Annotated in this window: 45 protein-coding genes (1 of these 45 running past the window's edge); 41 read left to right on the forward strand and 4 right to left on the reverse strand. The window is 38.9% G+C overall.

Translation table 11 applies throughout. The annotated features are described in order from the left end of the window. Positions 1-484 carry the 3' portion of a hypothetical protein gene (locus EO114_RS05785; RefSeq protein ID WP_009353056.1) on the forward strand. It extends 11 nt beyond the left edge of the window, so 484 of the gene's 495 nt are visible here — the last part of the coding sequence; its start codon lies beyond the left edge, outside the window; it ends in the stop codon at positions 482-484. Positions 485-782: 298 nt separating this feature from the next. On the opposite strand, the gene EO114_RS05790 is transcribed toward EO114_RS05785, so the two are convergent. Next, positions 783-2,015, reverse strand: coding sequence for an FprA family A-type flavoprotein (locus tag EO114_RS05790; protein ID WP_127062056.1), 1,233 nt, complete (start codon positions 2,013-2,015; stop codon positions 783-785). Positions 2,016-2,261: 246 nt separating this feature from the next. Here EO114_RS05790 and EO114_RS05795 point away from each other — a divergent pair, with 246 nt between their 5' ends. From EO114_RS05795 to EO114_RS05865, 15 genes are all read left to right on the forward strand, one after another. Beyond that, positions 2,262-3,152 carry a LysR family transcriptional regulator gene (locus EO114_RS05795; RefSeq protein ID WP_062401409.1) on the forward strand — a complete coding sequence of 297 codons (891 nt, stop codon included), beginning with the start codon at positions 2,262-2,264 and terminating at the stop codon, positions 3,150-3,152. Positions 3,153-3,163: 11 nt separating this feature from the next. Then, entirely contained in the window at positions 3,164-3,748 is a 585-nt protein-coding gene (locus EO114_RS05800; RefSeq protein WP_009353068.1) for a xanthine phosphoribosyltransferase, read from the forward strand. Between the two features lie 83 nt (positions 3,749-3,831). Then, entirely contained in the window at positions 3,832-4,359 is a 528-nt protein-coding gene (locus EO114_RS05805; protein ID WP_009353096.1) for a hypothetical protein, read from the forward strand. Between the two features lie 68 nt (positions 4,360-4,427). After that, entirely contained in the window at positions 4,428-4,892 is a 465-nt protein-coding gene (locus EO114_RS05810) for a hypothetical protein (RefSeq protein WP_009353098.1), read from the forward strand. Between the two features lie 263 nt (positions 4,893-5,155). Then, entirely contained in the window at positions 5,156-5,416 is a 261-nt protein-coding gene (locus EO114_RS05815) for a helix-turn-helix domain-containing protein (RefSeq protein ID WP_240629066.1), read from the forward strand. A 376-nt stretch (positions 5,417-5,792) separates the two neighbouring features. Next, complete coding sequence (locus EO114_RS05820; RefSeq protein ID WP_009353086.1) at positions 5,793-6,779, forward strand: D-glycerate dehydrogenase; 987 nt, start codon at positions 5,793-5,795, stop codon at positions 6,777-6,779. A 136-nt stretch (positions 6,780-6,915) separates the two neighbouring features. Further along, positions 6,916-8,619, forward strand: coding sequence for a glutamine--tRNA ligase/YqeY domain fusion protein (locus tag EO114_RS05825; RefSeq protein WP_009353106.1), 1,704 nt, complete (start codon positions 6,916-6,918; stop codon positions 8,617-8,619). Between the two features lie 9 nt (positions 8,620-8,628). Further along, positions 8,629-9,234 (forward strand): hypothetical protein, encoded by a 606-nt coding sequence (locus EO114_RS05830; RefSeq protein WP_127062058.1) that lies wholly within the window; start codon positions 8,629-8,631, stop codon positions 9,232-9,234. A 258-nt stretch (positions 9,235-9,492) separates the two neighbouring features. Continuing rightward, positions 9,493-10,059, forward strand: coding sequence for a DUF3793 family protein (locus EO114_RS05835; protein ID WP_127062060.1), 567 nt, complete (start codon positions 9,493-9,495; stop codon positions 10,057-10,059). Positions 10,060-10,070: 11 nt separating this feature from the next. After that, positions 10,071-10,487, forward strand: a complete 417-nt coding sequence (locus EO114_RS05840) for a flavodoxin domain-containing protein (protein WP_009353092.1) — start codon at positions 10,071-10,073, stop codon at positions 10,485-10,487. A 191-nt stretch (positions 10,488-10,678) separates the two neighbouring features. Further along, a complete protein-coding gene (locus tag EO114_RS05845) occupies positions 10,679-11,473 on the forward strand; it encodes a DUF3100 domain-containing protein (RefSeq protein WP_009353070.1) in 795 nt (264 codons plus the stop codon). Position 11,474: 1 nt separating this feature from the next. Then, positions 11,475-11,936, forward strand: coding sequence for a hypothetical protein (locus EO114_RS05850; protein ID WP_038144458.1), 462 nt, complete (start codon positions 11,475-11,477; stop codon positions 11,934-11,936). Between the two features lie 162 nt (positions 11,937-12,098). Next, a complete protein-coding gene (locus tag EO114_RS05855) occupies positions 12,099-13,418 on the forward strand; it encodes an amidohydrolase (RefSeq protein ID WP_062401415.1) in 1,320 nt (439 codons plus the stop codon). 89 nt (positions 13,419-13,507) lie between these two features. Continuing rightward, positions 13,508-15,025 carry an NAD(P)/FAD-dependent oxidoreductase gene (locus EO114_RS05860; protein WP_009353103.1) on the forward strand — a complete coding sequence of 506 codons (1,518 nt, stop codon included), beginning with the start codon at positions 13,508-13,510 and terminating at the stop codon, positions 15,023-15,025. 399 nt (positions 15,026-15,424) lie between these two features. After that, positions 15,425-16,588, forward strand: a complete 1,164-nt coding sequence (locus tag EO114_RS05865) for a cation diffusion facilitator family transporter (RefSeq protein ID WP_231723396.1) — start codon at positions 15,425-15,427, stop codon at positions 16,586-16,588. Positions 16,589-16,783: 195 nt separating this feature from the next. Here the strand turns inward: EO114_RS05865 and sstT are convergent, their stop codons facing one another. Next, a complete protein-coding gene (gene sstT / locus EO114_RS05870; protein WP_127062062.1) occupies positions 16,784-18,004 on the reverse strand; it encodes a serine/threonine transporter SstT in 1,221 nt (406 codons plus the stop codon). Positions 18,005-18,149: 145 nt separating this feature from the next. Here sstT and EO114_RS05875 point away from each other — a divergent pair, with 145 nt between their 5' ends. Next, on the forward strand, positions 18,150-18,902 hold the full coding sequence (locus tag EO114_RS05875) for a class I SAM-dependent methyltransferase (RefSeq protein WP_127062064.1): 753 nt from the start codon (positions 18,150-18,152) through the stop codon (positions 18,900-18,902). A 47-nt stretch (positions 18,903-18,949) separates the two neighbouring features. Here the strand turns inward: EO114_RS05875 and EO114_RS05880 are convergent, their stop codons facing one another. Next, complete coding sequence (locus EO114_RS05880) at positions 18,950-19,582, reverse strand: superoxide dismutase (RefSeq protein WP_127062066.1); 633 nt, start codon at positions 19,580-19,582, stop codon at positions 18,950-18,952. A 200-nt stretch (positions 19,583-19,782) separates the two neighbouring features. Here EO114_RS05880 and EO114_RS05885 point away from each other — a divergent pair, with 200 nt between their 5' ends. From EO114_RS05885 to EO114_RS07865, 23 genes are all read left to right on the forward strand, one after another. Then, complete coding sequence (locus EO114_RS05885; protein WP_009354067.1) at positions 19,783-20,373, forward strand: hypothetical protein; 591 nt, start codon at positions 19,783-19,785, stop codon at positions 20,371-20,373. Positions 20,374-20,497: 124 nt separating this feature from the next. Further along, on the forward strand, positions 20,498-21,817 hold the full coding sequence (locus EO114_RS05890; RefSeq protein WP_127062068.1) for a nucleobase:cation symporter-2 family protein: 1,320 nt from the start codon (positions 20,498-20,500) through the stop codon (positions 21,815-21,817). Between the two features lie 156 nt (positions 21,818-21,973). Further along, positions 21,974-22,426: an MOSC domain-containing protein gene (locus EO114_RS05895; RefSeq protein ID WP_038144922.1), complete on the forward strand. Its 453-nt coding sequence runs from the start codon at positions 21,974-21,976 to the stop codon at positions 22,424-22,426. Further along, positions 22,419-23,381 carry a GTP 3',8-cyclase MoaA gene (locus EO114_RS05900; protein ID WP_126940703.1) on the forward strand — a complete coding sequence of 321 codons (963 nt, stop codon included), beginning with the start codon at positions 22,419-22,421 and terminating at the stop codon, positions 23,379-23,381. The genes EO114_RS05895 and EO114_RS05900 overlap by 8 nt, the downstream gene beginning before the upstream one ends. Before the next feature lie 5 nt (positions 23,382-23,386). Next, positions 23,387-24,412, forward strand: coding sequence for an aldose epimerase family protein (locus EO114_RS05905; RefSeq protein ID WP_127010159.1), 1,026 nt, complete (start codon positions 23,387-23,389; stop codon positions 24,410-24,412). Positions 24,413-24,443: 31 nt separating this feature from the next. Then, positions 24,444-25,619: an iron-containing alcohol dehydrogenase gene (locus EO114_RS05910; protein WP_062401427.1), complete on the forward strand. Its 1,176-nt coding sequence runs from the start codon at positions 24,444-24,446 to the stop codon at positions 25,617-25,619. 172 nt (positions 25,620-25,791) lie between these two features. Continuing rightward, positions 25,792-26,265 carry a transcription elongation factor GreA gene (gene greA, locus EO114_RS05915; RefSeq protein ID WP_062401428.1) on the forward strand — a complete coding sequence of 158 codons (474 nt, stop codon included), beginning with the start codon at positions 25,792-25,794 and terminating at the stop codon, positions 26,263-26,265. Positions 26,266-26,292: 27 nt separating this feature from the next. Beyond that, on the forward strand, positions 26,293-27,813 hold the full coding sequence (gene lysS, locus EO114_RS05920; protein WP_009353797.1) for a lysine--tRNA ligase: 1,521 nt from the start codon (positions 26,293-26,295) through the stop codon (positions 27,811-27,813). 217 nt (positions 27,814-28,030) lie between these two features. Further along, entirely contained in the window at positions 28,031-29,308 is a 1,278-nt protein-coding gene (gene serS, locus EO114_RS05925; protein WP_009353820.1) for a serine--tRNA ligase, read from the forward strand. A gap of 13 nt (positions 29,309-29,321) precedes the next feature. Beyond that, on the forward strand, positions 29,322-29,966 hold the full coding sequence (gene fsa, locus EO114_RS05930) for a fructose-6-phosphate aldolase (RefSeq protein ID WP_009353803.1): 645 nt from the start codon (positions 29,322-29,324) through the stop codon (positions 29,964-29,966). Positions 29,967-29,989: 23 nt separating this feature from the next. Continuing rightward, positions 29,990-30,952: a class II fructose-bisphosphatase gene (gene glpX / locus EO114_RS05935; RefSeq protein WP_062401433.1), complete on the forward strand. Its 963-nt coding sequence runs from the start codon at positions 29,990-29,992 to the stop codon at positions 30,950-30,952. A gap of 174 nt (positions 30,953-31,126) precedes the next feature. Continuing rightward, complete coding sequence (gene murA / locus EO114_RS05940; protein WP_062401434.1) at positions 31,127-32,383, forward strand: UDP-N-acetylglucosamine 1-carboxyvinyltransferase; 1,257 nt, start codon at positions 31,127-31,129, stop codon at positions 32,381-32,383. Continuing rightward, positions 32,355-33,527, forward strand: coding sequence for a rod shape-determining protein (locus tag EO114_RS05945; RefSeq protein WP_127010157.1), 1,173 nt, complete (start codon positions 32,355-32,357; stop codon positions 33,525-33,527). Before murA ends, EO114_RS05945 begins: the two co-directional genes overlap by 29 nt. Before the next feature lie 159 nt (positions 33,528-33,686). Next, positions 33,687-33,977, forward strand: a complete 291-nt coding sequence (locus EO114_RS05950) for a biotin/lipoyl-containing protein (protein ID WP_009353801.1) — start codon at positions 33,687-33,689, stop codon at positions 33,975-33,977. 32 nt (positions 33,978-34,009) lie between these two features. Next, positions 34,010-35,899 (forward strand): SpoIVB peptidase S55 domain-containing protein, encoded by a 1,890-nt coding sequence (locus EO114_RS05955; RefSeq protein WP_127062070.1) that lies wholly within the window; start codon positions 34,010-34,012, stop codon positions 35,897-35,899. A 132-nt stretch (positions 35,900-36,031) separates the two neighbouring features. Continuing rightward, complete coding sequence (locus EO114_RS05960; protein WP_009353821.1) at positions 36,032-36,793, forward strand: ABC transporter permease; 762 nt, start codon at positions 36,032-36,034, stop codon at positions 36,791-36,793. Positions 36,794-36,801: 8 nt separating this feature from the next. Further along, positions 36,802-37,566: an ABC transporter ATP-binding protein gene (locus tag EO114_RS05965; RefSeq protein ID WP_009353808.1), complete on the forward strand. Its 765-nt coding sequence runs from the start codon at positions 36,802-36,804 to the stop codon at positions 37,564-37,566. Continuing rightward, positions 37,563-38,867, forward strand: a complete 1,305-nt coding sequence (locus EO114_RS05970) for an MlaD family protein (protein WP_127062072.1) — start codon at positions 37,563-37,565, stop codon at positions 38,865-38,867. The genes EO114_RS05965 and EO114_RS05970 overlap by 4 nt, the downstream gene beginning before the upstream one ends. Positions 38,868-38,876: 9 nt before the next feature. Further along, positions 38,877-40,292: a TolC family protein gene (locus EO114_RS05975; protein ID WP_127062074.1), complete on the forward strand. Its 1,416-nt coding sequence runs from the start codon at positions 38,877-38,879 to the stop codon at positions 40,290-40,292. 25 nt (positions 40,293-40,317) lie between these two features. Then, positions 40,318-44,592, forward strand: a complete 4,275-nt coding sequence (locus EO114_RS05980; protein ID WP_127062076.1) for a translocation/assembly module TamB domain-containing protein — start codon at positions 40,318-40,320, stop codon at positions 44,590-44,592. A gap of 13 nt (positions 44,593-44,605) precedes the next feature. Beyond that, complete coding sequence (locus EO114_RS05985; RefSeq protein ID WP_009353815.1) at positions 44,606-45,241, forward strand: sigma-70 family RNA polymerase sigma factor; 636 nt, start codon at positions 44,606-44,608, stop codon at positions 45,239-45,241. A gap of 465 nt (positions 45,242-45,706) precedes the next feature. Next, positions 45,707-47,617 carry a threonine--tRNA ligase gene (thrS, locus tag EO114_RS05990; RefSeq protein WP_127062078.1) on the forward strand — a complete coding sequence of 637 codons (1,911 nt, stop codon included), beginning with the start codon at positions 45,707-45,709 and terminating at the stop codon, positions 47,615-47,617. A gap of 196 nt (positions 47,618-47,813) precedes the next feature. After that, positions 47,814-47,972 carry a hypothetical protein gene (locus tag EO114_RS07865; RefSeq protein WP_009353813.1) on the forward strand — a complete coding sequence of 53 codons (159 nt, stop codon included), beginning with the start codon at positions 47,814-47,816 and terminating at the stop codon, positions 47,970-47,972. A gap of 195 nt (positions 47,973-48,167) precedes the next feature. Here EO114_RS07865 and EO114_RS05995 read toward each other — a convergent pair whose 3' ends face one another. Beyond that, positions 48,168-48,899 (reverse strand): SIMPL domain-containing protein, encoded by a 732-nt coding sequence (locus tag EO114_RS05995; protein ID WP_062401447.1) that lies wholly within the window; start codon positions 48,897-48,899, stop codon positions 48,168-48,170. Positions 48,900-49,039: 140 nt separating this feature from the next. Between EO114_RS05995 and EO114_RS06000 the strand changes: the two genes are divergently transcribed. After that, positions 49,040-49,780: an NADPH-dependent oxidoreductase gene (locus tag EO114_RS06000; protein ID WP_127062080.1), complete on the forward strand. Its 741-nt coding sequence runs from the start codon at positions 49,040-49,042 to the stop codon at positions 49,778-49,780. Positions 49,781-50,581 lie beyond the last annotated feature (801 nt).

The raw sequence follows: 50,581 nt of genomic DNA on the forward strand, positions 1-50,581 counted from the left end.
GATACTCATTCTGATTATTTTAGGATCCTTTATATTTAAAAAAGGAACACCTAACGAGGAATCTTCACAAAAACCAGTTCCGACTAAGGATATGACTTGGGAGGAAATGGAAGAGTATTATGGTATTACACTTTCACGGGACCCGAAGGAATCTGTGAATATGGATCCTGATGTAATGGTGGGAAACACCTCCGAAGGGACTGTGAATACAAGTAATCCAGTGAATGTAGATAGATATGAAAAGCCAGAAGACTCACCGAGATATGACGCAGAGGAAATGCGAGCTACAGTCCATGAACGAATAGAGGCTAAACGAAGGAAATCTGCAAACATATCTGTTAAAGAGGTGAGAAAAGACAGACCTATTTATTCTGGTACGTCTAAGAATGAAGGCTTACGATTAGCAGCTAGGTATGGAATGGTGTGGTCTATGATTTTAGAAACACCAAAAGGGGCGCGTATGTTAGGCCGTTATCGTCGATAGTATGTTAGTAGAATCGATAGGTAATACCCAGATATAATGATGTGATTGTACTTATACATCCTCTGTATAGATTTATTTGCTATTAGATATAGTAATACATATAGTACCTATAAAAATGAGCTATCAAGTTGGGAATGTCCTTTCATGATAGCTCATTTTGTATATGTTACAAGGAATTTACAGTTACACTCTATACTAAATATTGGGTTATACTAAAGCTAGATTCATCAATAGTATCATTAATTGTTTAGATGTATAGATTAAAAGCGACTCTACTGTGTAGAGTCGCTTGTATTGATTATAAAGTTTTGATATCTGTTTCTGCTAAGGAAGCAACGATGGAATCTGCTAATTCTTCAAACAATGGTAATTGTTCATCGTGTAATGCGCCTTTAATATCTAGTGGAGTACCAACGATTTCCATGTTTTTAAATTCATTTGTAAAGTAATCAACCATGCGTTTCATCGCGCCGGATGCCCAGGAATGGTTACCTACGATAGAAACTTTATGGTTATGGAAGTTTAATGCATGTAATTCATGTAATAAGTTTTCCATAGTCAAGTATAAGCCTAAGTTGTAAGTTGGTGCCATACATACTAAATGGCTATATTTCCATGCATCAGAAATGATGTAAGATGGATTAGTTTTAGATACATCATAAATACGGATATCTGTTACACCGCGTAAAGATAGCAACTTCGCTAATTGCTGAGCCATTTCAGCAGTGTTGCCATACATGGAACCGAAAGCAATGACAACGCCTTTTTTCTCTGCATTGTAAGTGCTCCAATGCATGTATTTACTGATGATGTAAGAAATGCTATCAGGAGTTCTCCAAATTGGTCCATGAAGAGGTGCAATGATATTTACATTCAAAGAAGATGCTTTTTTCAATGCATTTTGTACTTGTGCACCATATTTACCTACGATATTTGTGTAATAACGACGAGCTTCATCTTCGTATACACGATCAAAATCTAATTGATCAGCGAAGATATTGCCGTTGATAGTGCCAAATGTACCAAATGCATCAGCAGAGAATAAAGTGCCTGTTGTTGATTCGTAAGTACAGGTTACTTCTGGCCAGTGAACCATTGGCATGGTGTAGCTGCGAAGCTTATGATGACCAAGATCGATGGTGTCGCCTTCTTTTACTTCGTAGTAGTTGTCAGGAGCTGGACGACCATAGAACTGTTCAAAGAATCGGAATGTAGTTTTATTGCCGACCATTTTCACATTTGGGTAACGGTCTAGCAATTCTACTAATGTAGCACAATGATCAGGTTCCATGTGATTTACGATTAAATAATCTAACTCACGACCATTTAACAAATGTTCTACATTGTCAAAGAATTCTTGACGAATGCTATCATCTACAGAGTCAACAATACAAGTTTTTTCGTCGTCAATAAAATAGGAATTGTAGCTTACCCCATTTGGAATTGGAAACAAGTTTTCAAAACGTTCTGTACTCCAATCGTTGCTACCAATCCAATAAATATGATCAGTCAATTTTTGTGCGCAATGCATAGTTAAATTCCTTTCATACATACGGGGGGATTGTTATGCCCCAGATTTTCTTATCAAATATATATTACTAGTTTATAAGCTAGAACGCAACTATTTTATATAGTTTTATTACAAATAGATAGATAAAATTCTATTCGTATTTTTGCAGTTTGACAATAGAAATGAATATAGGTAAACTTATAAGTATATATAATAGTAAAGTAATAGTGGAAGTGAATTACTTTCATAGAAAATTTGAGGTTATTTATGTCTGTGTCTGCAGAATTACTGCGTGCCTTTGTGGGAGTAGGATTGCACTTATCTTTTTCCAAGGCAGCGAAAGCGAATGGTGTCTCACAATCGGCCATTAGCCAGAGTATTAAGCAATTAGAAAAAGATTTAGGAATTCCTCTATTTGAAAGGACAACAAAATCAGTAGCTTTTACAAAAGCAGGTCGTGAACTCTTTGAAACAGCTGTAGAAGCATTTTCCATTTTAGATAATGGGATTGTAAAACTACAAGAACGTGTATCTAGGGATTATAAGAGTTTACACTTAGCAGCTACAGATACATTGAGTAAGTATTTTTTGTTACCTACTTTCAAAAGTTGGCAAGAAAAACAGCTAGATATTAGTTTACGTGTTACGAATCGACCATCCCGTGAATGCGTAGGAATGCTTGAATCGGGAGAGGCTCAAATCGCTGTGGTTCATGCCTATGATGGACTCTATGATAATAATCATTTAGAAATCCTAGATTTAGAGCCTATGCAAGATATATTTGTAGGAGGCACTATATACAAAGATGAGTCGAAGGTTTGGTCCATTGATGAAATTATGGCAGAGCCATTATTATTGCTTACGATGGGGGCGAGCAGTCGAACTTTTTTTGATACGGTCACCTATAATCGATGCACGAGCCCAGCTTTTGAGCTAGGTAGCTTGGATGTACTTATGGATTTGGTTGAAATTAACTTAGGAATTTCTTTAGTGCCAGAATTAGTGGCTAGAGAAAAAATAAAAAAAGGTTCTTTAATCGAATTAAAGACAAACTTACATATTCCAGAGCGTCGTATTGTATTAGTACGATCAAGAATGGATGCATTAACAGAAGGTGTTTCACAATTTATTAATATATTGAAAGACAGAAAACAATAAGGAGGATCATCGTGGAATTATTAAAACAGCGTATTGATGCAGAAGGTATTGTATTAAACAATCGAGTGTTAAAAGTAGATGGATTTTTAAATCATCAAATTGATCCTAAATTGTTTGTTCAAATCGGTAAAGAAATTGCGAAACAATTTGAAGGACGAGGTATTGAACGCATTGTTACGATTGAAGCCTCTGGTATTGCAATCGCATTACAAGTTGCCATTGAATTAGATGTTCCTTTAGTATTTGCGCGCAAGAAAAAATCTATTTTGATGACAGATGATGTATATCACTCTGTGGTATATTCTTATACTAAAGAAGAGAACTATGATGTAACAATCTCCAAAAAATTCTTGCCTGCAGGAGAGAAAGTATTAATTATTGACGATTTTTTAGCTAGCGGTGAAGCGGCTATGGGATTGGCTAAGCTTGTAGAAAGCGCAGGAGATACGGTAGAAGGAATTGCTATTGTCATTGAAAAATCATTCCAACCAGGTCGTGAGCGTTTAGAAAAAGCAGGGTATGAAGTACATTCATTAGTGCGAATTGCACGCTTTGAAAATGATCGTTGTATTTATAAAGAAGATGAATCTTGTTAATCCATTGAAATCATATCTCATTGTGTGTTATCATTATGGTAATGAGTTTTAATTTTAAACGTATTTGGAATGGAGTTAAGACAGTGAACAAAAAAGCAGAATTATTTCAACAGTTTATTGAACAAAATGAATTAACAAATCTTTTTACTCTTCGTGAGATTGAAAATGACCAATATAATACAGCGATATTCGATGCGAGTATTGAGTATAATGATATTGTGTTCCCATTGTTTGTAGTATTGGATGATACGCCATTTGGTTTTGTGCGTTTAGAAATTGCAGGTGGTCGTTTCACTCCAGAACAGCGAAAAGCTACAGTGGAAGTGCTAAATCAATTGAATAGTGAATTTAAATGTTTCAAACACTATCTAATGGAAGAAGATGGCTACGAAGCAATTCTTTTAGATGTAAGCTTAATGAGTGGAGATAATTTTGAGCCAGAGTTAGTAGCATATACTATTTTTGAGGTCTTGTATCCACATACACAAAAAGACTTAACTCGTATTATTGCAGCAGTAGAAAGTGTTAAAGTAGAAAATACTGCAGTAGAAGAAACGGCTACTAAAAAAGAAAGTAAACCGCGGAAAACTACAAAATCTAAAAAGGATTAAGACTGATAGAATAAAATTATATGGGCATTGTGACAAGCAATGCCCTTTTTTTTAACGAGGTGATACCTATGAATGAAAAGGCGAGATTATTTGAAAAATTTCTCATTGATGAACAATTGACATGCTTTGAAAAGCGTGAAGTTGGCGATGAAGATCATACGGTTGTATTTAGATCCTATGTACAAACAGAATTAGGAGATATTCCAGTATTTTTATTGTTGGATGATACAATTTATGCTACAATTCGATTATTGATGGGGGCAGGTGTTGTTACTAAGGAAAATCGTCAAGATATTCTGACTTTTATCAATCGTGAGAACAGTACATATAAAAGCTTCAAATATTATATTGAAGAAGATGATGATAGTGTATATTTAGATTGTATTAATCAAAGCGCAAATTCTAATTTTGATCCACGATTGTTATATGTATTGATGACACAGATTGTTGAATACATTCCTGGAAAAATTCAAACTATAGGTGAGGTATTCCGAGTTGAACAATTACCGCCACCAGAACATGCACATGAATAATATAAATAATTTATGAGTGAAAACGATTAAAATAGAATGAAATCTATCAATTTTGATTAAAATATAATCAAAAATACGCATGCGCAGTTGGGATAAACAATTCAATTCGTGTAATACAATTCAAAAATGCTGAAAAACATAGAGAGATACACAATTCGTGAGATGTGGGATAGTGGTTTTCTATAGCATATCTATTGTATCTCATGCTATAATAGAGATAGGTTATTTATACTATAGATTCACGTAGTATAAGGGGTGATACAATGGCATTAGGTGAAAATTTAAGACATGCCCGTAAACGGATTGGGCGGAGTCAATTAGATGTGGCTCGGGATATTGGTATTAGTAATGCTGCCCTGTCAAATTACGAAACAGGATATCGAGAGCCTGATTTGGAAACCTTAAAGCGATTGGCTAATTATTATGATGTAACAATTGATGAATTAGCAGGCAATGCAAGCATGGCTAGAGAAATTCTTTACGATTTGAGTAGCATTGTAAAAAAATGGGCGCATCGCACATAATGGTGTAGAATATGTATTAAGTGATTCACAACGATTAAAATTGAGACGCCAAATTGCACATGCATTTGAAATGTTCAATGAAGGAAAATCCAATTGGTAGGATAAACATGTTATTCTAGGAACGTTTGTGGAATAGCATATCATCGTATAGAAAGCGTAGAAGCTCTCGGGTACGTTTGAGAGTGCAAGTTACCGTATCTACAAATAAAAAGCACAGTTCTATGAAAATAGGACTGTCTTTTTTATTGTCCAAAGGAGATATGATATAATTTACAAAAGAGGTATTTATAACGATGACTAGCAATAGTCAAGAGTGGATAATATAACATAATACTTATAGGGTAGATACATAGGATACATGAAAGTGAGGTAACAAATGAATAAACCAATAGTAGTAGTACCGGGTCTAGTGCGTAAAGATGTAGTCGCTTATTTAAGTGAACATGTGACAGTGCGTCAGTGGACAGAAAAAGAAAAAATGCCAAAAGAGCTGCTAAAAGAATGGCTTCGTGATGCAGATGGATTATGGAGTATTAATCATTTTGCTGTGGATGAAGAACTAGTTAAAGATGCGCCAAATTTAAAGGTAATTGCACAGGCTTCTGTGGGCTATGATAATATCGATATCGATGCGTTAACAGCACGTCATATACCTTATGGCAATACACCTGATGTATTAACAGAAACCACAGCTGAGTTAGCATTTACATTGATGGCAGCTGCCAGTCGTAGAATTTATGAAAATGCTCAGTTCGTTAAGGAGGGTAAATGGGTTGAACGCCCTTCAAATATTAAAGGTAAAGATTTAAGCCGTATGACATTAGGCATTATAGGTATGGGTAAAATTGGTGTGTCCGTATCTCGTAGAGCTCGTGCTTTTGGGATGACTGTACAGTATCATAACCGTAATCGTCGCAATGACGATAGTTTACTTATGACAACCTATGTATCACTGGGCAAGTTGCTCACTACTAGTGATATTATTTTAGTAATGGCTCCATTGACAGAGGAAACATATCATTTAATTGATGCAGAAGCTTTTGAAATGATGAAGGAGACGGCTTTATTTGTCAATGTGGGACGTGGAAAAATTGTGGATACAGATGCATTAGTGCACGCGTTAGAAACGGGTCAAATCGATTACGCGGCTTTAGATGTGGTAGATCCAGAACCAATTGGGGCAGACCATCCATTACTTAAAACTGGTAAATGCTTAGTGGTACCTCATATTGGGTCTTTCACTGATCGCACTCGTAAAGAGATGGCTATGCTGACAGCTAATAATCTGATTGCTGGTGTACATGGTAAACCATTGTTGACCTGTGTCAATGAAAGCGTTAATTACCAATCCATCGAGAAATAAATGGTAGAGAACTGATATGAAAATTGCTGGTTTCATTCATAAGAAAACGGTGAAACATAGCTGTTCCTGTGGTATAATAAAGAGAATGTGCAGAACGTGCACTTGTGTATAATCAATCTAAGAGAGGAAGAATCACATGGAATCGAAAGAGACGATGATGAGTACAGAAGAAACAACGCCTCAAACTGTTAATTTTATTGAAGCGATTATTAATACAGACAATGAAGAAAATACCTATGGAAAACGTGTTCATACGCGATTCCCGCCTGAGCCAAATGGGTATTTGCATATTGGACATGCAAAATCTATTTGTCTTAACTTTGGTCTTGGCAAATCGTATCATGGCTTAACAAACTTGCGTTTTGATGATACAAATCCTGTGAAAGAAGATGTGGAATATGTAGAATCCATTGAAGAAGATGTAAAATGGTTAGGCTTTGAATGGCATGGGGATGTACATTATGCATCTGACTATTTTGGTAAATTATATGAATATGCCCAAGTATTGATCAAAAAAGGTAAAGCCTATGTAGATGATCAAACACCAGAAGAAATCCGTGCTACTCGTGGTGATTTTACAACTCCTGGCACGAATAGTCCTTATCGTGACCGTAGCGTAGAAGAAAACTTACGTCTTTTTGAAGAAATGAAAGCGGGCAAATATAAAGATGGAGAAAAAGTACTACGTGCCAAAATTGATATGGCAGACCCTAATATCGTAATGCGAGATCCTGTATTGTATCGTATTTTACATGCTGACCATCATCGTACAGGTTCTGAATGGAATATTTACCCTATGTATGACTATGCCCATCCAGTATCTGATGCGATTGAACGTATTACCCATTCTGTATGTACCTTAGAATTTGAAGTGCATCGACCACTTTATAATTGGGTGTTGGAAGATTGGGAAGATACAGAAAAACCAAAACAGATTGAATTTGCTCGCTTAAATGTGACGAATATGGTCATGAGTAAACGTAAATTGCGTCAATTAGTTGAGTTGAATCTTGTAAGTGGTTGGGATGATCCTCGTATGCCAACGATTTCTGGTTTACGTCGTCGTGGTTATACCCCAGAGTCCATTCGGGATTTCTGTGAACGTATTGGTGTAGCCAAAGCAGATAGCATGGTAGAAGTAGGTCTATTAGAGTTCTGTATCCGTGAAGATTTGAAATTAAAAGCGCCACGGTATATGGCAGTACTAGACCCAGTAAAAGTTGTCATCACAAATTATCCAGAAGGGCAAACGGAGACATTAGTGATCGAGAACAATACAGAAAATGAAGCAATGGGCACACGTGAAGTGACATTTGGTCGAGAAGTGTACATTGAGCGTGGTGATTTTATGGAAGAGCCAGTGAAAAAATTCTTCCGTTTAGCACCTGGCAAAGAAGTACGCTTAAAAGGTGCCTACATCATTGAATGTCAATCTGTATTAAAGGATGACAATGGCAATATCACTGAAATCCATTGTACCTATGATCCAACTACAAAATCTGGAACAGGCTGTCAAAAGAAAGTAAAAGGTATCTTACATTGGGTAGAAGCCTCTACAGCGGTAGATATGGAAGTGCGCTTATACGATTATTTATTATCTGCAGAAGATGACGAATCGGCAGATAAGGATTTCTTACAACAGTTGAATCCAAACTCCTTAGAAGTAAAATCTGCTAAAGGTGAAGCAGCATTCCGTAATACACAAGTAGGTGATCATTATCATTTCTTGCGTACTGGTTATTTTGTAACGGATAAAGATAGCACGCCAGACCATATTGTGATGAATCGAACTGTAGGTATGCGTGATACCTGGGCGAAAATGCAAAAGAAACAAGGTTAGGCGGATATAATGAATAGAAAAATAACATATTTTGTATGGCTATGTACGCTTGTATGTATGCTAGTTGGCAGCAAGATTGGTGTGGAAGCATCCAATAGGGTATCAGATAGATGGCCGGCTACTATGCTTGTGCAAGCAGGGAGTAGTGCTAGTATTATTTCTAGTGGTATGCCACAGTCATTGGAAGAGGGACTACGACAAATTGGTATTGATACAAGTGAGTCCTACATGCTGATGGATAAACAAAATAACAATTATTACTATGCCCGTTATGGTGAAGGCACCTTGCTATATGGATTTGGTCCTAAGCAAGGTGGTTGGAATTCTACATCAGCCCCTGTAGGATTTAAATATACAGTCGCTATGATTCAGGACTATGATTCATATGTAAAAGAGCACCCTGAATCATTCCAAGTGATTGTCCCATTTCGAGAAATAAGAAAACATGTATATGCAGGTGAAATCATTGTAAATACATGGTTTAAGCAAGTGGAATATCCTATGTATCTGCAAATTACATTCTTGTCAGATAGTACAGGAGCCCCACGAGTAAAATATGTCATGACAAATGTGCAAGATACAGCACTGAGAAAACAATTACAGTATTTATTATAAAGAAAAGTTGCAAACTTTGAAGAATAGTATTGACTATGAGTAGTATGAAATACCTATCTTTCAAAGAGTGCAACTTTTTTGTTTTAAATGAAAAAACTTCTCATGCTTATTGACATATGGTAGGATTATTTGTATTATAATAATAGAAATAATTTTCATTATTTTGATTCATCTTTCGAGATGATATATATCCGGATTATCTATTTGCTGTGAGAGCAAGTGTTCTCCCCAAAATAAGTAAAAAGGCAGGTACAACAAATGGAATCCATCGAGCAGATTATCGGTTACCATTGTGCGCCCGCGATTCGAGGTATTAAAGTGGCAAATCTTGTTGCTTTACCTCAGCATTTAGGGGCTAAGATGGTAGAAAAAACACATGAGTATAATGATAAATTTAATCAAAAAGGTCTATTCTTTTATGAATTGTGCCATTGTAATAAACGAAAATTATTACTCGTATTTCGTGAACGTATGCTTGAGGACTATTTGCGACAACCTGAGGTGCTAGCATTTTTACAAAATTATGGATATGAATCCTATGAAACTTTGGCAGATTGGTTATTACATTTGCGTGATCGTATTGAAATGAGCGACGTATTTCCTCATGAAATCGGTGTGTTTTTAGGATATCCATTAGAAGATGTAAAAGCGTTTATCCAATTCCGCGGAGCAGGCTATAAAGTCTGTGGCGACTGGAAGGTGTATGGAAATCAAGCGTCAGCTATGCACGCATTTCATTGTTTTCGAATGTGTCGTGACTATTGTCATGCACAGTTGAATAAAGGAAAATCTTTAGAGTCTTTGGTTGCCGTAACGGCATGCTAGGAGGTAACATTATGATCGCTGTAATTTATTGGTCTGGAACAGGTAACACAGCTGCAATGGCAGAAGCTGTAGGTAAAGGCATCGCTGATGCTGGTCAAGAAGTGGTAGTAAAATCCGTTTCTGAAATCACTGCTGATGAAGCTGCTAATTATGAAAAATTAGCATTAGGTTGCGCTGACATGGGTGCTGAAGAATTGGAAGACGGTGAATTTGCACCATTCTATGAAGCATTAGAACCTAAATTGGCAGGTAAAAAAGTAGTATTGTTTGGCTCCTATGGTTGGGGTGGCTCTTGGTTAGATGACTGGGCTGGTCGTGTAGAAGGCGCTAATGGCGTTGTAGTTGATAAATTACCAGTGATGGGCGAACCTGATGATTCTGGTAAAGAACAATGTGAAGCATTAGGAAAAGCATTAGTAAATGCATAAGCCAACTATACGGCATATGATAACTCAATATACTAGCTCTTAATCATAAGAGGTGGATAGTACAGCTATTCACCTCTTATTTTATTTTTGCAACCCTATTGCTAATTCGGAATCACTCACACATTGACCGTGCACGTTAAACTTTACTATAATAAAGAAATAGTTATAGTTATTAGTATAGGAGGTATTGTATGCAAGTATTACAAAACTGGAAATTACATGCATTGGCTCTTGTGATTACCATCATTGCAGAAATGATCGGAATCCAACGATTTGGAGCTGTGGTATTCTTACCGCTTCTCTATGCGTTGATTATGGGTTTGTTTGTATCCATTCCATCATTCAAAATTTTAACAGTAGAAACCATGGAAAAATCAGCGGATTATCTTGGGATTGCAGTGATGCTCTTAATGGTTAAAGTAGGCTTAGGGATTGGTCCTAATTTAGAAATTCTTTCTACTGCTGGGTTGGCTCTTATGTTACAAGAGTTAGGCCATTTCTTTGGTACTATTTTATTCGGCTTGCCAGTGGCATTATTAGTAGGAATGCGCCGTGAAGCGGTGGGTGCTTGTTACTCTGTAGACCGGGAACCTAATGTAGCGATTATTATTGATAAATTTGGCTTTAGCTCTCCTGAAGGCCGTGGCGTTATGGGCATGTATATTTGTGGCGTATTGATTGGTGCTATGTGGGCGTCTGTACTAGCAGGATTTTTTGCTCAAATGGGTTGGTTCCATCCACTGGCCTTGGCTATGGGTGCGGGTGTAGGTAGTGCTAGTATGATGGCTGCTTCTACTGCCCCTATCATTGCAGTATATCCAGAATATGAAGCTCAAATTGCAGCTTTAGCAGGGGCAGCGAATTTGCTGACTACTGTACTAGGAGTTTACTTTGGTATTTTCGTGTCTTTACCTGTGATGGAAAAAACATATAATTTCTTTACAGGTCGTACACGTGAACAAGATTTGGCAGAGGAGGGACAATAAGATGACTATGAGTGAAAAAATTACACAATTTGTCATTGTTATATGCATTGCAGCTATTATGACTGCTCTGGGTAATATCATTGATGGCAAGCATCTATTGGGACCAAGTCTTGTAGGAGTCTTTGTGATTGCTGGGTTAGCAATTATTGGTGCGATTATTTCCTATTTGCCATTAGCTAATCGATTCCCTATGGTCTTCTGGGTATCTTTAGTAGGGGTCATTGCATCCTTGCCAATCATGCCAGGGCAAGCATGGATTATTGCACAAACAAAAGAAGTAACATTCTTGGCTACAACCACACCAGTATTAGCCTATGCAGGTCTCTCCTTGGGAAAAGACTTAGGAGCATTCCGTCGTCTATCTTGGAGAATTATTCCAGTAGCCTTAGCGGTAACGGCAGGTACCTTTATTTGTGCTGCTGCAGTAGCTCATTTTGTATTACATATGCAAGGTGTGATTTAAATTTGAATATAACCATATAGGTTATAGTTGAACCTAATGAAAGAGAGTTGATGATTTCCTATCAACTCTCTTTTTGATTTCGTGGTACAATAGAGTTCAAGAGTTATACATAGATACCTTTTAGTAAAAGGTGTTTTCATACAATGTAAAAGGAGACCGATTATGTTAACGAAAGAAGAAGTAAAACAACGTGTATGTGATGCCATTGTGGTAGGTCAAGGTCGATTGCGTGCATTAGCTAGCGCCATTATGGATGAACCAGAATTGGGTTATAAAGAGCATAAAACATCTCAAAAAGTACAAGATATGTTTACAGAGCTAGGGATTCCTTTTACGATTGGTCATGCTATTACAGGTGTGAAAGGTCGTTTGCATGGTGGTAAATCTAAAAAAACTGTCGCCATGATCGGTGAATTGGATGCCATCGTATGTCACCGTCATCCAAAGGCAGATCCTATGACAGGGGCAGCCCATTGTTGTGGACATAATGTGCAAATTGCCAATTTATTTGCAGTAGCCATGGGCTTACAAGCGGAAGGCGTTATGGAAGCTCTTGGTGGGGATGTAGTTTTATTTGCAGTCCCAGCAGAAGAGATGATTGAAGTGGATTATCGCAATACATTGCGTGAAAAAGGAACGATTAAATACTTAGGTGGTAAACAACAGCTGATTTATGAAGGAGCTTTTGATGATATCCATATGGCTATGCAAATGCATGTGGAAACAGCGGACACACCTACGGGAGAAATGAACTTAGGTAGTACCTCCAATGGATTTGTGGCAAAACTGATTGAATACCATGGTAAAATTGCCCATGCAGCGGCATCTCCTCATGAAGGGATTAACGCATTAAATGCAGCTTTGATGGGGGTGATGGGAGTACATGCTATTCGTGAGACTTTCAAAGAGAGCGATTATTTCCGGTTCCATCCTATCATTAATCAAGGGGGAACCTTGGTCAACTGTGTACCAGATTATGTGCAAGTTGAAAGCTATGTGCGTGCTTCTAATGTACAAGCTATTGTGGATGGGAATCAACGTGTCAATCGTGCCTTGAAAGCTGGCGGAGATGCAGTGGGGGCTACTTGTGTGATTCATGATCTACCGGGCTATTTACCGATGCGTGATAATCCAGATATGAACAGTTTATTGCGGTCTAACTCAGAACCGCTATTTGGTACAGACAATGTACGTCAACGGGTGCATATGACAGCAAGTACTGACATGGGCGATGTATCCCATTTAATGCCTGTTATCCACCCTTGGGTGGGATGTATTGAAGGGGTGCTCCATAGTGCGGAATATAATATTACCGTACCAGATGTAGCCTATATTAAAACGGCTCAAGCCTTAGCCATGACTATTGTTGATTTATTATATGATGAGGCACAGGTTGCGGAAGAAATTTTAGAAAACTTTGAAGCTCCTTTAACAAAAGAAACGTATATTGAATTGTTAGATTCTATTGCCAGTGGAAAATAGTAAAAATTCTCATATCTAAAATAGTCGATGTATGATATACTATATACAAAGAATAAAGATTATCCATTGGTTTAGAAAGGATGACGTAAATGAAACAATATGATGTAATCGTAATTGGTACTGGTGGTGCTAGCTTAGTAGCTGATGCAGCATTAAAAGCAGGCAAACGTGTAGCTGTTATTGAAAAAACAGGCTTTGGTGGCACTTGTTTAACACGTGGCTGTATTCCAACAAAAGTAATGGTTACTGCAGCGGATGTGGTACATGAAAGCCATGGTTGGAAAAAAATTGGTGTAGAAACTGCCACACCGACTCTTAACTGGGATGTAGTGAGTGAACGGGTTTGGAAAGCTATCAATAAAAGCAAAGGGGTTAAAGAGTTCTATGAAAGCTTTGATAACGCTGATGTATACCATGGAGCAGCTACATTTGTAAGTGATAAAGTATTATATGTAACATTGCAAGATGGTACAAAAACAGAAGAAATTACAGCACCTACTATTATCATTGGTACAGGCGGTCATTCTAAAGTAAATCATGTAGATGGCTTAGAAGAAGCAGGTTATATTACAAGTGAAAAATTCTTTGGCAGTGAATATCCAAAAGTACCATATAAACGACTAGCTGTATTTGGTGGTGGTCCTATTGGTACAGAATTTGCTGGTGTGTTTGCCGCAGCAGGTACGGAAGTGACGTTAATCCAGCGCAATGTGCGTTTATTGCCAAAAGAAGATGAAGCTATTTCTGCTCATATTTTAGAAGAAATGAAAGCCATTGGAGTGAACGTATTAACAGATACTGTATGTGATAATGTACGTGTGGATAATGGTGATAAAGTAATCACTGTGAAAAACCGTACTACAGGTGAAGTATCTGAAATCCGTGTAGATGAAATTTTGGTGGCTACTGGGATTGCTCCGTCTGTAGAAGATTTGCACCTAGAAAATACTCATATTGAGCAATTACCAGGTGGCTGGATTAAAACTAATGAATTTTTAGAAACATCTGTAGAAGGTGTGTATGCATTAGGTGATGTGAATGGTAATGCAGCCTTCCGTCATCGTGCCAACTATGAAGGGGATATTATCTCTCATAATTTATATCGTGCTACATCTCCAACAGACTATCGTTGGGCACGCTATGATTTGATTCCTATGGTGACGTTCACGTATCCAGAAGTAGGTCGTGTCGGTATGACTGAAGCAGAAGCCAAAGAGGCTGGTTATGATGTGGGAGTTGGTATTAACCACTATTCTAACTCCGCAAAAGGTATGGCCCTTGGTATCGATAAAGGCGATGTGCATGATGGATTTATTAAGGTAGTAGTAGACAAAGCTACGAATCGTCTATTAGGGGCTCATATCGTGGGACCACAAGCATCGATCTTGTTCCAACCATATGTACATTTAATGAATAGTGGTGAAGTGAAATTAGTTCCTGTTCATGAAGAAATCGGTTCTAATACAACGAAAGAACTACGTGCACAAGGTTTGACAAGGTACTTGGATCCACAATCTGTTATCTCCATTGGCGAGGCTATGGCTCCACACCCAACATTGTCAGAAGTGTCTATGTGGACGCAAGTGTTCTACGAACATAAATGGTAATCTATTAAAAAGATATATAGTAAAAACTGTAGTGATGGGGATACTATCACTACAGTTTTTTTATGCTAATATATGATGATAATTGATATATTGTGCAGTACCTATAAGCAAAATATGTTTAATATGTATAGACTCATACAAGTTATGATATGAAATGATAGTAACGATAGAGGTCTAAGATAGTATAAAGAAATCTACCCTACCTTATTGTATGAGTATATGACATAGGTTATAACTATTTTGAAATCAAAGATTCTCAATTAAAATTATAGTTGATAATAGTTAAATAATAGTATATAATGAGAAAGTAAATGAGAATAAAAAGCTACCTCTGTGATATAGCAGATTAGAATGGGGTAGAATTGTGAGTATATGTTAAATAGATAAAAGAGGTGTAGTATGACAGAAGTATTAATCCGTTTATTTGTAAAAAATAAAGATGAAGTCAAAGATACTAATGTACGCCAACAATATGGGATTATGGCGAGTATCACCGGTATTGTGGTAAATGTGTTAGTTTGTTTAGGGGAATTAATCATTGGTTTTCTTATCGGCTCCATTGCCATGATTAGTGATGCTATCCATAATGTGGCTGATGCAGGGGGATCCTTAGTATCCTTTTTGAGTTTTAAATTATCTGGCCGTAAAGCAGATGCAGAGCATCCATATGGACATGGTCGAATGGAATATCTATTATCCATTGGTTTTTCTATTTTGCTTTTTGTAGTAGCTGCTCAATTAGGTATTGAAGCGGTGGAGCACATTATGAATCCCGAGGTAGTAGAGTTTTCCATATCCGCACTGGCTGTTATGTTAGGGGCTATGGCTTTGAAGATTTGGTTATCCTTCTTTTTGCGTTCCATTGGTAATCGTATTGATTCTCCTATCTTGCGTGCCAATGGGAAAGAAGCTTTATCCGATGTATGGGCGACGGCAGCGATTGCTATTGGCTTATTGTTGGGCGGTATATTCCAATTGAGCGTTGATGGGTATTTAGGCTTAATTGTGGCACTTATCATTGCCAAAGCTGGTTTTGAAGTGCTGAAAGAAGCGACAGATCGTTTATTAGGATTTGAACCTACTGCAGAACGTGTACAAGAGATTATTAATTTTGTAGAATCTAAGGCTGGTATTTTAGGAACTCATGATTTAATGATTCATGATTATGGTCCAGGCCACGAGTATGCTTCTATCCACGTAGAAGTAGATGCGAAACAAGATGCGATGACCATCCATAATATGATTGATCGTGTAGAACGACAAGCTTTGAAAGAATTACAGTTAAAATTGACCATTCATATGGATCCAATCGTTGTCAATGAGCAAACCCTAGCTTTGCAACAACGTTTAGTGGCAGTGATTCAAGCCTATGATGACAGTTTTTCTTTATACGATATTCGAATTGATATGGAACATAGAAAGATTAGTTTTGACGTACAAGTACCGCATGATGTGAAATATACGAAAGAGGAACTTTCACAAAAATTAAGCCTATTAGTAGAAGCGGTACTGCCAACATTCCTAGTGAAACCGAATGTAGTACACGGATACACTGGGGTATAAGAGGAAGCATATTATTCAGTTTGCTTTATAATATAAGTGATGACAGAAATAAGAAAGGACTGGTACAGATTGTACCAGTCCTTATTAGCCTTGTTAGGGCTTACTTTCATAAGCCATATGTAATTATAAATTCTATTGGGCATCCCATACCAAAGAACAAATAGACCTTTCAAACAGTATGTGTGAAGTATACGTTTATACTTTGTCCGTTGGGTAGCCATGACGCGCATAATCTACAGCTGCTGTAAATAAGATATCTGTAGAAGAGTTTAATGCTGTTTCGGTGGAGTCTTGAATCACGCCGATGATGAATCCAACACCAACCACTTGCATAGCTACATCATTGGAAATACCGAATAGGGAACAAGCTAATGGAATCAATAAGAGTGAACCACCAGCTACACCGGAGGCACCGCAAGCGGAGATGGTAGCGATAATGCTAAGTAAGATTGCTGTCGCTAGATCTACTTGAATACCCAATGTAGATACAGCTGCCAATGCCATAACAGTGATGGTAATAGCTGCACCGCCCATGTTGATAGTAGCGCCTAATGGAATGGAAATGGAATAGGTATCAGGTGTAATGCCTAAACGTTTTGCTAAATCCATGTTAACTGGAATGTTCGCAGCGGAACTACGAGTGAAGAAGGCTGTCACACCAGATTCACGAAGACAGCGGAATACCAATGGATATGGATTGCGTTTCATGACGATAGCTACGATCAATGGATTGATGATGAGTGCTACTGCAAACATACATCCTAATAGGACTAATAGCAATTTACCGTAAGTCAGTAAAGCGCCTAATCCATTTTCACCGATAGATTGAGCTACCAAGCCCATGATACCAAGAGGAGCAAATTTAATAATCCATTGTACAGCCAATGTAATCGCATCAGAGATGGAAGCCATCACATCTTTCGTTTCATTTGCTGCATGACGAAGAGCAAAACCAAATAATAAAGCCCAACCAAGAATGCCAATATAGTTACCACTTAAAATGGCTTTCACAGGATTTTCAACAATATTAGTTAATAAAGTAGAAAGTACTGCAGTAATGCCACTAGGAGGTGCTGTATCAGCTGGAGACGCTGTTAATAGCAAAGTCGTAGGGAATAAGAAACTACCTGCTACGGCGATAGCTGCAGATGCAAATGTGCCGATTAAGTACAATACGATGATGGAACGCATGCCAGTTTTTTGACCGGAACGATGACGACTGACTGCTGCGATGACTAAGAAAAATACTAATATAGGTGCTACACCTTTTAATGCACCTACGAAGATGGTACCTAATAAAGATAACTTCACAGCATTTTCTGGAGACCATACGGCAATACCAGTGCCGATTAAGAGACCTACGCAGATTTGCTGGATGAGGCTAAATCTATTGATGAATTGAAATAATGCCCTCATAGAAAACTCCTTATACTTATAAATACTTAAAATCGAGTACAAATATCTACTCATAAAAGACATAAAGACATTATAAACGGAATATATACTTTTGGCAAGAGAAAAAAATCACAAATTATGGAATATCCTCATCCATTCGTGTATAATGAATAGCAGTATAAATAACTGGAGGTATATTGTGGAATTTAAAACACATGAAGATAAAAAAGCTTACGTGCAAGATGTATTCTCTCATATTGCGAAGCATTATGATGTGATGAATACATTATTGAGTTTTAACCAAGATGCACGGTGGCGTAGATTTGCTATAGCACAATTAGAATTAACGGAAGGTATGCAACTAGCAGATATTGCTTGTGGTACTTGTATGTTAACAAAAACAGCATTACAAGAAATTCCGTCTTTACATGTGGAAGGACTTGATTTTAGTCCTGAAATGTTAGCGGTGGGGCAAAATCGATTAGAGAAAGAAGGATATACAGATCGAGTGACCTTGACCCAAGGGGATGCAATGGATTTACCTTATGATAGCAATACCTTTGATGGTGCTGTATCTGGTTTTGCTTTGCGCAATGTGCCAAGCATTGAACAAACGATTCGTGAAATGAAACGTGTTGTTAAACCGGGAGGCAAAGTAGTGACTTTGGAATTGGCAAAGCCTACTATGTTTGGGTTTAAACAAGCCTATTATATATACTTTGAAAAGATTCTGCCTGTGTTGGGGAAATTGAGCCGAGATCAATCATCCTATGCATGGCTGCCAGAATCATTGCGCCGTTATGTGGGGCAAGAAGGTGTTCTTCAAATTTTTAAAGATGTGGGACTACAAGATGCTAAGTATTTTGAACTTACAGGTGGCATTGTAGCAGTCCATGTGGGCACCGTACCAGAAGAATAGAAAAAAGCTGTCATACACAACGAGGTGATGACAGCTTTTTATTTGTTTTATTCGTGGCCAAAGCGATTTGGACTTTTTAATGTTTCTTCGTAGATGTGGTTCACGATCTTCCAATTCACAATGGTGAAGAAGGTATCAATATAGGTTTGACGGTTAGATGAGGAATACATGTAATCCCACATATTGATACCTAAAATGGCAGTTTGCATATCCATAATTGGATTGTTTTGTTCTTTTGTGGAAGTAATAGAAAGGATATTGTCTGGGTTGATCACAAGCCAAGTCCAACCATTACCAACATGGGCGTGAGCCTCCTTCGTAAACTGCTGTTGGAATGTTTCCAAGGACCCAAAAGAGCGGTTGATAGCATCTTTGATTGGTCCGTTGATGGTACTTGTATTAGGGCTTGTCAACGTGTGCAAAAATAAGGTTAGATTCTTATAGGCTCCACCATAACACTGAATGTCTTGTCGAATTTCTTGTGGTACATGGCTTAGGCCTCCTAACAGACAGTCAATATGACCAAAGCGAAGGTCAGGACACTCTTCAACTAGTTCATTAAGTGAAGATATGGCATGGCTGTATACCTGGGTATACAAAAATGTGAGTGTTTCTCTGCTGATAATCGGTTCTAAGGCATGGTCAGGGTAAGGCAGTGCTTCTAATTCAAAATACTTCATGGTCACCTCCACAGTAAAACGATAATGATAGATATTATCATAGTTACTCTTATGGTACTTGATGGATTGATAAAAGTCAAGACATATACTTTGATGGATAGAATATAATAGACTAAATGAATATACAATTGCTCATTGAATAAAAGAGGTACAATCTGTATAATAGGGATATAGAATGAAATACTGAAAGGAGCTTTTATATGAAAAAACAAAGTAAACGTTGGATAGCAGGAGCTGCCATATTAGGTGTTATTGCATTGGGGCAAACTGCGTATGCAGCACAAGACCCATTGATGTTGCCAGCACAAGAAGGGGTAGCTGTGATAGCTGATATGCAATCTGGTGTTTCTGTACAAAGTCCAAATTGGGAAGTAAAACAAGTAGTCAATACATTTGCAAACTATGGACAAGCACATAGTAAACAATTATTTGAATTACAAACAAACCAAGTTGTTTCTGCTGGCCAGTTGGATGTAAAGAATGCTCTTTATTATATGAATGTACGTAAAAACTTTTATATCGATAGCCATCGCTGGAAACAAGATAGCTATGGCACAACAGTATTGAATAGCCTATATATGGATTATCAAAACTATTTAAATGGACATCGCTTTGTAGCTGGTGATCAAGTGGAAACTTATAAAGCTGAGTTTTTAGGTATATTAGCACGTCATGCTGAAAAAGTACAAAATGATGAATTGCGCACATATATGAATGAGATGGTTATTTTCGGCTTAGAACAAGCTATGAAAGACCATAATCCAACTGTAAAAGGATATAAAGCTAAATAAGATATAGCCTACTCTTGATGAGTAGGCTATCTTTTTGACAAATTATATAAGTTATGATTTAATATAAAAGTATTATAATTAGCATAACTTCTTAATAAAATGTATTGAAGAATGGAGAAATGGCATGAGTGAAAGTGCTAAACAGGTGCATCCTGTTGATGAAATCTTACCCCTACCTAAGTTGTTTTCCTATGGTTTACAACATGTATTGGCTATGTATGCAGGGGCTGTAGCCGTTCCTATCATTCTGGCGAATGCCTTAGGTTTATCTACTCCAGATTTGATTCGCCTCATAAATGCTGACCTATTTGCTTGTGGTATTGCTACGTTGATTCAAACCATAGGGATAGGACCAGTGGGTGCGCGAATTCCGATGATTCAAGGAGTTACCTTTGCCTCTGTAGCACCAATGATTATTATAGGAACAGAACATGGCTTACCAGCTGTGTATGGAGCTATTATAGTGGCGGGGATATTTACCTTTTTCATCGCTCCTTATTTTAGTAGACTCATTCGATTATTTCCTCCAGTGGTAACGGGGACCATCGTTACGATTATCGGCATTAGTTTGATGCCTGTAGCGATTATGTGGATTGCCGGCGTATCTCCAGCAGATCCTAATTACGCAAGTTCCACAAATTTATGGTTGGCAGGATTAACATTGCTCATTGTAGTCTTAGTAAATCGTTTTACTACAGGATTTTTAAGTAATTTGTCAGTTCTTATTGGCTTATTAGGTGGTACTATGATTGCTTATGCCTTAGGAGAAGTGAATTTTATTGAGGTGACTCAGGCAGATTGGTTAGGCTTAGTGACACCACTTGCATTCGGTATGCCTACCTTCGATGTAAGCTCCATTATCGCTATGCTTGTAGTTATGTCTGTATGTATGGTAGAGACTACAGGAGATGCCATTGCCATAGGTGAAATTGTAGATAAAAAAGTGGATAAGAAAACATTAAGTTCTTGTTTACAAGCGGATGGATTATCTACATGCATAGGTGGTTTTTTAAATAGTTTTCCTTATACAGCTTTTGCTCAAAATATTGGATTAATTGCAGTGACTAATGTGAAAAGCCGTTTCGTAGTAGCTACATCTGGTATGATTTTGATGGTCTTAGGACTGTTTCCTAAATTAGCAGCCGTAGTGGCATCCATTCCTAGCCCAGTGCTTGGAGGTGCAGGGATTGCCATGTTTGGCATGATTATTGCTAGCGGCATTCGCTCTTTGGGAAAGGTAGATTACGAAAATAATCATAATTTGATGATTGTAGCATTGAGTATTGGTGTGGCTATGATTCCTATTGGAGCTCCACAGTTTTATCATAACTTTCCACCAGCTGCGAAGATTATTTTTGAAAGTGGTATTACCTTTGGCAGTATTCTAGCGGTCGTATTAAATATGGTTTTTAATGGTTTAGGTCAGAGGGATATAAAAAGATAATTAGTTTAAAGAATATAAAATAAAGAGTACGTCTTTAGAAATGCAAACATATGGATTGCTTTCTGGAAGGGCGTGCTTTTTGTTATAGATTTACTATACAAACGTGATATAATAGAAACTATATAGGTAATTTTAAATATAATAATCTAAGGAGATATAATGGACGCAAAAATTATTGCTATTTCAATTAGCAGAGCAAAAGGACAAAAGAAAACAAACATCCCTGAAGCGGAGTTAGTAGTAAATCATGGTATTGAAGGAGATGCTCATGCAGGCCCATGGCATCGTCAATTGAGCTTGCTTGGTATTGAAAGTATCGAATTAATGCGTAAAAGCGGTGCTGATGTGAACCCTGGTGATTTTGCAGAAAATATTACTGTAGAAGGCTTGACTTTATTTCAATTGCCAGTGGGTACTAAATTAGCCTTAGGTAAGACTATCGTAGAGGTTACACAAATCGGCAAAGAGTGTCATCAAGGTTGTGAAATTATGCAACAAGTAGGAAGTTGCATTATGCCTACGCAAGGGATATTTGGCCGTGTGCTAGAAGGCGGAAAGATTCAAGTAGGTGATGCAGTGCGTATTGTTGAGGAGCCAGTCAATGCGTGATAGCCAAGGGCGTGTCATTGAGTATGCACGTATCTCCTTAACGGAAGCGTGTAATTTTTGTTGTGCCTATTGTCGGCCTCAGGAGATTACAGAAGCTATGGCGCCTGTGTTGCCGCCAAGCTTTTGGTTGCCTTTGTTAGAGGCATTGCACTTAGGAGGCATCAAAGCTTTGCGCTTAACTGGGGGAGAACCATTATTGTATCCACATTTATATGAGTTGTTAGAGCGTATACAAGAGAGCCAATGGTTTTCCGATATTTCTATGACTACCAATGGTAGTCTATTAGAAACTCAGGCGAAACGTTTATTTACAGCAGGGGTACAGCGATTAAATATTAGTTTAGACTCTGTGGAAGAAGAGGGTTTTGCCAAAGCTGTAGGTCGCAATGGACAATTAGCTGGTGTGCTTCGTGGTATAGAAGCTGCAAAAACTGCAGGCTTTCAAAACATAAAGATTAATACTGTAGTGCAAGCGCCATTTTCTGACAAAGAAGTGGAAACCTTGTTGCATTATGGAAAAGAGTGGGATGTGGTCTGGCGATTTATTGAATATATGCCATTCCAAGGGAAACAAAGTCATGTGCCAACCTTTGGAGAGTGGAAGGAGCAGATTGAACGCATTGTGGGATCTGAGTTAACTCCAGTCACAGACCGATTGGGATTTGGACCAGCTCAATACTTCCAATTGCCAGATGGACAACGAATTGGCTTTATTTTTCCTTTGTCCAATCAATATTGTTCTTCTTGCAATCGGATTCGTTTCACTGCAGATGGATCGCTACGCTTATGTTTGTTGCGTGATGAAGATTTAGACTTGCGTGGACTTATACAAAATGGCGGTACACCACAAACTATATTGCATTGCATTGAAGAGGCATTACAAGGTCGATACGCGAGTCATGATGGAAATTCCATTGAAAAAGTGGAACGTCCTATGTGGCGTATCGGAGGTTAGGAGTTATGATGAAAGTAGAATCTTTTGGACACTTACAAACAGGCCAAGAGGCTCATGTATATACAATAGAAAATGAAGTACTACGAGTACAAATCAGTAATTATGGTGCCACCATTGTCGCTGTTTATGATAAAGTGTTGCAGCGCCATTTAGCATTGGGTTATGATTCTGCACAAGACTATGAAACAAAGCATGGACAACTGGGTGCTACCGTAGGCCGTGTGGCGAATCGTATTGCCAATGCAGCCTATACGTGGAATGGTACAGTTCATCAACTAACAGCTAACAATGGACCCAACTTATTGCATAGTGGGAAAGGAAATATTGGGCATCGTCTATGGGATGCAGTGGAGGAAAATTGTTCTGATACAGTGGTACATCTCTCTCATTCTATTACTTCTGAAGAAGATGGATTTCCAGGTGATTTCTATGTAGAAGCGGTATTCAGATTGGTAGAGCAGACGTTAGTAGTCACGTATGTGTACACAACCTCTGAAGATTCCTTTGTGAACTTAACGAATCATGTATACTTTAATCTGCATGGAGAAGGTGACTTATCGAACCATGTATTAGAATTAGGAGCCCATCAGTATATGCCATTTGGAGACCATCAAATCCCGCAATTGGAACCAGCATCAGTGGATGGAACACCATTTGATTTTAGAAATGGTATGGATCTACAAAAGGCATTGGAGCATTATGCTGATGCCCTAAGTCAATATAAGGGATATGACCATGATTTTGTAACGACTCCAGTAGAAGGAAGTAAAACAGTAGATTCTGTTGTGCCTTTTGCGGTGTTACAAGGTAAGGATGTGACAGCGGTATTCCATACAGATGCGCCACACTTTCAGGTATATACAGGAAATTGGTTGGATGAAGATGGCCGAGAACGTCATTATGGCAGTCATGCAGGCATTGCCATTGAGCCACAATTTGTGCCGAATGATATCAATATGAATGGTGAAAGCAAGACTAAAGCAGATACAGTCTATGAAAGAACAATTGCCTATTCATTCTATCATCGATAGGCGTATTTAATAGTAAGGAGACAAGGGTCGAATGAAATCATTTATTTACCATAACCCAACCAAAATAGTGTTTGGCAAAGACTGTGTGAAGGAATCACTAGCAGCTGAATTAAGTCACTACGGAACACGAGTGCTACTTACTTATGGTGGAGGTAGTATTAAAAAGAATGGTATTTATCATACGGTAAAAGAAGCCTTACAACAAGCAGGTAAGGAAGTGTTTGAGTTAAGTGGGATTATGTCAAATCCACGAACTACGAAAGTGCGTGAAGGGATTGCTTTATGCAAAGAACATAATATTGATTTTATTCTAGCCGTCGGTGGTGGTTCTGTTATTGATTGCACTAAATTCATTGCAGGTGGTGCTACCTTACCAGATACGGTTGACTTTTGGCAAACTTTCTTTTTAGACCATCAGCCTGTGATGGAGGCATTGCCATTTGGTGTAGTATTAACTATGGCAGCTACTGGCAGTGAAATGAATAATGGTGGTGTTATTACTGATTGGGAAACACAGAAAAAATTAAGCGGTTATGGACCGGCTTTGTTTCCACAATTTTCTATGTTAGATCCTACCTATACCTACACGTTACCGCGAGAGCAAGTTGCCTATGGCATCGTAGACATGTTGTCTCATTTATTGGAACAATATGTATCTACACCTGATGATGATAATGTGACAGATTCTGCCATCGAGGGAATTTTTAAAAATATCGTGCGCAATGGCAGAAAATCCATGGAACACTTAGAAGATTATGAAGCTCGTTCTAACATTATGTGGGGTGCTACCTTAGCCTTGAATCGTTCCTTAGGATTAGGCAAAGATCAAGACTGGATGACGCATGCCTTAGAGCACGCCCTGTCAGCTTTTTATGATATTCCTCATGGCGCAGGTCTGGCGATTATGCATCCAGCGTATTTGCGTTGGATTTTGCCCAATGCTACAGCGCGGTTGATGCGTTTTGCTAAGGAAGTGTGGGGCATTGAACAAGGCACTATGAGTGATACAGACTATGCATTAGCTGGTATCGAAGCCTTAGAAGCATATTTCAAAGAAATAGGGGTGCCATCTACTTTGGAAGAAGTAGGGATTCCAAAAGAATCCTTATCGGATATTGCTAATAGTTGTGTTCGTTATCCTACAGCATATAGTAATCTTACACCTAAGGATGCGTTAGCTATCTATGAAAGTGTCTATAAAAAATAGGGTAAACTCCATGTGTGTCGTACAAGTATAGGCTTTCACATTGACATTTACAAGAGAAGTCAGTATAATTATAGCTATTGTTAATAAGAAATTTAAGTAACTTTTTCATAAGGGAGGCAGTGTCATGTGGCACTGTTTTCTGTATATGAGGAATAGAAATGGAGAGACATACATGGCAGAGGTAAAAGAAACCTTACTTACAGCCGAAGGGTTGAAGAAGCTGGAAGAAGAATTAAATTATTATAAATCTGTACGTCGAATCGAAGTGGCAGAGCGTATTAAAATTGCTATTTCCTACGGTGATATTTCAGAGAACTCTGAATATGATGATGCGAAAAACGAACAAGCTTTCATCGAAGGTCACATTATTGAATTGGAAAATAAAATTAATACAGCTAAAATCATTGATGAAAATGTAAAAGGCGATACAGTGACAGTAGGTAGTAAAGTAACTTTGTTAGACGAAGAGTTTAATGAAGAATTAGACTACACTATTGTAGGTTCTTCTGAAGCAGATCCTTTCAACAATCGTATTTCTAATGAATCCCCTGTAGGCGTGGCGATTTTAGGAAAAGCGAAAGGTGACAAAGTAGAAGTGAATACACCAGATGGTATGGTGAGTTTCAAAATATTAAGCATTCAATAAGGGTAAAGAAGTATAAGGAGGCCCCTCATGAGCGAAGAAAAACATGTGCCAGAACAATTGGATTTAAACGATCAAATGTTGGTACGCCGCGAAAAGTTGGCGCAATATGAAGAGGATAATATCTATCCATTTGGACAACGATTTGTTGTTCAACATAAGGCACTCCAAATTAAGGATGAATTCCGTGATTTTGATGGTCAACCAGTAGTGATTGCTGGTCGATTGATGACAATTCGTTCTCATGGTAAAACAGCCTTCGCTAATTTGCGCGATTTATCTGGCGATATTCAAGTATACTTCCGTAAAGATGTTATGGGAGAAGAGGATTACAAATATGTAAAAATGCTTGATATGGGAGATATTGTAGGTATCGAGGGCCATGTGTTTAAAACACAAAAAGGCGAAATTACAGTGAAAGTCAACAAATTGACTTTATTGTCTAAATCCCTTCGTCCATTACCAGAAAAATGGCATGGGTTGAAAGATACAGAACTTCGCTATCGCCAACGCTATGTGGATTTAATTGTAAATCCAAGCGTTCGTGATACATTTGTAAAACGTACGAAAATCGTAGCGAAAATTAGAGAGTATTTAAACAGCAAGCAATTCATGGAAGTAGAAACTCCTATGATGCATGCTATTCCGGGCGGTGCGGCAGCACGCCCATTCATTACGCATCATAATGCCTTAGACATTGATATCTATATGCGTATTTCCCCTGAATTATACTTAAAACGTTTGATCGTTGGCGGTTTAGAGCGCGTATATGAAATTAACCGTTCTTTCCGTAATGAAGGCGTATCTATTCGTCATAATCCAGAATTTACTATGATGGAATCCTACCAGGCCTATGGTAACTTTGAAGATGCTATTGCATTGACAGAAGGGGTTGTTTCCTACTGTGCACAAGAAGTACTTGGTACAACAAAAATTAACTACCAAGGCATGGATATTGATTTGACTCCACCATGGAATCGCATCACTATGCAAGAAGGTATTAAACAATACACTGGGGAAGACTTTGATGCTATTGAAACCTTGAGTGAAGCACGTGCAATTGCAGATCGCTTAAATGTAGAATATGGTGAAGCCGATGGTATTGGTAAAATCATGAATTTGTGTTTTGAAGAATATGTAGAAGAAAACTTGATGCAACCAACTGTAGTATATGGACATCCAGTTGAAATTTCCCCACTAGCAAAACAAAATCGTGAGAAACCATTGACTACAGAACGTTTTGAAATCTTTATTTATGGTCGTGAATTGGCAAATGGCTATTCCGAGTTAAATGACCCAATCGATCAAAAACAACGTTTTGAAAATCAATTAAAAGAACGTGAAGCGGGTGATGATGAAGCCCATCGTATGGATGAAGACTTTGTCACAGCTTTGGAATACGGTTTGCCGCCAACTGCAGGTTTGGGTATCGGTATCGACCGTCTAGTCATGTTCTTAACGGACTCTGCATCCATTCGTGATGTATTGTTATTCCCTCTCATGAAACCAGAAGCGGTGAAAGTAGAAGAGGAAGAAACAGCAGAAGAATAATATATGTATACGCACAGGATGTTGTGAGGTGCGTAGATGGACAGCGACTAAACAGAAATGAGTTTGGTCGCTGTTTTGTTATCCTTTCAGAGATGGAGAAAGGGTAAGGGGAAATTGCCCAAGTAAATGCCTATTAAGGTAGAAAAGTAATAGCAAATGTGCTAATATTAAAGGTAGATTAATTAAGTACTTAAATGAATTCTATGAGGTCATGATTATGTTGGATTTAAAATTTGTCCGTGAGAATATTGAAACGGTACAAGAAAACTTAGATCGTCGTCATACAACAGGCGACCTAGCTAGCTTTGTGAAGTTCTACGATGAAAGACGCGCTATCATCCAAGAAGTAGAACAATTGAAAGCAGTGCGTAATGCAGTAACGGCAGAAATCAGCCAATTAAAACGCAATAAAGAAAATGCAGATGATAAAATTGCAGAAATGCAACGTGTAGGTGATGAAATCGGTGCATTGGATACTAAATTGCGTGACGTGGAAACAGAATTACAACAAGTGGCTTTGATGTTACCTAATATGTGTGATGCTTCTGTACCAGTAGGGGCTGATGAAAACGAAAATATCGAACAACGCCGTTGGGGTACGCCTCGCTCTTTTGACTTTGACGTAAAAGCGCATTGGGACCTAGGAGAATCCTTAGGAATTTTAGATTTTGAAAGAGCTGCTAAAGAAAGTGGTGCTCGTTTCACTATTTACAAAGGGATTGGTGCACGATTAGAACGTGCATTGATTAACTTTATGTTAGATATGCATGGTAGTGCTGGCTTCACAGAGATGATGACGCCTTACATTGTCACTCGTGAAACTTTGACGAATACAGGTCAGTTGCCAAAATTTGCTGAAGATATGTATAAAGTGGAAGGGGAAAATTACTTCCTCATTCCGACCGCAGAAGTTACATTGACAAACTATCATGCCAATGAAATTTTGTCAGCTGATGAATTGCCTAAATATTATACAGCATTTACAGCTTGTTTCCGTGCCGAAGCAGGGTCTGCTGGCCGTGATACACGTGGCTTAATCCGCCAGCATCAATTTAATAAAGTAGAATTAGTGAAATTTGCAAAACCAGAAGAATCTTTTGCAGAATTAGAAACGTTAACAGCGCAAGCAGAAAGTATTTTGCAAGTGTTAGAATTACCACATCGTGTGATCACATTATGTACAGGTGATATGGGATTTGGTTCTGCTAAAACGTACGATATCGAAGTTTGGATGCCAAGCCAAGGGGTATATCGTGAAATTTCTTCTTGCTCAAACATGACGGATTTTCAAGCACGTCGTGGTAATATTAAATTCCGTCGTGAACAAAAAGGTAAACCAGAATTTGTACATACATTAAATGGATCTGGTTTAGCTGTAGGTCGTACAGTGGCTGCGATTTTGGAAAATAATCAAGAAGCAGATGGCTCTGTACGCATTCCAACAGCGCTTCAACCATATATGGGTGGTTTAACTCATATTCATCCAGAGGCTTAGAAAGGAGTCCGCTATGAAATTCTTCATTGATACAGCTAATTTTGATGATATTAAAGCAGCCTATGAAATGGGCTTTATTGCAGGGGTAACAACAAACCCGTCTTTAATCGTGAAAGAAAAACGTGACTTACACGAAGTGATTCAACAAATTGCTGATCTTGTAGAGGGACCAGTGAGTGCAGAGGTCATTGCTACAACAGCACCAGAAATGGTGAAAGAAGCCCATGAATTAATTAAGTTGGGTGATAATGTAGTGATTAAAGTGCCAATGACAGCAGAGGGCTTAAAAGCAGTAGCTGTGCTTTCTAAAGAGGGGATTAAAACGAATGTAACTTTAATTTTCTCTGCCAACCAAGCATTATTGGCAGCCCGTGCAGGTGCTACGTATGTAAGTCCTTTCGTTGGTCGAGTAGATGATATTTCTATGGACGGAATCCAATTAATCGAAGATATTGCTGAAATTTTTATGATTCATAATATTTCAACAGAAATCATTGCGGCTAGCGTTCGTACGCCTATGCATATGACACAATGTGCCAAAGCAGGTGCACATATTGCTACAGTACCGTTTAATGTGTTACAACAATCTTTAAAACATCCATTAACAGATGCAGGATTAGCACGTTTTCTAGCGGACTGGGAAGCAGCCAATAAATAGTAGACACAAGTGGGAGGGTCAAAATGGATCGCACATTAGCCTTAGAGTTTGTTCGTGTTACAGAAGCAGCGGCATTAAAAAGTGGTCGTTTATGTGGTCGTGGAGCCAAAGATGCAGCGGATCAATTAGCTGTTGATGGCATGCGACAAACCTTCGATACAGTGCCAATTTCTGGTACTGTTGTGATTGGAGAAGGTGAAATTGATGAAGCACCAATGTTATATATTGGTGAACGTGTTGGGGCAGGCGGAGAAGAAGTAGATATCGCCGTAGACCCTATTGAAGGCACGAATCTAATTGCAAAAGGTCAAAATGGTGCCATTGCTGTATTGGCCATTGCACCAAAAGGCGGTTTATTGCATGCTCCAGATATGTATATGGAAAAATTGTGTGTAGGACCACGCGCCAAAGGTGTGATCGACTTGAATGAATCCATGACTGAAAACTTGCGCCGTGTTGCCGCAAAAATGGAACGTGCTATCGATGATTTAACAGTCGTTATGTTGGATCGTGAACGTCACCAAGGGTTGATGGATGAATGTCGTGCTGTCGGAGCTCGTATTCGTTTGATTACAGACGGTGATGTAAACCCAGCTATGGAATGTGGTTTAGAAGGCTCTGGTATTCACATGGTTGTAGGTACTGGTGGAGCTCCAGAAGGGGTACTGGCAGCGGCTGCTTTAAAATGTACAGGTGGGGACATGCAAGCTCGTTTAAAACCAGCTACAGATGAAGAAATTCGTCGTTGTCATGAAATGGGTATTACTGACCTTAACAAAGTATTGACCATCGATGATTTAGTAAGTGGTGATGATGTTATCTTCTCTGCCACAGCCATTACAGAAGGCAATGTATTATCTTCTATTAAATATTTCCCTGGTGGTGCTCGTACTCACTCCGTAGTGATGCGGTATAAAACGGGAACCGTTCGTTTTGTAGATACTATCCATCGATTGGATAAAAAATTATCTATGAAAGTAAAATAAATAGAATACACATAACTGTTATAGAAAGGACCGTCTAAAGGCGGTCTTTTTCTTGCGTATAGAGGAAAGATTTAGTATACTAGAGTATGAATGTTTGTCAGTCAAAACATGTTTGAAAGGTGATAGGGTATCACCGTTAAACGATAACTATAAATAAGATTAGGAGGAATTCAGTTGGAAAAGCTTATTATTCAAGGAGGTACACCTTTAGAAGGTCGTATTCGAGTAAGTAGTGCAAAAAATGCGGTACTACCAATTATTGCAGCGACTTTATTGGCGTCTACTCCAAGCACCCTGCTTGAAATTCCAGATTTGGAAGATGTTCATACTATTTGTGATGTGATTGCATCCCTTGGTGTGAAAGTAACAAAAGATGGAGAAAATATTACCTTTGATGCGTCTACAATTTCTGCTACTGAGGCGCCTTATGATCTAGTGCGTCGTATGCGTGCTTCCTTTTTAGTGATGGGACCTTTATTGGCGCGCAAAGGAGAAGCTCGTATTGCCTTACCAGGTGGTTGTGCGATTGGTAGTCGTCCAATCGATTTGCATTTAAAAGCTTTTGAAGCACTAGGTGCGACTATCACTATGGGAGAAGGTTTTGTAGAAGCAAAGGCTCCAGAAGGATTAAAAGGTAATTTAATTTATTTAGACTTCCCAAGTGTGGGGGCCACTGAAAATGTAATTATGGCAGCAACCTTTGCAGAAGGCAAAACAATCATTGAAAATGCTGCAGAAGAACCAGAAATTGTTGATTTAGCTACATTCTTAAATAGTATGGGTGCTAATATTCGCGGTGCTGGTACGGATGTGATTCGTATTGAAGGCGTCAAAGAATTAAAAGGTGCTGTGCATACAGTGATTCCAGACCGCATTGAAGCGGGTACCTATTTAATTGCTGCAGCTATGGCTGGTGGCGACGTATATGTAGAAAATGCCCTTTCAGAGCATTTAAAGCCTGTGGTAGCTAAGTTAAAAGAAGCTGGTGTTACAGTAGAAGAAGATATTGATGGTATTCGTGTTATCAGTAATGGACAGTTGAAAGCAACATCTATTAAAACCTTGCCATACCCTGGATTCCCTACAGATATGCAGGCTCAATTTATGGCTATGACGACGATTGCCAAAGGTACAAGTACTGTGATGGAAACAGTCTTTGAAAATCGTTTTATGCATGTGGATGAGTTGAAAAAAATGGGTGCTTCCATTGAGGTAGATGATCGTAAAGCTATCGTAACCGGTGTTGAACAATTGGTAGGTGCTGAAGTAGAAGCGACTGATTTACGTTGTGGTGCGGCTCTTGTGTGCGCAGGCTTAGCTGCTTCTGGGGTGACCAAAGTGGGGCAATTGACTCATATTGATCGTGGCTATGATAATTTAGTTACAAAATTAAAAGGAATAGGTGCTAACATTGTTCGGGTGGACGAGTAAGCCAAAACAGCCTCAAACTAGAGAGGATAGACGGAAACAACGTCGTGTACGTAGAAAACCAATAGGAACGACTACCAAGCAAACGTCCTTTAAGCGAGAAAGTCGCTCCCTATCATTTCTTGAAAAAATGAGCCTTTTATGGACTACTGATATTGGTATCGATTTGGGTACCACTAATGTAGTGATGTATGTCAAAGGCCGAGGTATAGTTTTAGATGAGCCAGGATTTGTGGCTTGTGATACAAAGACTAGAGAAGTGATTGCCGTAGGTCATGAAGCGCGAGCTATTTTAGGTAGGACGCCAGAGGGCATTGAAGTGATTCAGCCCTTAAAAGGGGGCGTTATTGCCGATTATGATACAACCGCTTATATGTTGCGTTACTTTATTCGTCGTGTCATGCCTGTATCTGGGCTAATTCGATCCCGTATGATTGCTTGTGTTCCCTCCAGTATTACACCCGTGGAAAAGCGGGCTGTTTTAGAAGTGCTCTTACAAGCAGGGGCTCGTAAAATAGTGCTTATGGAAGAACCCCTAGCAGCGGCTATTGGAACTGGCTTAGATAAGGCTGAACAAGTGGGAGCCATGGTGGTCGATATAGGCGGTGGTACCACAGATATTGCTGTCATTTGTGATTCTGGCGTGGTAGTCAGTGAGAGTTTACGCATCGGTAGCGATACCTTTGATGAAGCGTTACTACAATACATGAAGCGGAAGAAAAAGCTTCTTATAGGTCCCTTGACAGCAGAAGATCTAAAAATTGAAGTGGGTACCGTAGATCCAAGATCTGGAGAGGAACGTGCTATCGTTAGAGGTCGGCACAGTGTGACAGGATTACCGCGTGCTGTGGAAATTACCTCAAAAGATATGAAGTTTGCTTTGGATAGACCTGTGCAAGATATTATTGAAGGGATTATTGGTATTTTAGAAAAAACACCTCCAGAATTATTGGCGCAAATTAATCACCATGGTATTATTTTGACTGGTGGAGGCTCTCAGCTTCGTGGTTTAGACCGAATGATTACAGAAAAAACGGGTCGTCCTGCTTATGTAGTGGAACATCCTAGGTATTCTGTTATCTTGGGCACAGGAAAAGCGCTATCAGAGTTGAATCAATTGCGCGATACCTTGGAAGAACTACGATAAGTGGTACTTGACTTCATGATTTTTTCATATACAAAGTTTATGATAAGGGAAGTAAGATAGTGTATGAAAAGATAGACTATTTTACTAGGAATTGATTGTTCTGACTCTTGAAAATATGATATACTGTACATGGAAGAAAATTGTAGGAGGTGTATATATATGAAAAAAGTTTTTCTATATAGTTTGGGGGCATTGTTAGCAGCATTTTTAGTGACATCTACGGCAGAGGCTGCACCAGTAAATCATGAAACTGTGTTATCTGGTGAAGTCGTATCTGTGGTTAGTGTAGGAACTTCTGTCAAAGAAGGGGACCCATTGCTAACAGTACAAACATTAGGGGGACCTATGGTAGCATCCCGTGCCACTGTGAACGGTGTGGTACAAACAGTCTCTGTGGAGCCAGGTGCTACAGTGGAACGAGGTCAAATTATAACAGTGATCAATAACTAATTATTAATAATCAATAAGAAGAGGCGATATAGATGCAATTACATCGTTTTTGGCGTCGGTACACTAAGGGTGTGCTGGCGCTCTTATTGTGTGGGGCTACTTTTACAAGTGCTCATGCAATAGAATTTATGAAAGTAGAGGATTTACACCGTGGCATGGTAGGTCATGCGGATACAGTAGTACAAGGGGATAAAATTGATTCTTTCAAAGTGGAAGTCCTAGGCGTTATGAAACAACGTGGCCCATCGGGGGATTTGATTTTAGTGAAAGTATCAGGTCCCATCATTGATGCATCGGGGGGGATTGTTCATGGTATGAGTGGTAGCCCCGTATACATTGATGGAAAATTGGTAGGTGCTGTTGCCTATGGCTGGGGATTTACAGACGGTACTTTGGGCATGGTAACACCTATCGATCAAATGGTGAAACTGTGGGATGAGAAATACCAAAAAGATTTACCGAATCCATGGAAAGATACACAATTGATTCCGTTGGGCACACCATTGATGGCAGATGGTTATGATGAAACATCCTTAGCATATTTGGGAACAAAATTTAAGGACTTTGGTTATAAAGGATATGCTACGGCTAGTGACAGCACGGATGATATTGTGAAACCAATGGTGCCTGGTGGCTCTATTGCGGCGTTACTGGTAAAAGGTGAATTGAAGATGGGCGCCGTGGGGACTGTTACCTATGTAGATAAGGATAAAGTAGTTGCCTTTGGACACCCATTTGATAAACGTGGCTCTACAGGTTATTTCATGAATAACTCCAGTATTTTTACAGTAGTAAAAAGTATAGATTCTGGTTTTAAATTGGGGTCCTTAGGGCGAGAAGTAGGTGTTATCACAGAAGATCGCGGGGCAGGTATTGCTGGTACCGTTGGGGTATTTGGAAAAGGTGTTCCTGTGCGTATGCAACTTCGTGATTTAGATCGTGGGGTAGAGCGAAATGCGGCGGTCACGGTTGTGGAATCTTCTAAACTAACGCCGACCTTGGTGGCGACCTCCGTATATAGCCTGCTGAACAAAACGCTAGACCGTGTAGGTGGTGGTACAGCTAAGATCAATATTAAGATTACACCTGTAGATCCTAAATTACCTACCTTAGAACGACGGAATATGGTGTACTCCAGTAGCTCAGTATCTGAAAAATCTATCGATGAATTATTCGATATTGTAGAAAGTTTAATGAATAATGCTTTCAAAGACTATGAAATCCGTGATATTCAAGTAGATGTACAAGTGGAAGAAGCAAAACGTACAGCTACGATCATCGATGCTAGTGCAGACCAAGTCATTGTATCTCCTGGGGACAACATTGTGATTACTGCCAATTTACAAGCCTACCGCGAAGGAAAGATTCAACGAGAAATTATCTTTAAAGTGCCAGAAGATCAAAAGCTAGGAACCTATACACTTGAAGTGCGTGGTGGTGGCGTGATTCCATTGCCATACTTGTTTGAAAAACAAAAATATAATTTGACAGATGAAATTGTAGAGCGATTGAAAGTGCATAAAAACTTTGATGAATATTTCAAAGATCTCAGTGAAGATGATCAGAATAACCAAATTGTAGCAGAGTTTTTAGCCGATGATATCAGTATGGTGGAAGAGTCTGGGGACAAGGCGAAAAAGCAACGCCTAGAAGCAGACGAGGAAGATGTGGACGATGATGAGTTGCCAAATGGAGGCAAACATAAAAAAGGTTTGAAAGCCTCTGATGATGACGAAAAAGAAAACAATGAAGCATCACGAGTGGTAGTAGATTATGTTGTCTTAGGTGATGGACAGTTTACGGTACAAGTGGTAGATAAAAAAGATCGAGACCATTTGCGTAAACAGCGGATCAAAGAAAAACTTTCAAATTTAAAAGAGAAAGTAAAAGCAGAAGAGTCAGACCAAAAGAAAAATAAATAGTCTTATCCGAAGAGAGCAGGAAGTGATATAGCATCATTTCCTGCTTTTATTTTGAAAACTCCGATGGTACTACTGCACATTCAAAGAGTTTTGTGATATACTGAAGATTGATACAAATACTCAGGAGGAACTATGATTTGGTTAACATGGATTGGTAAGCAAATGATCTTTTTCCTATCCCAGATAGGTGAGGCCATGTTGTTACTATGGAGAACCATAGGACAATTACCAAAAATAAATTGGAAACTCACAATCGAACAAATGGCACACTTAGGGGTGTATTCCTTGCCGATTTTATCATTAACTATGTTTTTTGCAGGCGCTGTGATGACATTGCAAATGGCAGATGTATTGATACACTATGGTGCACAGGGAACTGTGGGTGGTATTATGGCCATTGCTATGGGGCGCGAATTAGGCCCAGTTTTAGTTGGCGTTGTATTAGCAGGTCGTGTGGGTGCAGCTATTACGGCAGAGTTAGGAACTATGAAAGTAACAGAGCAAATCGATGCCTTAAAGGTCATGGCGGTTAACCCCATTGGGTATCTTGTAGTACCTCGTGTTGTAGCATGTATGATTATGGTGCCAATCTTGACATTTTATGGTGTTCTTATCGGTACAGGTGGGGGATACTTGGTAGCTACCATAGTGAAAGGACTAGCCGGTTCTACCTATTTAGACTCCATTCAAATTTTTGCGATCCTATCTGATTTGACGTACGGACTCATTAAATCTTGTGTGTTCGGAGCGGTTATTGCCCTAGTTGGATCTTATAAAGGCATGTACACAGATATGGGGGCAACTGCTGTTGGCTATGCTACTACTAGCTCTGTAGTAACCAGTATCATTTTAGTCTTTATATTAAATTACTTTTTATCAGTCTTATTATTCTAGGAGGACCTATGATTGAATTACAAAACGTGGTCCTAGCCTATGAGAATAGAATTATTTTAGACCATGTAGATTTAACTATCCATGATGGAGAAACTCTAGCTATTTTAGGAGGCTCTGGAGCGGGCAAAAGTACTTTGCTTAAATTGATTATCGGTCTTTTACGGCCTACCAGTGGTACTATTTTAGTAGATGATGTAGATATTACGAAAATCGATGAGAATGAATTCGATCGGTTGCGACAAACTATGGGGATGGTCTTTCAATACTCTGCGTTATTTGATTCTATGAGTGTAGGAGAGAATGTAGCCTTTGGACTACGCCAACATACGACGATGAGCGAAGAGGAGATTCAACGTACTGTAGCTAGAAAGCTACGTATGGTAGGATTGCCAAAGACTGAACAGTACATGCCTAGTGAACTATCAGGGGGGATGAAAAAACGGATTAGCTTGGCTCGTGCTATTGCTTTAGATCCTAAAATCATTCTATATGATGAACCGACATCAGGATTGGATCCGATTACATCGGGCACCATTAGTCGTTTAATACGGAGCATGCAATCTCATTTGCAATGTAGTTCTATCGTGGTCACTCACGATATGAACTCAGCCTTTTTTGTGGCAGACCGCATTGCCTTACTAGATAAAGGAAAGTTTATTGAAGTATCACCAACAGAAGAGTTTAGACATTCTAAGAATCCGAAGGTACAACAATTTATAGAGGGTCGTAAATCTGTGAAAACAGAGATACAAGAAGAAGGAGATATACCATGAAGTGGACAACAGAGGCGAAGGTAGGTCTATTTACCGTAGTGGGGGTAGTCCTATTTGCTGTGTGTATTGTATTTTTAGGACGATTTGATATATTTGCAGCTCCTACTATGCATATTGCTGGGAATTTTCAATCTGTAACGGGGTTGAAAGAAGGCAATACTGTGCGCTTTTCAGGGGTGAAAGTAGGGAAAGTCAAATCTATGCAAGTCACTGACAAAGGGATTACGGTGGCTATGGACATCGACAAGGATGTAAAAATTCCGACAGACTCTGCTTTTACCATGGAAAGTGATGGTATTTTAGGGGATAAATTCATCCAAATTACGCCAGGCCGTAGTACTTTGTATTTAGATGATGGTGCTTTCATTACAGGGGATGGAAAAAGTGAAATCGATAAAACCATGGCGCAAGCTACGAAATTGATGGAAGCGGCCACCACTACATTGCAATCCATGAATGGCATCATTGGTGATGAAAAAACACAAAGCGCTTTACGCAATGCCTTACAATCGACAGAGTTAATTGCTCAAAATACAGCAAATTTGACGGCTCAAATGAATGCTATGTTAGCGAATAATAGTGACAATATTTCAGCTTTAACAGCGAATATGGTAGGTATTACACGAAATATGGAGTCCTTGACAAATCAAATGGATACGAATATGAAACAATTTAATGCAGATGGACAAGCAGGCACAGAGATGCGTCAAATTGTGAATAATTTGAAAACTACTACAGATAGTATTTCAAAAATGGCAGGCGCTATGGAAGGGGTTGTAACAGACCCTAAGAGCGCTGCAGATATTAAGGAAACTTTGCATAATACAGCACAATTGACGACTAAGCTAAATCGTCTTACCGGTGGGGACGTGAAAGCAGGTTCGGATGGAAAAAAGTCGGATCTTAAGACGCAAATAGGAGCAGAGGTATTGTATAATCCAGAGGATAAAAAAGTTCGTACCGATGCAGATGTGCGCCTTATGACGAAGGATTCTATCTATACCTTAGGGATTTCCAGTATAGGTAATGGTTCGAATGTGGACCTTACCTATGGAAAACGAGTGCTAGATCAAGTATACCTACGAGGTGGTTTATTTGATGGAAAACTAGGTGTAGGAGCCGATGTGGGGTTTGGAAAACCACTTTCACTATCTGGAGCTCTATTCGATATCCGCCATGGTTCCTATCGGATTCGTTCAGATGTTCAATTATGGAAAGATACCTATGCGGTAGGTCAATGGACTTGGTATGGTCATGATCATAACCGTGTGAATTATTTTGGGCTAAGAAAAACATTTTAGGAGGACCCAATGAATACAAAAATAATGACAGTAGCAGCGATGTTAGCTGCCTATGCATGTACAGTAGGGGCAGCGGCACCGCAAACAGATACAGTAAAATTAGTAGATTTTCAACAAAAAGCAACGGCGCAAGCGGCAATGATGACGAAGGCATATAAAAACCAAGTACAGACAAACAGTCAATCTGTGTCAGTTACATTGCCACAATCCATTGCATTGGCATTGCAAAATAATAGAACCTTACATCAATCTCAATGGGATTATGAAGCGGCAGTAGCACAAGTAGGAGTTGCGACTAGCGGTAGAAATCCATCCCTATCCTATTTGTATAATGCAGAGCATACGGGTAAGGAAGCAAATGGTGTAAATACAAGTTCTAACACTTTTTTGCACAAATTAAAAGTAGAAGTATCTCTGTTTAATCGTGTCTTAGATGCGCAAATTGAAGCGGCTAAATATAGCCGTGATGGTAGCGGTGCTGCCTTAACAGAAGCAGCACAAACAGCAAAATTAACGGCTGCAACGAATTACTTATCCTTGATTATGTCTCGCAATAAAGTGAGTGTAGCGGAACAAACAGTTCGTGACTATGAAGAACATTTAAGAAATGCTAACTTACAATATCAAGTAGGTATTGTATCTAAATCTGATGTATTGGCTACCAATACACGATTAGCCAATGCAAAAACTACTTTAGTAGAAGCGAAAAATGCTGCTAATTTAGCAGAGGCAAAGTTTAATAACCATGTAGGATTACCAGTGTCGACACCAGTGGTAACGGCAGATAAAGAGTTAACTTATGTACCATATGGCATTTCATTGGAAGCGGCAAAATCGTATGGTGTAGCACATCGTGGAGCGATTGTACAAGCAGCGATGGCTGTGAAGTCTGCCGAAGAAAATGTAAGCCGTACGGATGCATCAGATATTCCAGTAGTGAGCGCTAATGCTAACCGCAGTATGAGCGGATCTCAATGGGCTGGAAATGATAACAAAAGTTGGTCTGTAGGGGCCACATTATCTTGGAATGTATGGGATGGTGGACAATCAAAAGCGAATGTGACAGCAGCAAAAGCTAAGGTAGAAAAAGCAAAAGAAGCCTATGCTCAAACTATTGAAACTGTACAACTGCAAATCCAAGAAGGATACTTAAATTTAAAAGCGGCAGAGCAAAAAATTCAAAGCACTCATGCAGCAGTAGAAGCAGGACAGGAAGATTTCCGTATTAAGACACTACGATATCGTTCTGGAGTGGGTACAAATGTGGATGTATTAGACGCAGAAACTTCGTTAGCAACGGCACGTAATAATTATGTAGATGCACTATATAACTACAATTTAAGTATTGCTACTTTAGAAAAAGCGATGGGTATTCCGGTTGACTCTGCTGTGGGTACTGGGGTAAATATCGTGAATCAGGGATAGTCATCTTAGTAATATGAGGTAAATTATGAAGGGGAAACATTGGCTACTAGGTATTGTACTTAGTGGATGTGTAGCAGGCGTTGGATTCGGCTTACAACCATTAAGTGAAACTTATGTAGGACCTTATGTGCAAGAACAATTACATACAGCACTGAATGGAACTGTTTCCTATTCATCATTTCACATTGGTTGGGATGGTTCTGTTCAAATGAAAGATCTCAGTGTAGAAGATGCTAAGGGGCAATCTGTACTTACTGCGGACGCTTTGACCGTGTCTATACAATGGTTAAAGGTATTGCAATATCCTTTTGGACAGATATCACCAGATGCTTTGGTGGGAACGATTACTGTCTCCTCACCTCATGTGAATGTAGTACAAGATGAAACTGGACAATGGAATATACTGCAGTTGGTAAAAGAACGGGACTCAGAAGAACCTAGTCAATTTAGTGGATTGCTACGTGTAGAAAATGGATCGATTTCACTATTCTTGCCACAGGCAACGCCTTTATTGCTATCAGATGTGAATGGTACTGTCTTGGGTGATGGTGGTCATATGCTGGAGGGAGTCGTTGATGCTCATATTGGAAAGGATCAAATTCACTCCAAGATACAATGGGCGCTGGATGGCAGCGGTGATCGATCATTTTATGTGGAAACCCCACATTTAGATATAGCTCCTATAGTAAGTCGCATTTCTCTGCCAAGTGCAGTAAGCTCTATGACGGGTGATCTGACAGATGTTGCGTTGACAGTAACACAACGTGGTGGCTTCTGGTATGGTGAAGGAGGACTTTCCTTCCAAAACGTAGGGACGACCATCCAAGATCATCGATTGACATCTGGGAAGGGAAGCCTTCAAATCCATGGAGATGTTCTATTCTTAGACGGAATAGAAACGAATGTGAATGACGAGTATCTCCGTGTGAATGGTACCATACATCATATTTTTGATGAAGACCCTACCTTGCAATTGTCAGTAGGATTGAAAGAATGTAATCTTGCCTCTCAACTGCCAATGACAGGATATATTACAGCAGATGCACTGGTAACGGGTCCCGTATCTAATGTAAAAGCCAGTGCAGATGTAGAGGTGCGAGATATCACCTATGAAGGGATGACAGTAAACCGTGGAAAAGGGCACCTTTCCTATGGTGACCAAGTCATCCATGTGAGGGATGCGGAACTGAATATGCAAGGTGGAACCGTGAATGGTACTGGCTTGTATCATATAGATACAAAAGATTTCTTGGCACAGCTAAACTTACAAAATGTGTCTTTATATGGCCTGCCTCTGGGAGGACAATCCTCTGTGCAGGGATCTGTCAGCGGTGATTTGACTGTGGAAGGACAGGGAGGTGCTATTTCAAATGTAGTGGGCTCTGTAAGGGGACGTCAAATTAGGTATCAATCTATCTTAGTGGATACTTTGGATGCTAGTGTATCTTGGGATGGTACACAACTAGTAGTACCTTATATGAATGGTAACTGGAGTAGGGGGACATTCACCGGTAGTGGTCGCTTAGGAAATGGAACGTTTGGACTTAGCCTATACGGTACTCATATCGGACTAGAACAATTTAATGGATGGTCACCTAAACCTTTGGGAGGCACTGTATCCATGGAAGCAAACTTGCAGGGATCCCTAGAGAACCCTACAGGGACTGTTACCATTGCGGGAGATACACTTTCTTATGGTGTAACACAGTTTGACCGTATGTTTGTGAAAGCAAATATAGAGGATAAAAAACTGCATATCCTTGACGGTGATTTAGAATATAAAAAAAGTATCTATGATGTGCGAGGAACTATCAATTTAGATGGAGACCAAGATGTGGATATCAAAGGCTCTGCGAAGGATGTACGTATTGAAGACATATTGCCAAACTTTACAGATATTCCTATGACGGGATGGATTCACACAGATGTACATATAGAAGGTACCTTACAGCGTCCTAAAGTAAATGGATATGTGAAAGCCTGGGATGGCTCTATATATGGAAAACTGTTTGAATCTATTGAAGGATATTATGCATATAAGGATGGGCACTTACATTTACCAAGGTTGGACATTACTACCTATGGTTCCTCTATTGTGGTAGATGGGGATATACAAAACAAACAGTTAGATATTAATTTTGTAGGTGATGCGGTGCCGATTAAACCCTTTATTCGGGATGCGGGTCTCAACATGGTTGGCTATGTAGGCGCAGAAGGACATCTAGGTGGAACTGTGGATGTACCTATCTTTGAGGGCGTGGTACAGTCAGATGTTATGCAGGTGAAGGATACTACATTGCATGATATTACGGGTGCTGTGTACATTACGCCGAAAGTGGTACATCTGCAAGAGTTGACTTTCACAGGCAGCGGCACTAGTCAATATGAAGTAAAAGGTGGAGTTCAACTGGATGAATCGAAACGCTTATTTGGTTATGTTCGTGTACGAGATGGAGAATTGCAACAGTTATTAGCATTAAGTAATGCAAATGTACCAGATGTAAATGGCAAGTTGCAGGCGACCATTGATTTAGGTGGTACTAGTGACAGCCCAAGGTTAGATGTAAAAGGATCTCTCGAAAATACAACTATTCGTGATGAAGTAGTGGGAACTGCTACACTGGATGTGGGATATGGTGGACGTACCATTGATATCCGTACGTTTAATTTACCTATTAAAGAAGGGCTTATTGCTGGTAAAGGTAAAGCTGATTTAGATGGGGTTACAGATATTCAGTTAGTAGCATCAAAAGTGCCTGTGGGAACTATCTTGCCCTTAGTCACATCAGATATCAATGGACAAGGGAACTGGAACTTTATTATTAATGTACAGGGCCCTACGAAATCTCCAAAGGTAGAGTTTTCTAGTGAAATAGAACAAGCTGTCATCAATGGTATCAGCTTGGATCAGTTAAGCATCTTAGGCAATATGGAAGACCAAGTGGTATCGATTCAACAAGGGATGATTAAGAAAGCGGATTCTTCTATTAAAGTGCGTGGTAAATTACCTTTAAGTGCATTGGTAACCAATGAATATGTGTCTAATGATGCGAGTAAGCAATTTGATGTTTATGTGGATATGAATGAAGCAAACTTGTCAGTACTTCCATTGATGTTTAAAGAGGTACAGTCTGGAGAAGGGGCTATTCGTGGTATTGTTCATGTAACAGGAAACTCTGCGAATGTATTAGCTGATGGTACGATAGAATTAGCGAACGGATCTATGCAGCTCAAATCCTTAAAGAAACCATTGACGCAGTTAAAGGGACAGCTATTATTCCGTGGTAATCATGTTGATATTACAGGAAGTACTACCATGGGGAAAGGTAATGCTGGCGTATCTGGAAATATAGGATGGACAGGTTCTCGAATTACTTCTTATGATGGTGCATTACAAATGAAAGGTATAGAAATTGGTCATGAATTTTATACCGGCCCATTGGAAGGCGAATTGTATATGATCAATAGAAATGATTTGCCAACCTTAGTAGGTGTCATCAACCTTCATGATGTGGTAGGATCTATACCTTTATCCTTTAGTAGTTCAGAGACATCGATTCCATTGGGACTAGATGTAACTATCAATGCTAAAAACAATGTGAGATTATATAATCCATTGCTTTATGATATGTACTTACAAGGGCAGGTAAAATTTGAAGGTACCTTAGGAGAACCAAAGGCAAGTGGCAAGTTATCTGTGAATAAAGGGCATGTAAAATATTTGAAAAATCGCTTTAAAATTACTGAAGGACAAGCCAAGTTTGTCACAGGTAGTGTGATTCCTGAGCTGAATGTACGAAGTATGGCGAATGTAAAGAACTATCGTGTATCCTTGCAAGCAGAAGGACCTGCTACACAGATGAGATTAAAGCTGACTTCGGAACCTAATTTATCGGAACGTCAAATTATTTCTTTGTTGACCTTTGGACGTAATGTAGGTAATGCCAGTGGTGTTACATCAGATGATGCGAATGCATTGCTTACCTCTAGTTTACAGTCCTTGGCTTTTGGGTATATTGAAGATGTATTGCAAGATACATTGGGCTTAGATTTGGTGAATATTACTACAGGCTCTTTGGATGGAAAAGACTCTCGTGATTTCCAAGAGAAAAATAACTTTAATGTGACTATAGGTAAATATGTAGTGCCAGATTTGATGGTTACCTTAACTAGAGGGCTAAAAAACGATCATGTATCATATGGTTTTCAGTATGATATCAATCGTAATGTCAGTGCTACAGGGTGGTTTAATAATGAAAATAAACGCTATTTAGGGGCGCAGTGGCGCTATCGATTCTAAAGGAGGTGAAGGTATGCTTAATGATTATATTGCCAGTGTGGATAAAATTGAATTATTGTCATGGGAAGAAGAACAACAGCTTTGGAAATCCTATGAAGAACATGAAGATATGCAGGCTCGCATGACGATCATAGAGCATTACCAACCATTAGTATTGAAAGAAGCCAATGTATATCAATCCTCTAAGATAGATATGATGGATTGCATTCAAGAGGGCACGATTGGCCTAATTGAGGCAGTAGAGCGCTATGACTCCCAAAAAGGAGTAGCTTTTTCCCTCTATGCAGTGCATCGTATTCGTGGACGCATATTAGACTATCTTCGCAAAGAAGGTAAGGAAGGCATTGTGTTACAAACTGAATCAGAAGATGGAGAAACTTGGTGGGAACAACTGCCTGCAGAGGGACCTTCTACAGAAATTGTTTGCGAGGAACGCATGTATGGGGATATGGTAACCTCTGCCATGAAACAGTTGCCTTTAGCGGAGCAACATGTAGTGGAAGAAGTGTATTACAAAGATCACAGTGTAGCATCTATTGCAGACACAATGGAGTGCAGTCATAGTTATATTCATCGATTGCGAAGAAAAGGATTAGCCCGGCTCAAAGGTTTGTTAGAAACGGCTAAAGAGACATGGGATAAAAGTTGATTCTATTGTTCAAGTCTTAAGAGCATATACATAGTACTACTCAATGGCCAGTTCTCGGACAGGGTGCAGAGAGTAGTACTTTTTTATAGGGAATTAATTACATCGAAAAAAATCGCTTGACAGATATATAGTTTGGAGTTACTATATTTGTATTATACATATAGAACAGTGATGCGAAGGACATGACCCTAATCATCTATACTTTCAGAGAAAGATACCTTGGCTGTGAGTATCTAGTGTAGACTTAGACGTTACCACCTTCAAACTGGTTTGGTGAAGGCTTAGCTTGTAATCAAATCCGTGTGGACCCGTTATCGTCCGTAAGAGTGAGTCCTATCAATAGGGACTAACTAGGGTGGAACCGCGAAGATCTTCGTCCCTTGTGTGGGAGAAGGTCTTTTTTTGTTGGTAAAAAGTATTGCCATCCCCAATGGCATAGTAGTATTAGACCTAGGGAGGTAACCTATGAGTGAAGTAAATATCATTTTACCTGATGGAAGTTCTAAAGCTTTTGCAGCTGGAACTACATTGGGTGAAGCAGTAAAACAACTATCAAACAGCTTAGCCAAAAAAGTACTAGCCGCTGATGTAAATGGAGAATTAACAGACCTTCGTGAAGTATTGGTGGAAGGTTCTAAGGTAAGCTTTTTAACATTTGCAGAAGATGGTGGTAAACATGCATTCCGTCATACTGCATCTCATGTGATGGCGCAAGCAGTAAAACGTTTGTGGCCTGATGCGCAATTGGCCATTGGACCAGCTATCGAGAACGGTTTCTACTATGACATCGATATGGAACATAAATTAGTGCCAGAAGATTTACCGAAAATCGAAGCGGAAATGAGCCGTATTGTAAAAGAAAACTTACCTATCGAAAAAGTATTGATGGAACGCCAAGAAGCATTGGATTTCTTCGCAGCTAAACATGAAAATTATAAAGTAGAGTTAATCAATGATTTGCCTGCTGATGCAGTGATTTCTGCGTACAAACAAGGTGAGTTCACTGACCTTTGCGCAGGTCCACACTTAGCAAGCACTGGTAAAGTAAAGGCTTTCAAATTACAAAGTATTGCAGGTGCATACTGGCGTGGCGATGAAAAAAATAAAATGTTGCAACGTATTTATGGTACTGCTTTTGAAAAGAAAGAAGAACTAGAGGAATACTTACACTTATTAGAAGAAGCAGCTCGTCGTGATCATCGTAAATTAGGCAAAGAGCTTGGCTTATTCGTTATCAAAGAAGAAGGACCAGGATTCCCATTCTTCTTGCCAAAAGGTATGGCAGTACGAAATGCCTTAGAAGATTTCTGGCGTGAAGTACATCATGACTATGATTATGAAGAGGTTCGTACTCCAATCATCTTAAGCCAACATTTGTGGGAAACATCTGGTCACTGGTTTCATTACCGTGAAAATATGTACACAACACAAATCGACGGAGCAGAATATGCCATAAAACCAATGAACTGCCCAGGCGGTATCTTGGTGTATGCAAACGATATGCATTCCTATCGTGATTTGCCGATTCGTATGGCAGAACTTGGTTTAGTACATCGTCACGAATTGAGCGGTGCTTTACATGGTTTATTCCGTGTACGTAGCTTTACACAAGATGATGCCCATGTATTCATGACTCCATCTCAAATTAAAGAAGAGTTAATGAGCGTTATCGACTTATTCGGTCGTATCTACTCTCAATTTGGCTTGTCCTATCATGTAGAGTTAAGTACAAAACCAGAAGGCGCTATTGGCGACGATGCAATCTGGGAATTAGCAACAGAAGCATTGCGTGAAGCGATTGAAGCAAAAGGTATTCCATATCGTATCAACGAAGGTGATGGTGCGTTCTATGGCCCTAAACTAGATTTCCATATTCGCGATTCTATCGGCCGTACATGGCAATGTGGTACTATCCAATTGGATATGAACTTGCCAGAACGTTTTAACTTGGAATATATCGCAGAAGATGGTCAAAAACATCGTCCAATCATGATTCACCGTGCATGCTTTGGTTCTATGGAACGTTTCATTGGTATCTTGATTGAACACTTTGCAGGGGCGTTCCCAACTTGGATGGCACCAGTACAAGTGAAAATCCTTCCAATCAGTGAAAAACATGTCGAATATGCTGAAAAATTACGCAAAGCATTTAAAGATGCCTATGTGCGTGTGGAACTAGATGATCGCAGCGAAAAGATCGGTTACAAAATCCGTCAAGCACAAATGGAAAAAGTATCCTACATGCTTGTGGTAGGTGACAAAGAAGTGGAAGAAGGAAAAGTAGCTGTTCGTAAACGTGGTGTTGGTGAACAAGGGGCGATTCCTTGGGAAGAATTCTTGGCAAATATCCAACAAGAAATTAAAGATCGTGCATAATCACTAAAATAAACAGGATAGTATGGAGGCACTTTGCGTGAATCTGATACATGGATCCTAGTGGATTTTTGATGATATAAGTATTGTGTATACATATGAAAAGCATCTTCACAAGAAGGTGCTTTTCATCATATAATACAATTAGAAAGAAATTGGTCTTTCCTTTTCTAGTATTCCGAGTAGAGGTGATGGAATCATGATTACATTTGACGATGCAGAAAAGCAAAAATTAAGTCCTGAGGATTTAAAAAAATTAAAGAAGCATAATGATATCAATGAATGGCCGTGTCCATTATCAGATGATATGAAAAAGCAAATGCATGATAGCTTTAAAGTTGTGCCTAAGAAAAAATAAGAAAAAGCCGTAGCGACTGAGGATTGTGTTCGCTACGGCTTTTTTTAGAAAAATGAAGAAACGCCATACACAGGATGACGTTTCTCGTAGGGGTGATATTTATATAGTAAGTAATATGTATAACATGCATCATTAGATGTGTATGTGAATGCATATATTTTGGCAATCAGATAGTTGTATCAAGAGATATAGATTCTATTGCAGATAGAATACTACATTTGCTGTTTTGTTGGCGGACATATCTCCCTTCTCTATAGGTGTAGAGCTAGATAAATCCATAGATTTTACTGCAAGCATAGCATATCTAGGGTTTACCTCCATAGTCTGTGTGCGTGTAGTTCCTAAGCTTGCGGATTTAACAGGACCTAGTTCGCGACCAAGAGATTTTGCAATCACTTCCGCTTGGTGGCGTGCATCACTAATGGCAGATGTAGATAATTGATCTTCTATCTCCTGGGATACATCGGTTTGGAAGGTAAGGGAATTAATATCAGAAGCGCCACTAGCAATAGCTGCGTCGATGGCTTTTCCAATAGAGGATGTGTCATACACCCTTACAACAACAGTGTTATTTACATTATAGCCATTTAATTTTGAGTTCCCATCAATGTAATCGTAATTAGGGTTGATAGTAATGTTAGATGTTTGAATATTATTTCTAGATACACCTAAATGTTGTAGGGATGAGATAAGTTTAGACATAATCGCATCATTTTGAGATTTTGCAGATTGAACAGACGTATTTTTGCTAGATACCCCAAGGTTAAGTAATGCATAGGATGGTGCCACTTGGCGAACAGCTTGGCCTGTGACGGATATTTCTCCAGGGGACATATTTGCAGTCATATCTGCAGCCATAGTGCCCACTGTGGCAGATGTCATCAGTGCGCCGATAGTGAAAGCTTTCAAAAGCAATGAATGTTTCATAAAATCGTCCTTTCTATATGATGTACCTGTTGACAAAGAAAAAATAAGTACCCTACAATGGTATATATACAGTACATCTAGTATTTGTTATTATACTACATAAACTATGTGAAAGTATGATGAAGGTTAGGAGTAAAACTATGAACCCTATTGATATTATGTTAGATCATAAAAGTATTCGACAATATAAACCAATGCGAGTGTCTCCACAACATTTGAGTATTTTGTTAGATGTAGCGAAACGGACTGCCACAAGCATGGGAATGCAAACATTCAGTATCATACGTATTGTAAAACCAGAAATTAAAGAAGCCATTGCAGCGGTATGCAAACAAGAGTATGTAAAAGATATGCCTGAGCTATTTGTATTTGTAGTAGATGCATATCGAAATGCACAAATTATGAAAGAAAAAGGACTAGATCTTGATACAGCAAATGATGCAGATCGATTCTTCCAAGGGTGGACAGATGCCTGTTTAGCGGCACAAAATATGGTGACTGCTGCAGAACTGGCAGGGTATGGTACAGTATATTTGGGAAGTATCTTAAACGATGCAGAAAAAATGATTGAAATTTTGAACCTACCTGAATTAACATTCCCTGTAGTAGGACTTGGACTGGGTATGGCAGACCAAAAGCCAGCATTGAAACCACGCATGCCAAGAGAAGCAAATGTATTTGATGATGAATATAGTACGTTTGATAATTATCATGAGCTATTAGAAGATTATGATGAAGAAATGAATCAATACTATGATCTTCGTAGTCCTAATTATCCCTTGCCTAAATTTACAGACCAAGTAGTGGGGCGATTACAAATGAAGGATGAGAAGCGCAGTGCCTTGGTGGAAATTGCAAAAACTCAAGGGTTTCACTTGTAATGCTATTCTGCCTTGTGGCGTTTTTGCGATGTAATGAAAGAAAAGACCGCAATACACCTTCTCAGAAACGGTATTTCATAATGTATCGTCATTTGTAACGCTATGTAGCCTGTGGCTAATTAAACTTAATAAGATAAATTGAAGAGCACGGTATACTCCTCACAAACGGTATTTCATAATGTTTATTCGGAGCACACCGTGCTCTTCTTGTGTTTGTGTAATTTAGATAGTAAAAACGCCACAAAGCTACTACACATAACTGCATTCCTCTAGGAAAGGTTTGTGAGTGGTTGTTCGGAGGTTTACCGTGCTCTTCATACATTTGCATGAATAATTTAATAACGCTGCCACAAGGCGTTCTACGCATGACGGCATTCTAGGGTGGGGGGCTGTGCTCTTATGATGTTTGAGGAATTTAAGTAGTAAGGAACTCCACAAACTATTCTATGTATAACTACGTTACTCAGAAGAAACATAAGTATTGCTGGCACATGGTGTTATAAATCCGATTATAATTATAAGCAAAAGGTGTACCTTTAGCTTAGGTATACTTAATTTAGTTGTTTTAAGTAGGCTAGATTATATAGGGTGAATTCTATAGAAAACATATATGAAAAATACTAAAAAGTAGGGTTGCAAATTATTGGTAAATAGCATATAATACTTTTAGTGCTTGAGACACAAGCACTTTTAATTTTCTTACAACTAAGTAACTAAGAAAATTAAAAAAGATTAAAAATAACTGTTGACACGATATTGTGAATCTGTTATTATAATCTAGTCGCCACAACACAGTGTTGT

This window comes from Veillonella sp. 3627 (genome assembly GCF_003992195.1).
Taxonomy (GTDB): domain Bacteria; phylum Bacillota; class Negativicutes; order Veillonellales; family Veillonellaceae; genus F0422.

Coding starts and splice junctions, on each gene's coding strand:
- EO114_RS05840 (WP_009353092.1), top strand. CDS start 10,071: ATGATCGCTGTAATTTATTGGTCTGGAACAGGTAACACAGCTGCAATG.
- EO114_RS05835 (WP_127062060.1), top strand. CDS start 9,493: ATGGAATCCATCGAGCAGATTATCGGTTACCATTGTGCGCCCGCGATT.
- EO114_RS05790 (WP_127062056.1), bottom strand. CDS start 2,015: ATGCATTGCGCACAAAAATTGACTGATCATATTTATTGGATTGGTAGC.
- EO114_RS05825 (WP_009353106.1), top strand. CDS start 6,916: ATGGAATCGAAAGAGACGATGATGAGTACAGAAGAAACAACGCCTCAA.
- EO114_RS05890 (WP_127062068.1), top strand. CDS start 20,498: ATGAGTGAAAGTGCTAAACAGGTGCATCCTGTTGATGAAATCTTACCC.
- EO114_RS05845 (WP_009353070.1), top strand. CDS start 10,679: ATGCAAGTATTACAAAACTGGAAATTACATGCATTGGCTCTTGTGATT.
- EO114_RS05820 (WP_009353086.1), top strand. CDS start 5,793: ATGAATAAACCAATAGTAGTAGTACCGGGTCTAGTGCGTAAAGATGTA.
- EO114_RS05860 (WP_009353103.1), top strand. CDS start 13,508: ATGAAACAATATGATGTAATCGTAATTGGTACTGGTGGTGCTAGCTTA.
- EO114_RS05960 (WP_009353821.1), top strand. CDS start 36,032: ATGATTTGGTTAACATGGATTGGTAAGCAAATGATCTTTTTCCTATCC.
- EO114_RS05850 (WP_038144458.1), top strand. CDS start 11,475: ATGACTATGAGTGAAAAAATTACACAATTTGTCATTGTTATATGCATT.
- EO114_RS05885 (WP_009354067.1), top strand. CDS start 19,783: ATGAAAAAACAAAGTAAACGTTGGATAGCAGGAGCTGCCATATTAGGT.
- glpX (WP_062401433.1), top strand. CDS start 29,990: ATGGATCGCACATTAGCCTTAGAGTTTGTTCGTGTTACAGAAGCAGCG.
- EO114_RS05955 (WP_127062070.1), top strand. CDS start 34,010: ATGCAATTACATCGTTTTTGGCGTCGGTACACTAAGGGTGTGCTGGCG.
- EO114_RS05970 (WP_127062072.1), top strand. CDS start 37,563: ATGAAGTGGACAACAGAGGCGAAGGTAGGTCTATTTACCGTAGTGGGG.
- EO114_RS06000 (WP_127062080.1), top strand. CDS start 49,040: ATGAACCCTATTGATATTATGTTAGATCATAAAAGTATTCGACAATAT.
- EO114_RS05880 (WP_127062066.1), bottom strand. CDS start 19,582: ATGAAGTATTTTGAATTAGAAGCACTGCCTTACCCTGACCATGCCTTA.
- EO114_RS05815 (WP_240629066.1), top strand. CDS start 5,156: ATGGCATTAGGTGAAAATTTAAGACATGCCCGTAAACGGATTGGGCGG.
- EO114_RS05980 (WP_127062076.1), top strand. CDS start 40,318: ATGAAGGGGAAACATTGGCTACTAGGTATTGTACTTAGTGGATGTGTA.
- serS (WP_009353820.1), top strand. CDS start 28,031: ATGTTGGATTTAAAATTTGTCCGTGAGAATATTGAAACGGTACAAGAA.
- EO114_RS05830 (WP_127062058.1), top strand. CDS start 8,629: ATGAATAGAAAAATAACATATTTTGTATGGCTATGTACGCTTGTATGT.
- EO114_RS05910 (WP_062401427.1), top strand. CDS start 24,444: ATGAAATCATTTATTTACCATAACCCAACCAAAATAGTGTTTGGCAAA.
- EO114_RS05865 (WP_231723396.1), top strand. CDS start 15,425: ATGACAGAAGTATTAATCCGTTTATTTGTAAAAAATAAAGATGAAGTC.
- sstT (WP_127062062.1), bottom strand. CDS start 18,004: ATGAGGGCATTATTTCAATTCATCAATAGATTTAGCCTCATCCAGCAA.
- greA (WP_062401428.1), top strand. CDS start 25,792: ATGGCAGAGGTAAAAGAAACCTTACTTACAGCCGAAGGGTTGAAGAAG.
- EO114_RS05975 (WP_127062074.1), top strand. CDS start 38,877: ATGAATACAAAAATAATGACAGTAGCAGCGATGTTAGCTGCCTATGCA.
- EO114_RS05995 (WP_062401447.1), bottom strand. CDS start 48,899: ATGAAACATTCATTGCTTTTGAAAGCTTTCACTATCGGCGCACTGATG.
- EO114_RS05875 (WP_127062064.1), top strand. CDS start 18,150: ATGAATAGCAGTATAAATAACTGGAGGTATATTGTGGAATTTAAAACA.
- lysS (WP_009353797.1), top strand. CDS start 26,293: ATGAGCGAAGAAAAACATGTGCCAGAACAATTGGATTTAAACGATCAA.
- EO114_RS05795 (WP_062401409.1), top strand. CDS start 2,262: ATGTCTGTGTCTGCAGAATTACTGCGTGCCTTTGTGGGAGTAGGATTG.
- fsa (WP_009353803.1), top strand. CDS start 29,322: ATGAAATTCTTCATTGATACAGCTAATTTTGATGATATTAAAGCAGCC.
- EO114_RS05985 (WP_009353815.1), top strand. CDS start 44,606: ATGCTTAATGATTATATTGCCAGTGTGGATAAAATTGAATTATTGTCA.
- EO114_RS05905 (WP_127010159.1), top strand. CDS start 23,387: ATGATGAAAGTAGAATCTTTTGGACACTTACAAACAGGCCAAGAGGCT.
- EO114_RS05810 (WP_009353098.1), top strand. CDS start 4,428: ATGAATGAAAAGGCGAGATTATTTGAAAAATTTCTCATTGATGAACAA.
- EO114_RS05965 (WP_009353808.1), top strand. CDS start 36,802: ATGATTGAATTACAAAACGTGGTCCTAGCCTATGAGAATAGAATTATT.
- EO114_RS05900 (WP_126940703.1), top strand. CDS start 22,419: ATGCGTGATAGCCAAGGGCGTGTCATTGAGTATGCACGTATCTCCTTA.
- EO114_RS05950 (WP_009353801.1), top strand. CDS start 33,687: ATGAAAAAAGTTTTTCTATATAGTTTGGGGGCATTGTTAGCAGCATTT.
- EO114_RS05855 (WP_062401415.1), top strand. CDS start 12,099: ATGTTAACGAAAGAAGAAGTAAAACAACGTGTATGTGATGCCATTGTG.
- thrS (WP_127062078.1), top strand. CDS start 45,707: ATGAGTGAAGTAAATATCATTTTACCTGATGGAAGTTCTAAAGCTTTT.
- EO114_RS07865 (WP_009353813.1), top strand. CDS start 47,814: ATGATTACATTTGACGATGCAGAAAAGCAAAAATTAAGTCCTGAGGAT.